Consider the following 57390-nt stretch of genomic DNA (forward strand, 5'->3'; position numbering starts at 1 on the left):
GAGAACTTCTTCTGCAAGCTCAAGGAGTTCAAGCGCATCGCCATGCGCAGCGAAAAAACAGACAGATCATTCGAAGCCATGATCTATCTCGTTGGCGCAATCATCAATTCAAGATAATTCCCAACAGGCCCCGAAAAAAGACGGTGCCCGGAAACTTTTATTTGCAGACAGTCGCTTTACTGTCCGTAGCGCACGATGCCCAGATCCTCGTACGGGATGTCGGGCATCCGGTTCGACATGATGTCCGCCAGCACCCGGCCCGAACCGCAGGCCATGGTCCAGCCCAGCGTGCCATGCCCGGTGTTGAGGAACAGGTTATCATACTTCGTGCGACCGATGATGGGCGTGCCATCGGGCGTCATCGGGCGCAGGCCGGTCCAGAATCTGGCACCTGCGATATTGCCGCCGCCGGGGAACAGGTCGGTCACCGAATGTTCCAGCGTTTCACGCCGGGGCGCGCGCAGCTTTGTGCTGAATCCTGCCAGTTCCGCCGTGCCACCTACGCGGATGCGTTCGCCAAGGCGGGTGATCCCGATCTTGAATGTCTCATCCATGATGGTGGAGACCGGGGCCTGCTTTTCATTCACGATGTCAGCGGTCAGCGAGTATCCCTTGACCGGATAGATCGGCAGGTCCAGCCCAAGACGGCGTACCATGGCGGGCGAATAGCTGCCCAGTGACAGGACATAGGAATCCGCCACCATCCGGCCCCTGCTGGTCTCGATTCCGGTAATATGGCCACCATCATTCGTCATGGTGCGGATGCGGGTGTCGTAATGGAAGGTGACGCCTGCTTTTGCCGCCATGGCCGCAAGGCGCTGGGTGAACATGAACGCGTCCCCCGTCTCGTCCCCCGGCAGGCGCAGGCCACCCACGATCTTGTCCGCCGATGATGCCAGTCCCGGCTCGGCCTTCACGCAGCCTTCACGTGTCAGGACTTCATATGGAACATTGTACTGCTCCAGCACGCGGATATCACCCGCGATGGCATCCAGCTGCTTTTGCGTGCGGAAAACCTGCAGCGTGCCCTGCTGGCGGTCATCATAGGTGATGCCGGTGCTGGTGCGCAGGTCGCGCATCACATCACGGCTGTATTCCGCAATGCGCACCATGCGGCCCTTGTTGCGGTCATAGGCGGCGGTGGTGCAGTTTTCCAGCATCTGCACCAGCCATTTCCACAGATGCGGGTCAGGCATGGGCCAGAACACGAAGGGGCGGTACTTCATCAGCAGCCACTTGACCGACTTCAGCGGTACGCCCGGGCCAGCCCAGGGGGATGAATAGCCTGGCGAGACCTGACCCGCATTGGCAAAGCTGGTTTCAAGGCCTGCTTCGGGCTGGCGGTCCACCACAGTGACCTCATGCCCTGCCTGCGCAAGGTACCATGCCGATGTCACACCGACGACACCGCTACCCAGAACGATGATTTTCATTACACAGATGCCTTTTCTGGCGGGTGGAAACGCATCACGCCGCCTGTGTCAGGTACGCGCGATGGAAACGGGAACCCAGCGCCGTCAGCACTTCATAGCCGATGGTGCCAGCGGATCGGGCGACATCATCCACGCTGCGGCGCGGGCCGATCATGTCCACATGCGTGGCCTGTGCCAGCACGCTTTCGGGCACGTCGCTTACGTCGATGGTGGTGGAATCCATGGAAATGCGGCCAAGGATCGGCAGCCGGTAGTCCCCCAGCCACGCACATCCCCCGCCATTCGCGCCATGGCGCAGGAACCCGTCGGCATAACCGATACCCAATGTCGCGATGCGGGCAGGCCCCGTGGCACGCCATGTCAGGCCATAGCCTACGCCGTCGCCCGCGCTGATGGTGCGGCGCTGGACGATACGCGCGCCCAGCCGCACGGTGGGATGCAGGGGGTTGGGCGCGTCTTCATTGGGGGCCAGGCCGTAAAGGGCCGCACCGGGGCGGACAAGGTCGAAATGGTAATCAGGCCCGAGGAAGATCCCCGATGAGGCCGAAAGAGCCAGCGGCGCCGCGGGCAGGCGGGCGGCCATGGCGCGCAGGCGGTCGCGCTGCATGACGTTGGCGGGGTTGGCCGGGGTATCGGCGCAGGCGAGGTGGCTCATCACCAGCCGGATCTCGATACCGTCCAGCAGGTCCGGGTTGGCTGCCAGCGTGGTGACATTCGCATCAGACAGCCCAAAGCGGGACATGCCGGTATCAACCTGCAGGGCAGCGGGCAGGAACTTGTCCATCTGGCCCGCATGTGCGCGCCAACCGGCCACCTGTTCCATGCTGTTCAGCACCGGCAGCAGGTTATGGCGCGTAAATTCGGCTTCGGTCCCTGGCATCGGGCCATGCAGGACAAAGATGCGTGTGGTTGGGGCGACATGCGGCCGCAGGCGGACGCCTTCCTCCAGATGAGCGACGAAAAAGGTATTCGCCCCGGCCTGTTCCAGCACGGGGGCAACCCGGTGGGCACCCAGTCCATAGGCATCAGCCTTGACCACGGCAGCACAGATGCTGCTGCCCGTGCGGGCATTGAGCAGGCGGTAATTCGCCGCGATCGCGCCCAGATCGATTTCCAGCATCGCACCCGCACCCGGCGCGGCCCAGCCGGTAGCGTGCGGGAAGGAAGGCAGGTCAGGCATTGGAACGTGTACTCCATCGGGCTGGCGGGACAGGGTGATCGTACGCTGATAGAAACAAAATGTCCTGTCGTTTGATGCAATTTTATGCGATTAAGGATTGGCTGTACGCAATTATATACTAAAATAAGCGGAAAATTCATCATGGCATTCGATCGTCTGACAGACGCCATATTGCGCAACCTTCGTCATGACGGACGGATGAGCAATGCCGAACTGGCACAGAAGGTTGGCCTGTCCCCTTCCGCATGTCTGCGGCGGGTGCGGATGCTGGAAAAAGACGGGGTGATCCGGGGCTATCGCGCCCTGGTGGATGAGCGTTCGGTTCACGGCATGACCACCGTGATCGTACAGATCACGCTGGAACGCCAGACGGAGGAATGTCTGCGCCGGTTCGAAGCCCGCGTGCGCGAATGCGCTGATGTGCGCGAATGTTACCTGATGACGGGGGATGCCGATTATCTGGTCCGCGTCGAGGCACGTGATGCCGCCGATTATGAACGCATCCACAAGGAAGAGCTGTCGCGCATGCCCGGCGTCGCCCGGATACAGAGCAACTTCGCCATCCGCACCGTCGTGCAGCGCTAGATATTGATAAAAATAAGAGTTTCCGGGTGCTGCCTTTTTTAAAGGCAGCGTTATCTAAGGCTTTATCACGTCGGGTATCCGGGATGCGCGGTCCGGCCCGGACATGCACGGCAGGGCAGGTGTGGGTCGGACCCAAGATGGGACGTGATACCGACGGGATAACCCGGTGACTGAAGGGAAGCTTTACGGGGCTGGGGGAATGACCGCACTGGCGTGACGTGGAATGAACGGACGGATCAGGAACTGGTAGCAGCCCGCGCCGACCACGCCGCCCAGCAGCGGGCCGGCAATCGGCACCCACCAGAAATTGTCTGCCGAAGGCAGGGCTGAACCGCCCCATCCGGCCAGGAAACAGAACAGGCGCGGCCCGAAGTCACGGGCGGGATTGATGGCCCATGCCTCCAGATAGCCCGAACACGCGCCGATGCTGGCCACCAGCAGGCCGATGATCAGCGCGCTGGAATTGGCCTGCGGGGCGACGGTATTGTATTCGCAGGTAATCGCGAAGATACCGCCGACCAGCAGCGCCGTCAGGATGGTTTCATCCATGAAGGCATGGAGCGGCGTGATGAATTCGCCCGGATGGGTAAAGAAGACCCCCGCTGCCCCGCCATCGGCGCGGCTTATGCCATGCAACTGGTTGTAATGGTCTATCACCGGCTGGTACAGCGTATAGACAAGGGCGGCCCCCAGTACGCCCCCCAATATCTGTGCCGCACAGTATGCCGGCACCTTGCGCCACGAAAAACCACGGTAAAGCGCCAGCGCCACCGATACGGCGGGGGTGGCGTGGGGGCCCGATACACTACCGGTCACGTAAATTGCGATGGTCACACCCAGCCCCCATACAATGGACACCCCCCAGTAGGAGAGCTTGTACGGACTGGGATCATACAGCGTGTACATGGCAGCCACGGAATCGCCGATCAGGACAATGATCATGACCGCAATGCATTCTGATATCAGTTCGCCCAGAAACTGTCGGTTCTTTAGCATTTTAACCCACTTTATTCTTTTATTATCATTCGATGGGAATGGGCTGTCCGCCTTGTGGCGGGTTTCCTGCCCTGACATGTTCTTAAACGAACATACGCGGGTCGGGAAGAGGGACACGTGATTGCCGGGGGGAAAGTTTCTCTTTTTCCCGATTATTTCATCATATTTCATGAAACCTCTCCAGCCTGGCGGATTTGGGGGCATACCGTGCTGGCGTGTGTCAGACAGCGGCGGGGCGGAGTGACAGGTCATGCCGCGCGTTTTCGCACATGCACAAAAACCGTCTGGCACAGGTAAATACTAACAGGTGGCGAATTTATGTCTAAAACCGGCAATATTTATGCATAAAATATTTCATGGAATGCCATGGCAGATGTGCGATTTCCCTATTGAAACGCTCATGATGTTCGTTTACGAACATTGATATCAGGAGGAACATCTACCATGGCGTCCAAGGACGAAACATTCCGCACCCCCGCGGCACAGGGCGGTCCGCTCGACCTGCTGGTCGTCGGCGGTGGGATCAATGGCACGGGCATCGCGCGCGATGCTGCGGGGCGGGGCGCGTCCGTCCTGCTGGTCGAGCAGGACGACCTGGCCAACCATACTTCATCGGCCAGCACCAAGCTGATCCATGGTGGTCTGCGCTACCTTGAATATTATGAATTCCGGCTGGTGCGCGAGGCGCTGATCGAACGTGAGCGCCTGTTGCACATAGCACCCCACATCATCTGGCCGATGCGTTTCGTGCTGCCCTATACCCCGCAGGCACGGCCTGCGTGGATGCTGCGCCTTGGCCTGTTCCTGTATGACCACCTTGCGCCCAACATGACGCTGCCCAAGTGCAAGTCGCTTGATTTCCGCACGAATTCGGCGGGCAAGCCGCTCAACGGCACGCTGGCGCGTGGCTTCGCCTATTCCGACGGGTGGGTGCAGGACAGCCGCCTCGTTGTACTCAACGCCATGGACGCCAGGGCCCATGGCGCCGATATCCGCACCCGCACCCGCCTGGTGCAGGCACGCCGTGTGAATGGCCTGTGGGAAGCGGTGATCGAGAATACGCGCGATGGCAGCCAGACGACCGTGCGGGCAAAAGTGCTGGTCAATGCCGGTGGCCCGTGGGTGAGCGAAGTGCTGCGCAAGCGCGCGCAGGTCGATTCCGACAAGAACGTGCGTCTGGTCAAGGGCAGCCATATCGTGGTGCCGCGCCTGTTTGACGGGCCGCAGGCCTATATCCTGCAGAACCCGGACAAGCGTATCGTTTTCGCGATCCCCTACGAACAGAAATTCACCCTGATCGGCACTACCGACGTACCGTGGACGCAGGCCCCCGGCCGGGTCGAGATCTCGCCCGAGGAAATCAGCTACCTGTGCGAAAGCGTCAGCCGCTATTTCACCAGGCCGGTAACGCCTGATGACGTGGTGTGGAGCTACGCCGGCGTGCGCCCGCTGTATGATGACGCTGCCAAGAACGCCTCCGCCGTGACGCGTGATTACGTGCTGGATGTGGATACGCAGGGCAATCAGGCGCCAATGCTGTCCATCTTCGGCGGCAAGATCACCACTTACCGCAAGCTGGCCGAACACGCGCTTGAAAAGCTGCAGCCCTTCCTGCCTGTTCTGTCCGCGCCGGGCTGGACCGCGGATCAGGTGCTGCCCGGCGGTGACCTGGGCGATGGCGGGTTTGACGGCGCGGTCAGTCGCCTTGCGGCAAAGGCCCCGTTCCTTGATGCACAGCTATGCTGGCGTCTGGTGCGCAACTATGGTTCACGTGCGGTTGAAATCGTGGGTGATGCGCGCAGCATGGCTGACATGGGCGAGCAGTTTGGCGGTGGCCTGACCGCGCGTGAGGTAGAATACCTGATTGCACATGAATGGGCGCAGACGACCGAGGACATCCTGTGGCGTCGTTCCCGCATGGGCCTGCATGTGACCGATGAGGACGCAGGCCGCCTTGACAGCTACCTGCGTGGTCGCCAGCCGGTCGCCGCAAAATCAGTTTCGTGACAAACAGGCCGTGGGCGTAACATCGCCCACGGCCGGAACCGCATCCGCCCGTCAGGGCAGGAGAAGATAATGAACAAGAAGAACAGAATTCTCGCTATCGATCAGGGAACGACCTCGACCCGCAGCATCGTCTTCGATCGTGACATCAACGCCCTTTCGGTCGCCCGTACCGAATTTGCCCAGCATTACCCCAATCCGGGCTGGGTCGAGCACGACCCGGAGGAAATCTGGTCCAACGTCCTGTCCACTGCGCGTGAAGCCATTGAAAAGGCCGGTGGCCCGGGCACGATCGCGGGCATCGGCATTACCAACCAGCGTGAAACCATTGTCGTATGGGACCGGGCAACGGGAAAGCCCATTCACCGCGCCATCGTCTGGCAGGACCGGCGTACGACGCCCGTCTGCGCGCGTATGCATGAACAGGGGCATGAGGCGCTGGTACGCGAACGCACCGGCCTGCTGCTGGACCCTTATTTCTCGGCCACGAAAATTGCGTGGATCCTTGATAACGTCGCAGGGGCACGCGTGCAGGCCGAGCAGGGCAGGCTGGCCTGCGGCACGATCGACAGCTTCCTGCTGTGGCGGCTGACCGGTGGGCGCGTGCATGCCACCGACACGACCAATGCATCACGTACGCTGCTGTTCAATATCCATAGCTGCGCATGGGATGATGACCTGCTGGCGCTGTTCAACGTGCCGCGCGCCATCCTGCCCGAAGTGCGGACCAACAGCGAAATCTTTGGTGAGACGGAAGCCGACCTGTTTGGCGAACCGCTGAAGGTCGCGGGCATGGCGGGTGACCAGAACGCCGCCATGGTAGGCCAGGTCTGTTTTAAACCCGGTACGGCCAAGGCGACCTATGGCACGGGCTGCTTCGCGCTGCTCAACACCGGGACCACGCCCGTCCAGTCCGAAAACCGCATGTTGACCACCATTGCCTACCGCATCGGTTCCGAGACGACATACGCGCTGGAAGGCTCTATTTTCGTAGCGGGTGCGGCCGTCCGCTGGCTGCGTGACGGGCTGAACCTGATTACTCACGCTTCCCAGACCGATGACATGGCGACCCGCGTGCCGCACAGCCATGGCGTGTACATGGTGCCGGGTTTTGTCGGTCTTGGCGCGCCGCACTGGGACCCGGACGCCCGTGGCCTGATCTGCGGGCTGACGCTGGATGCGACGGCGGCCCATATCGCCCGCGCGGCGCTGGAATCGGTAGCATATCAGACGCTTGACCTTATGGATGCCATGCATGAGGACGGTGGCGAGGAACTGAGCGCACTGCGTGTTGATGGCGGGATGTCGGTCAATGACTGGTTCTGCCAGTTTCTTGCCGATATGCTGCGCACGCCGGTGGAACGGCCCAAGCAGGTCGAGACGACGGCCCTTGGCGCCGCCTTCCTGGCCGGACTGGCGACGGGGGTATGGAACAGCATTGCGGAAGTTGAAGGTACCTGGAGCCGCGGGCAGCTGTTCCGTCCCACAATGGATAAGGTACAGCGCGACAGTATGGTGGCAGGATGGCATATGGCGGTGCGCCGTACGCTCAGTTCCACCATTGCTGCGTAACCTACGAATTATAGCAAGAAGACAGGAAAAGAGTGTTTCATGACCTCCACCCGGCATAATCCCTATCAGGTTACGGATCGCAACCTTGCCCTTGAACTTGTCCGCGTGACGGAAGCGGCCGCCGTGGCCGCGTCGGCATGGACAGGCCGTGGCCTGAAGAATGAAGCTGACGGCGCGGCGGTGGAGGCCATGCGTCGCGCGTTCGACACGGTTGCCATCAACGGCACCGTGGTGATTGGCGAAGGCGAGATGGATGAAGCCCCGATGCTGTTCATCGGGGAAAACGTGGGCGCGGGCGGCCCCGGCATGGATATTGCCGTGGACCCGCTGGAAGGCACCAACCTGTGTGCCAAGAATCTGCCCAACGCCCTGACGGTTGTGGCCCTGGCGGAAAGCGGCAACTTTCTGCATGCGCCTGACATTTACATGGACAAGATCGTGGTCGGTCCCAATCTGCCCGAAGGCGTGGTGGATCTGGACAACAGCATCGAAGCCAACCTGAAGGCACTGGCCGCAGCCAAGAAGTGCGATGTGTCCGAACTCATGCTGTGTACGCTTGACCGTGAGCGTCATGAGGAACTGATTTCGCGCACCCGCGCTGCTGGCGCCCGTGTGACGCTGCTTAGCGACGGTGACGTGGCGGCTGCCATTGCCGCATGCCTGGATGACAGCGAAATCGATATCTACGTGGGGTCGGGTGGCGCGCCCGAAGGCGTGCTGGCCGCCGCCGCCGTGCGCTGTGTGAATGGGCAGATGCAGGGGCGCCTGCTGTTTGAGGATGACGGGCAGATCGAGCGCGCGCGCAAGATGAACCCCGGTGCGGACCCGTCGCGCAAGCTGGCTCTGGAAGACATGGCGCGGGGCGATGTGCTGTTTTCGGCTACTGGTGTGACGGGGGGGGCGCTGCTGCGCGGTATCCGCCGCAGCGGCATCCGCACGGTCACGCATTCGCTGGTTATGCGTTCCAAGTCTGGCACCATTCGTTTCGTGGAAGGCCATCACGACTACCAGACCAAGACCTGGTGAACATTTCATCCGTTGCATAACAACAATAACAGGCAATAGAGGAACGACATGACCGATACAGCGAATGCGGTTTCCCACCGTCTGGGTCTGAAACCCGGTGTGGTGACAGGTGCTGATTACCGCCGCCTGGTGGAAACCTGCCGGGACGAAGGCTATGCCCTGCCAGCCGTGAACGTGGTGGGCACGGACAGCATCAACGCCGTGCTGGAAGCTGCCGCCCGCAATCGCGCGGATGTCATCATCCAGCTGTCAAACGGTGGCGCGCGCTTTTATGCGGGTGAAGGCATGAAGGACGCGGATCAGGCCCGCATACTGGGTGCGGTGGCTGCGGCCCGCCACGTGCATACGGTGGCTGCGGCCTATGGCGTGTGCGTGATCCTGCATACCGATCATGCCGACCGCAAGCTGCTGCCGTGGATTTCCGGCCTGATCGACGCGAGCGAGGAAGCGGTGAAGGAAACCGGTCGTCCGCTGTTCTCTTCGCACATGATCGACCTTTCGGCGGAACCGCTGGAAGACAACATCACCGAATGCGCAGCCTTCCTGCGGCGCATGGCTCCGCTGGGCATTGGCCTTGAAATCGAACTGGGCGTGACAGGCGGTGAAGAAGATGGCGTGGGTCACGATATCGACGATGGCGCCGACAATGCCCACCTGTATACCCAGCCCGAAGATGTGCTGAAGGCGTATGAAGCCCTATCCCCGCTTGGATTCGTGACCATTGCTGCGTCGTTCGGTAATGTGCATGGCGTCTACGCGCCGGGCAATGTCAAGCTGCGGCCGGAAATCCTGCGTAATTCGCAGGCGGCGGTGGCAAAGGTCACTGGCCGGGGTGAAAAGCCGCTGGCGCTGGTGTTTCATGGCGGTTCAGGGTCCGAGCAGGCCAAGATTACCGAAGCCGTGTCCTATGGTGTATTCAAGATGAATATCGACACCGATATCCAGTTTGCATTCGCCAGCAGCATCGGCCGCTACGTAAATGAACATGCCGAGGCCTTCAGCCACCAGATCGCACCCGGCACGGGCAAGCCGACCAAGAAGCTGTATGACCCGCGCAAGTGGCTGCGGGTTGGTGAACAGGGGATCGTGGCCAGGCTGGAACAGTCCTTTGCCGATCTGGGGGCCACCGGCCGTACTGTCGCGCGTGCGATCTAGGTTTTGGATGACGCAGTGGAGTAACAGGCAACGTGTCAGCTGAAGAACGCCACCATGAAATCATTACACTGGTGCGCACCCAGGGTTACGTCTCGAACGAGGAACTGGCCCAGAGGCTGAATGTTGCGGTCCAGACCATCCGCCGTGATGTCAACCTGCTGGCCCGGCGCGGGCTGGTGGCGCGGCACCATGGTGGGGCGGGACTGGCCTCGTCGGTCGAGAATATCGCCTATTCCGAACGTCAGGTTCTCAACCGCCGCGCCAAGGAGGCCATCGGCCACCTTGCCGCCCGGCAGATACCCGACAATTCATCCCTGTTTGTCAGCATTGGCACCACGACGGAAGCCTTTGCCAAGGCATTGCGGCGGCACAAGGCGCTGCGTGTCATCACCAATAACCTGCATGTCGCGACCCCGTTGTCTGCGCAGACGGATTTCCAGGTGATCGTGACCGGCGGGCTGGTGCGATTTTATGACGGTGGGATTACCGGTTCCACCGCCAGTACCTTTATCGAACAGTACCGTACCGACTTCGCCGTGATCGGCATAAGCGGGATCGAGGAGGATGGCACGCTGCTGGATTTCGATGCTGATGAGATCAGCGTGGCGCAGGCCATGATGCGCAATGCCCGGCGTGTTTACCTGCTGGCGGACCAGACCAAGTTTGGCCGCAGGCCCATGGGGCGGCTGGGGCACCTGTCGCATGTCCATGGGTTCTTTACCGACCGCCAGCCATCCGACCGGATCTGTGCGCTGCTGCGTGAACATGACGTGGGCCTGCATATCGCCTGATGGGCATGGCCAGACGTGCCGCGCCGGCCATGCCTGTGGCGTTACTGTGCCAGATACCCGCCATCCACCGGCAGCACCGCGCCGGTGATGAAGGATGCATCATCGGAGGCAAGGAACAGGATGGCGCTGGCGATTTCCGCAGGCTTTCCCATGCGGCCCATCGGGTGCATCTCGACGACCTTGCGGATGGCGTCCGCATCCATTCTGGCAACTGCCGGGGTGTCGATCGTGCCAGGTGCCACGGCATTGACGCGCACGCCCTTGTCCGCCAGATCGATGGCGAGGTGCTTGGTGATGCCTGACGCCACGAACTTCGCCGGTCCATAGACCGCCTGTCCTTTCTGTCCCGCAAAGGCGGAAATGGAGGACAGGCAGACAATTGCCCCCTGTCCGGCATGCACCATTTCGGCCGCGGCGTATTTGCAGCTCAGGAACATGCCGCGTGCGTCCACCGCCATGGTGTGGTCCCACAGGTCTGCCGTGGCGGTGGCAAGGTCGGCTTCCGGGATCACGCCCGCATTGGCCACAAGGATATCGATCCGGCCGAAATGCTTCATGGTTTCATGGACGACACGCTGGATATCCGCCTCGCTTGTGACATCGGCGGGGACCGATATCACGGGAACACCGCTTTTTTCAAACTGGCTGACCAGTTCGTCCAGCGCGTCGGTATTGAGATCGGTCAGCGCCAGCCGCGCGCCCTCGGCCGCAAAGCGTTCGGCAGTCGCCCGACCAATCCCGCTTGCCGCACCGGTAATAAGGGCGACCTTGTCCTGAATGCGTCCGTTTGGGGTGGCGGTCATGGTTACTCCTGTTATCTTGTCATTCATTTCAGTATGTTGGCATAGCTGTTTCACCTGCCGTTATGCGGGCTAACGTCGGGATTGGATAGATGTTGCCCGGTATTCCTGCCGCTCGGGTCTGCCGTGCCGGGGTGAAGACAGGAAATATGCGTCCGGTTGCAACAGATCGGGTTCTTTTGATCGGTTGTGTCGATATCCTGGTTTTTCGCGCTCCGCAGCGGGAAATGGGCGGTGTGGGGAACAGGTTGTCATGCTTTCGTGCCCGAATTCGCCCCTGCGCATGTTTCGGGTGTCGGGTGGGTTGCCTATAATCCCGCCAACATGGTTTGTATGGATGTGGCGTATCAGGGTTTTCCATGTGGAGGCCGGAGCGCCGTGCGAGCGGGTTTGGAGCATTATCGAGATGGCACAGAAGTTTCGGATCGTTATTGTAGGCGGTGGTGTGGCCGGGCTTGCGCTGGCGACACGACTGGGCAATTCGGTCGGACGATCGGGACGGGCCGAGATCACACTGGTGGACAAGAGCTTCGCCCATGTGTGGAAACCGATGCTGCACTGCTTTGCTGCCGGCACGGCCGCGAATGAAAATGACCGCATAAGCTTCATGTCGCAGGCCAGCCGACACCATTTCGAATTCTGGCCCGGTGAGATCACGGCCCTTGACCGCAAGGCCAGGACCATCTCACTGGCCCCCATCAAGGACCCGCAGACGGGCGAACTGGTGGTGGATGCCCGTACGCTGGATTATGACGCGGTGGTCCTGTCGATCGGCAGCCGGGCGAATGACTTTGGCACGCCGGGTGTTGCCGAACACTGCATGTTTATCGACAATCTGGTGGATGCGAACGGCTTCAATGACCGTTTCCGCATGGAACTGCTGCGGGCTTTCGCCAATCATCAGGAACTGGATATCGCCATTGTCGGCGGCGGCGCCACCGGCACGCAGTTGGCGGCCGAACTGCACAAGGCGCTGGATCTTGCCTCGCTTTACAGCTTTGGTGAAAAGCCGCCCAAGCTACGCATTACCCTGCTGGAGGCCGGGCCGCGTATCCTGCCGGCTTTCCCTGAATCCGTCTCGGATGCTGCGGTCAAGCAGCTGGAAGCCATTGGCGTCGAGGTGCGCGCGGGGGCCATGGTCAGTGGTGCGGATGAAAACGGCTTTATCCTCAAGGATGGTAGCCGCGTTCCCGCAACGCTGCGGGTGTGGGCCGCAGGCGTGAAGGCACCGGATGTGACGAAGCAGTTCGGTGGACTGAAGCTGTCCCGTTCCGGCCAGCTGGAGGTCAGGCCGACGCTGCAGGTCATGGAAGATGACAACATTTTCGCCATGGGGGACTGTGCTTTCATCGCTGAAAAACCCGTCGCCCCCACTGCGCAGGCCGCCCGCCAGCAGGCACATCATCTGGCCAAGGCATTGCCTGCGTGGATGATGAGTGGCCAGCCGCTGCCTGCCTTCACCTTTCATAACAAGGGGGCCGTGGTGGCGCTGGGTGATTACAATGGCTGGGGCACATTCCCCGGTGGCACGGTGTTCGGTGGTGGCTGGCTGCACGGGCTATCGGCGCGGATGGTGCATCTTATGCTGTATCGCCAGCATCAGTTTGAACTGTACGGGCCGGTGCGCGGCACGATTTCGTGCCTTGTGGACTGGCTGGATGTATTCGTGCGTCCTTCCGTTCGCCTGGACTGAGGACCATCAGAAAATCATAAGACGGTTCTGGTCAGTTTTTTTTAAAAAAACTTCAGAAGATGCTGCCTTCTGGAAAAAAGGCAGCACCCGGAAACGTTTCTTTTTTAAACAGGGTTTTATATTGAAAAACTGGCAGGTGGGCGCTGCAGGCCGCGTGTTTCGGCCTGCCGCACGAAGTCATGCAATGTGACCTTGCTGTATTCGTGGGTCAGGATGCCTTCCACCTGATCCAGAAAAGGACGGACAACCGTATTGAACAGTGTGCCCCTGCGCCATTCGGCAGGGGCGTCGTCATGCATCGTGGCCCGGTAGATATCCGCCAGCAGGATTTCGCCTGCCGGATGGCCCAGCCGGTAGCCCCCATGCGGGCCACGCACACCCTGCAACAGGCCAGACCGGGCAAGGGATTGCACGATGGGTTCGATCCCACGCCGGGCCAGGCCGGAGCGGTCCGCGATATCAATCGTGCTGACCGGCCGGCTGGCGATGCTGTGAAACGCCACGTCCAGCATGATGATCAGGGCAGTGGCGGTCCGGTCACGTACGCTGTGCATGGGCATGGCCCCCTGTCAGGTATGGCGCAGATGGTTTGAAATCAGGTTCCCGATGGCCTGTATCAACGCGACAAAGACGATCAGGACCAGTACCACCAGCGTCATGATTTCCGTATTGAAACGTTGGTAGCCGTAACGGATGGCGACATCCCCCAGTCCACCTGCGCCTACCGCCCCGGCCATGGCCGATGCCCCGGTCAGCGTAATCAGGGTGACGGTCAGGCCCGCTACAAGTCCGGGCAGGGCTTCGGGAATAAGAACATGGCGGACGATCATCCACCGCGTGCCGCCCATGGTTCGCACGGCATCAATCAGTGCGGGGTCCACTTCACGTAGCGAGACTTCGGCAATGCGGGCAAAATACGGGATGGCCGCAAGCGATAGCGGCACGATGGCCGCCGTGGTCCCCAGCGACGTGCCTGCAATCATGCGGGTGACGGGAATAAGGAGCACCAGCAGGATGATGAAGGGAATGGCGCGCAGCATATCGATGACCAGCCCCAGCAGGCGTGCGACTGGCGGGCAGGGCAGCAGGCCATCCCGGCGGGTGCTTACCACAACCAGTGCCAGCGGCAGGCCGCCAATCACGGCCACCAGACCCGACGCCAGCACCATCTGCGCCGTTTCCAATGTTGCGCGCAGGATCAGGTCAATGATCAGCCGGGACATAGCCGAGAACTTTCAGTGATGGGTCGAAGCCATGGAGGAAATCCTGAATTTCCGTTGAATAATCGCTCAGGCACACAATCATGTCGGCAAAGGGCTGCCCGGCGATTTCGTTTGTGCCGCCCGCCAGCACGATGGCGTCCACCCCGAAACGCTGTCCCAGCGTGGACAGCACCGGCTGGTCTGCCGCCGTGCCCCCCATGCGCAGGCGTATGACCACATGTGCGCCGGGGACGGGCGTTTCCACCAGTTTTGCGCGGATGGCGGGGGGAACCCGTGGCTGTGTTTCCGACAGCAGGGCCTGTGTCACGGGGGACTGTGTATCCGCACCCAGAATGTCCAGCGTCGGACCATTTTCAATCATGTGCCCATGATCGAGAATGACCAGATGGGTGGCAATGCGGCGGATGACATCCATTTCATGGGTAATCATGATGATGGTCAGGCCCAGTTCGCGGTTGATGCGGGCCAGAAGGTCGAGGATGGATGTTGTCGTTTCGGGATCAAGTGCGGATGTCGCTTCATCACACAGCAGCAGGACGGGTGCATTGGCCAGTGCCCGGGCAATGCCCACACGCTGTTTCTGTCCACCCGACAGCTGCGCTGGCCACTTGTGGGCATGGTCCGATAACCCGACGAGGGAGAGCAGTTCCGCAATCCGTTTCCTGCGCTGCGCCCGTGGCATGCCCGCTATTTCAAGCGGCAGGCTGATATTGCCCGCCACCGTGCGGGAACCCAGCAGGTTGAAATGCTGGAAGACAAATCCGATCCTGCGCCGCAGGCTGACCAGTTGTCCCTGGGGCAGGGTGGTCAGGTTATGTCCCTCAATCACGATATGGCCGGCATCGGGCCGGTCCAGTGCGCCAAGGCAGCGCAGCAGGGAGCTCTTGCCAGCTCCCGACCGGCCAATTACGCCCAGTATCTCGCCCCGCGCCACGGTGAAACTTATGTCATCCAGCGCAAGGTGGCCGCCGAAACTACGGCTGATATTGCTGACCTGGACCAGACTTACGTCCATGCTGGCAACACCGAACCGTGGAAAATCGTCTGGATCGCATTACTGGTGGAAGGCTGGTGGACCGCATTGACCAGTGGAGTCACCCACGGGGCCTGCGCATCAGCCGCGTTGACGGCAATGAAATTGACGTACGGGTTATCGTGCAGGGATTCCTGCCCGATTTTCTGTTTCTGCAGGTCAATCCCCGCCTTCAGCGCCCAGTTGGTATTGACGACGGCCGCATCCAGATCGGGCAGGGAGCGCCCGACAATCCCGGCATCCAGTTCACGGAATGTCAGGTTACGCGGGTTGTTAGTGATATCCAGCGGTGTCGGCAGCAGGCCTGCGGAGGGAGGCAGTCTGATCAACCCCACAGCTTCGAGCAGGTGCAGCGCGCGGCCTTCGTTGCTGGGGTCGTTCGGCACCCCGATTACGGCGTTCTGCGGCAGGTCGGCTACCGACTTCCACCGTGCCGAATACAGCCCGATGGGGGAGAACCAGGTATTTCCGACTGCGACGATATTATAACCGCGTGCTGCGATCTGCGCCTGCAGGAAGGGGCCGTGCTGGAAGGCATTGGCATCAATTTCATGCTCGGCCAGGGCTTCGTCCGGGGTGTTGTAATCTGAAAATGTCACGACGGAGAGGTCCAGCCCCTCTCTTGCGGCATTGGCGGCGATAACGCGCCACAGATCTTCATCCTCGCCCGCCATGATCCCGATACGCAGTTTTCTGGCGTCCGCCGCCCGGGCCGTATGGATCGTGGGCAGGCAGGCTGCGGCCCCCAGCAGGGAAAGGGCGCGTCTTCTTGTGATGGGGCGGTTCGGTTTCATATCATTCCTGATCCGGACGACTGTTTTTGCAGCAGAAAAACGGCATTGCGTTTGATACGGTCACGCATGGATGCTGTCATGGCGTGATCCGGCTGGCGGCAGATTGATGAACGTATGAAAATACAATGATACATGTAAGTCAATATTAATCACGAAATAATAAGTTAATTTTTTGGGGAGAGATTGTCCGCCAACCGCCCGAAGGCACCGGGATGGCGTTGTAGCAGGCAGGGATATCATAGCCTACCCATTGAAAATAAAAAAATATCGTCATGGTGACATCGAATTTTGCGTAAAAACACTATCGTATAGTGAATAATCGGCGCCGGATATGAAAACTCCCCGCTGGTCATGTCTGGTCCGATATCACCTGACGTTCAGGGTAGGCTGGTGTGGGCTGCACGCCATCATGGACCAGAGCCGCAGACTCTTTCTGCTCCCCTGTTTTTGGTAAAGGAAGGCATGGCATATTTGCTGCCTGCGACCAATAAATGGACGTGTGTGAAGATAGGTTACAGGTGGCGCTGCATGGATCTGTAGCCACAGGAAAAACGCATTTTGTATCGTGGAATAATTCACGTATGCAATCGTATTTATGGCGCAAGACCCCCTACCATGCATCTGTGACGTAGGGGAACAGTCTGGTTGTTTCTACCGTTAACGAAGCATGGAGCAGGCAGGACCGGATTGTATCCTGATACGCTATATATAAGGATTATTCCCTTTAATTTAATGGAATATACGAAATTCGGATATCATGACGCAGTACGTATGGTGGCTACGTTTATAGGTGTTTTCATCCTTTTTAAGACATCAGGAACATATGGTTTCTGGCCCGATATGGGGAAGGGTATAATACGAATGTTATCGTATTATATGTGACAAAAACATCTCCTATAATTTTTTGCACCTCGTTTCAAAAATAAAATATTATTAGAAATAACAGTTGGTTAATTGATATTTTAGCGATTTTCCATGCAGTTTCAACGCGTTTGAAGGGGAAATGATAAAATACGTTATTGACGTTATTTTAACGGTATAATACGTAAACATTAAGTGCTTAACAAACCGTGACACCCTGCATATAGCGAAGTGGTATGTGACAATGTTGCCATTCCCGAATTCCGCCACGACCGTTCGCTACCGTTGCATCCGCAAGGGCAGCATAGACCCGTATTCCGTACAGGGAGGCAGGAAAGCCACCGATTTTCATGTTCTGGTCATGCTGCTCAGCCTGCCCGCAGGGATTGTCACCATGGGACAGGGGGCGCATGCCGCTACCCCCGTTTCCGTCAGCACGACAGGGACGGGCGTCCCGTCAGGACAGGCATCACAATCGCAACCTGAAAACGTGGTTGTCCGTATCGGGCGACGCCCCCCGATACAGGTTTACCCGCATGCCAACCCGGTGGGGCAGCCCCTGCGTATGAGTGGTGCGGAAAACCGCAAGAATGGCCATCAGTATGACTGGGGCGTATTTAACCGGGGAAACGGGGAATCCGCAGGGTTTGGCCCGGTCGGGACTTATGGTGTAGCACCGTGGGCCGAGGACTGGAGCAATCTGCGCGGCAGGAAAAACCATAATGATCCCTTTGATGTGCTGAAATACATCCCGCTGACCCGCAGCGGAAATGTATGGATCAGTTTTTCGGGGGAAACCCGCCTGCGCAACTGGTTTGAAACCCGTCCCCAGTTGGGCACGCAGAAGCCTAATGATTCCGGTCGTTTTGCCGTACGCAACCTGTATGGTGCGGACCTGCATATCGGTTCGCACCTGCGTTTTTTCGGTCAACTGGTGAATGCGGATGCCGCCGGCTGGGGCGGTTACGGTTATGGTTCGACCTATCGCAAGCGTCTGGACGCGCAACAGGCCTTTGTCGAGGTGCGATGGAACATGCTTGGCGCCAGGAGCGGCTTCATGTTCGGACGGCAGCAGTTCCTCGATGCGCCATCCTACATGCTGTACGCGCGTGAGACACCAAACGTGCCGCTGTCATGGGATGGGTTCCGGGGTTACATGGTGTGGAAGCGCGTTCGTATCGACGGCTGGGATTTCGTGCAGACATATGACAGCGAAAACAAGATGTTTCACGATACGGAAAACTATGCTTCGCGACTGTATGGTTTCAACACGACATGGGCGCCCCCTGACTTCACCTTCATGGGGCAGAAGGGATATTCCTTCGTTGATGCTTTTTATATCGGCTACAAGCTGAATGGCGCGGCCGGTGCGATTGCGGGACCGGGTGACAGTTCGGTCAAGGGATCCAATACACGTAATAATTTTGGCGCACGCTGGCATGGCGTGGCGGGACCGATCGAATTTTCGGTGGGCGGCATCTGGCAGGGTGGCGTATTCCGTCCGGCCGGAACGACACTCGCGCGCAATGTCAGTGCCTATGCCATCAATTCATCAGTGGGTTACCGTTTTTCAGAAAAGACGTTGAATACATTTGCCGGGATCCAGACAGATGTGTATTCGGGCGGCAATTCAACTGACCGGACCGGCACGGTTGGCACCTATATTTCGCCCTTCAATCCGCAGACCAATTACCTTGACACGACAACATACATGACAGCGTCCAATCTGATCAGTTTTGCGCCATTGGTCCGTATTACGCCATTCAGATCTGTCAGCATCCAGTTCAAGTATCCATTGTTCTGGCGTGATAGCGTGAATGACCCCATTTACAAATCATCGGGAAATTACAAGTTTTCAGGCAATTTCCGTGGCAGGTTTATCGGCATGGCGCCACAGGTATCGATTGCCTGGCAGATCAATACGCATGTGTCATGGACGCAATATGCATCCCGTTTCATGACATCGCATGCCCTTAATACGGCGGGCGGTTCCAGTGGTACGTATTACCAGTCAAATTTTGTATTCCGGTTCTGATAACAGCCGGTAAAATACATGAAAGATATGGAAGATCTCTGGAACTATTTACCATATTTCTGGAATAAAAAATGGCGTTAGGATTAATATTGTTGTGTGACGATGAATAAATGTATGATAATAAATCATAATACATTAACAAAGCGCAATATATCTCGAATTATTTTTATGGTAATTTAGGTATTGCTGTTTTTTGTGTGTTCTACGCGGTATTTTTCGGATTGATTACATTGGAAGATCTGTTATCAGCAACAGATAGCCTGTTTAAGTATTGATATAATGACACATTTTTCGGATTCGTGTCCGGCCTGGTGAGACAGCCTGTAAATAATGAGGTTTCTGGTGAAGCTTTTTTTTAAAAGCTTCAGAAAACGCTATCTTCTTGAAAAATTCGACACCCGGAATTTTATTTTCAAACAATTTTTAAACGCATTATGAATAAAATCCATCCATTATGTGGGTAATCCTGCATGCCATTACGTTATAGGTTTATTGCAATTGTGTCAGTAATCGCTTCGGCATATTGAACCGACCGGCCTGCGGGGAACGCTTTCCCGTACCATGCCGGACTGATGGCAGATCCGTGTCACCCGGTGTCTTGTCACGGCATGCGGCGTCATGTCCCGATTCAGACAATAAGCACATAAAATTAAATATTTCCCCATCCGTATACGTAATAACATACTGATATATAACGACTTACACCGTGGTGCTTATGGCACCAGATGCATACCTCACGGTTACGTTACCTGTTTTCGGCTTGCGGTTGCGGCTGCGTCTATATATCGATGAATATAGATGGTGCCCCGGCAACTACCGGGGTGTGGCCAGAAGGCGGTCCGGTTTGAAGGGGGATCATGTTCACACGAAATGATCGCCGTGCGAACTGGACAGTCATCCAGACCAGATCCATGCCTATGTTTTGGGTTTAGTGTAAAAATCAGGATGGCCGCAGGGATTTAATAAATAACCATACGCATTCCCTTTAGTGTTTCCTGATTTAAAATAATTTTCTGGAGTAATATTTCCATGCCGTCAGATAGTATATCAGCAGCCCCCCCGTTCAAAGCCCGCTATGGCAACTACATCGGTGGCAAGTGGGTAGCCCCGGTTGATGGTCATTACCTGACCAATACCTCCCCCGTTGATGGCCGCGTGCTGTGTGAAGTACCCGCTTCCACCGCAGCCGATGTGGAACTGGCACTTGATGCCGCGCACAAGGCCAAGGCTGGCTGGGCGCACATGGCCCCCGCTGACCGCGCGCTGATCCTGCTCAAGGCAGCCGATATCATGGAAAAGAACCTCGACCTGCTCGCCCGGGCCGAGACATGGGACAACGGCAAGCCCATCCGTGAAACCATGACCGCCGACATCCCGCTGGCGATCGATCATTTCCGTTACTTCGCTGGCTGCATCCGCGCCCAGGAAGGCACGCTGAGCGAGATCGACGCCACCACCATCGCCTATCATTTCCATGAGCCGCTGGGCGTCGTGGCCCAGATCATTCCGTGGAACTTCCCGCTGCTCATGGGTTCGTGGAAGCTGGCCCCCGCACTGGTCGCCGGTAACTGCGTGGTCATGAAGCCTGCCGAAAGCACGCCTGCTTCCATGCTGGTGCTGATGGAACTGATCGGTGACCTGTTCCCGCCCGGAACGCTGAACATCGTCAACGGTCTTGGCAAGGACGTGGGTGCCGCCCTGTCCAACAGCGACCGTATTGCAAAGATCGCCTTCACCGGTTCCACCCCGACCGGCAAGATGATCGCGCATGCTGCTGCCGAACACCTGATCCCGGCAACCCTGGAACTGGGTGGCAAGTCGCCGAACATCTTCTTCGCCGACATCATGGACCATGATGACGATTACCTGGACAAGGCGATCGAAGGCTTCACGATGTTCGCCCTTAACCAGGGCCAGATCTGTTCGTGCCCCAGCCGTGCGCTGGTTCATGAATCAATCTATGAGAAGTTCATCGAACGTGCGCTTCCCCGCATCAAGGCAATCCGTCAGGGCAACCCGCTTGATCCCAACACCATGATGGGCGCGCAGAATTCGCACGGGCATCAGGAAAAGATCCTGTCCTACATTGACATCGGCAAGGGTGAAGGCGCCGAGCTGCTGGTCGGTGGCGGTCGTCCGGACCTTGGTGGTGACCTGAACAACGGGTGCTATGTGCAGCCGACCGTGTTCAAGGGCAACAACAAGATGCGTATCTTCCAGGAAGAGATCTTTGGCCCGGTTCTGGCCGTGACGACCTTCAAGACGGAAGAAGAAGCGCTGGCCATCGCCAACGACACGCCCTTCGGCCTCGGCTCGGGTGTGTGGAGCCGTGACGCCAACACCTGCTACCGTATGGGTCGCGGACTGGAAGCCGGTCGCGTGTGGGTCAACTGCTATCACGTCTATCCCGCACATGCGGCGTTCGGCGGATACAAGAAGTCCGGCATCGGCCGTGAAACCCACAAGATGGTGCTTGAACACTACCAGCAGACCAAGAACATGCTGGTCAGCTACAGCGACAAGAAGCGCGGCTTCTTCTGATCAGCTGATGGGGTGAAAACCCCGTAGCCCACAAGGCATGGCGCGGCGGTCGGGCTGGTTTACCGGGTCGGCCGCCGCAGCATATTGCCCGGGCCATGCGCCCAGGGTCCGGCACAAGGCAGTTTTTCGGTATTTCAGGATATGCGACAGGGTTTTTCCCACGGGACCGGGACACTGTGCGGCAGAAGTAAAAAAGAGGCATAGGATGGCACAAAAGTTTCGGGTCGTAATTGTTGGGGGCGGCGTTGCCGGTCTGGCGCTGGCAACCCGGCTGGGTGATTCAATCGGCAAGTCGGGCCGTGCGGAAATAACGCTGGTCGACAAGAGCTTCGCCCATGTGTGGAAACCGATGCTCCACTGCTTTGCAGCGGGCACGGCCGCCAACGAAAACGACCGCATCAGCTTCCTGTCGCAGGCCAGTCGCCATCATTTTGAATTCTGGCCCGGCGAAATCGCGGGCATGGACCGCAAGGCCAAGACCATTACCCTTGCCCCGGTTGTAGAGCCTACGGGCGAGGTGATCCTGGATGAGCGCAAGCTGGAATATGACGCGCTGGTGCTGTCGATCGGCAGCCGCGCCAATGATTTCGGCACCCCCGGCGTGGCCGAGCATTGCCTGTTCATTGACAACCTTGTGGATGCCAACGGTTTCAACGATCGTTTCCGTATGGAACTGCTCAAGGCTTTCGGTAATAACGAACAGCTTGATATCGCCATTGTGGGCGGCGGCGCCACCGGCACGCAGCTTGCGGCCGAACTGCACAAGGCGCTTGATCTCGCCTCGCTCTACAGCTTTGGCAAGAAGCCGCCCAAGCTGAACATTACCCTGCTTGAAGCAGGTCCCCGCATCCTGCCAGCTTTCCCCGAGGCCGTGTCTGCTGCGGCGCAGAAGGAACTTGAGAAGATCGGCGTGAGTGTAAAAACCTCAGCCATGGTCAGTGGCGCGGATGAAAAAGGCTTCTTGCTCAAGGACGGCACGCGCATTCCCGCGACGCTGCGCGTATGGGCGGCAGGGGTCAAGGCACCTGATGTCACGCGCAAATTCGGTGAACTGAAACTGTCGCGCTCCGGCCAGCTTGAAGTCCGGCCGACACTGCAGCTGATCGAAGATGACAGCATTTTCGCCATGGGCGATTGTGCCTTCATCGCGGAAAAACCCGTCGCCCCCACCGCGCAGGCCGCCCGCCAGCAGGCCCATCACCTGGCCCGTTACATGCCGGCGTGGATCAATGGCCGCCCGATGCCCGCATTTGCGTTCCATAACAAGGGCGCGGTTGTGGCGCTGGGTGATTACAATGGCTGGGGCACATTCCCCGGTGGCAAGGTATTCGGCGGTGGCTGGCTGCGGGGGATCAGCGCGCGGATGGTTCACCTGATGCTGTATCGCCAGCACCAGTTCGAAATCTACGGCACGTTCCGTGGTCTGATGTCCTGCCTTGTGGACTGGCTGGATGTATTTGTCCGTCCGTCCGTGCGTCTGGACTGACGCACCAGGGCTTAGACTTACTGCTGCCTGCTGTGTCAGGCAGCGCTTTCTGGCCCGCCATCTTCATGGGTGGGCCAGAGTGATGCCTGCAATTCGTAGGTTTTCTGCAAAAGCGGCACCAGCGCGGGCCGCCCTTTCAGCCGGATCCATTCATCCAGCGCCGTACGGAAAATGGCGATCCCGCCACGCGCCATAAGGCGTGCGGCCATCCGGCGGTTCTTGCGTTCGGTTATCCGTTTCGCCAGCCCTTCCGCCAGACAGTCCTCCCACTTGCCATATTTCTGCAAGCTGACTGTCTGCAGCGAAGGCGTCTTTTCAATCAGATAGACAAAAGCATAGGTATCCTGCCGGTTCGCAGCGATCCGGGGTACCAGCGAGGTAAAGGCATGCATCATGGCATCCGCCGGGTGCATGTCGGCCGGGCAGGTAGCCAGGGCGTCATTCAGCGTCTGTGTCATGCCCCGTGTCCATGCCAGTACGATATCGCCCTTTGTCTCGAACATACGGAACAGGGTACGGCGTGAGACTTCGGCCGCGTCGGCAATTTCGTCCACCGTGGTCTGGTCATACCCCTGGGCAGAAAACAGCCGCATTGCCTCGGCAATCAGGGTGGTGCGCGCGCGTGCCTGCTTGCGTTCACGTAAACCCGGTTTGGGGGAAATGGTCGGGGCAACGGGCTTCATTCAATCTCCTCTTGTCCGGGTCATCATGCAGCAGCGCATCGTGAACATTCAAGACGCGAGAAAATGGTGGTTCATGCCCAGCACGGGCCTTTGTCGCCAGCACAGTGGCAACATTGACAGGTAATGCGTTCTGCCACGAGTATCAGAGCATGTCGAGCCACGGACACGAATGACATGGCCATCGGCTGATATGCGATATCCCGTCCATATTCGTGCCCGCCTGTGACCCGGTATGGGAACAGGACACGAAATGCGCCAGTCGTGTATAACAGGCCAAGGCATTACAGGCACGTATCTGTCTTTTTTGCCCTGTTGGAGCAGGCCGTATTACCTCCTGCGGGATATAAAAGCCGTGCTGACCCGTTTGCTGGCTATATCCGGTGCAGGCTTCGTCCTGGTGACATCTGCTGCAACCTGTACGGTTATATGATTGATGTCCCGATACTGCCGGGGCAGGGGCGGACTGTCCATGTCCTGTATATAGTGAACGATAATGTGGTGGACGTCATCCATTACCCACAGGGCATGAGACCAGCAGGTCGACGGCCGATCATCATGCCATGCCAGGATCCGTGGGTGTCATCGGGCAATCTCTACAATACGCGATATGCCCCGTTCTGATGCATCTGATCGGCATTATTGCTACGGATTATGGGGGCGCATCCATATGGAACATATCCCGCGTTCCCTTCCCGAACGGCGTTTCATAACCAGACAGGGTCATGAAACGCCCTCATGTCATTTGTGTACTTCCACGCTTTCCGGCTGCCAGCCACCGCCCAGCGCGCGGGCAAGCTGTATGGTGGCGGATGTGCGGGAGTCCTGATTGTCCAGCACGCTGGCCTGTGCATCAAGTGCTGCCATGCGTGCGCTCAGCACATCGCCAAAGGTACGCTGCCCCCCCGTGTAAAGCCCCATCATGTCATGGGCGACCTGTTCAGCCTGATGCTGTGCGCGGGTCAGGTCGGTATCGCGTCCATCAAGGCTGAGGCGGTTTTCGTAACCGTCTTCAACTTCCGCCAGTGCGTGCAGGATGCTGTTGTCATATCCCGCGACCGCGGCATCAAGCCGTGCGCTGGCTGCGTGTATGCGCGCCTGTATGCGGTTGGCGGTAAAGATTGGCAGGTAGGTGGTCAGCGCAATCAGGCCGCCCGTGCCCGACAGGCCGGGAATGCCGTCAAAGCGCAGCCGTCCGTCCCCACCGAAGAATTCCAGCCCGAAGCGGGGCAGCAGGTCGGTCTTGGCGCTTTTGAGCCGGTTGAGCGCCGCATCCACCTGATCGCGTCGTGCACGGATGTCGGGGCGGCGTTCCAGCACCGTATCGGGCATCTGCCCTGCTGGTGGTGCAGGCACGTAATAGGCGGGTGGCGGTGTAAGGGAAGGCAGTCCTTCGGGTAACTGTCCCGACAGCACGGCCAGACGCCTGCGCACAAGGTCAAGGCGCGCGACCAGCACCGGCCTGCGCGCCTTCAGGCCAGACAGTTTCTGGTCAACGCCCGTCACATCCGCCGCCGTTGCCTGACCGGCAGTGAAACGGGCCTGACCATACCGGCGCAGCTGTTCAAGCATGCCAATGCTGCGGTCTGTCAGCGCGATCTGGCGTTGCAGTCCCTGCGCCTGCAGGTAGTCATTGGCGGCGTCGGCAGCAATGACCATCTGCACGCCGTGGAAATATTCTTCTTCCGCCTTCATGCCGGCTTTCGCGGCCTTTACATCCGCATGGCGACCGCCGAACAGGTCGGGTTCCCATGATGCGCCAATGCCTGCCAGATGCCCGTCGGTGCCGGGATCATTGCTGGTGGGCAGGGTGCTGGGATTGCGCCAGTACATGCCGCCCCCCATCATGTTCCCCGTCGCCCCCACGGTGGGGTACAGAGCGGATCTGGCGACCGTGTGCATCGCACGGGCCTCCAGCACGCGGTCACGCGCGATGCGGATATCGGGGCTGGCGGCAAGGGCCGTATCCACCGCCTGCACCAGGGCCGGGTCATGCCATGCTTCCCACCAGCGTGTAAGGTCGGTGGCCGGTAGCGTGGTTGTGGGCGTTTGCGAAAACTGTCCGGGCACCGTGACATGCGACGCCGGTACACGCGTGCGGAATGGCGAACATCCTGCCAGCCCCACAGCCATTGCAACGCCCCCCATGCAGGCGACCCGTGCCAATCTGTTCTTCATTATTCCTGCCTTGCCAACATGGATCTGAAGCGCGCGAGCGCAAATACAAGAAATACAATTCCCGTCACGGTTACGGTCAGCAGTGGCTGGATGATCGCGCCCAGCCCCGCGTCACGGTACAGGATGGCCTGTGACAGGTTGACGAACTGCGTGGTGGGCAGGAAGCGCACCACCACCTGCATGGCAGCGGGCATGCTTTCCACCGGTGTCGCGGCCCCCGACAGCAGGTAAGCCACCGCATAGACCGGCACAACCAGCAGTCCAAACTGCGGCATGGTGGGGGCAACCGTCGCCAGCATGATGCCCAGCGCCGTGGCCGAAAACAGGTACAGCAGCGAACACGCGGCAAACAGCATGATTGATCCCGCCAGCGGCACCCCCAGCCAGACATGTACCACCAGCCACAGTGACACGATGGCCGCCACGAAGATGACCAGTCCGTTGGTGACAATCTTGGCTACCGCGATCTCGCTGGCCGTGACGGGCATGACCAGCAGGTGTTCCAGCGTGCCATGTTCGCGTTCGCGTATGACCGCTGCCCCCACCAGCACGATGGACAGGATGGTGATGTTGGTCACGATCTGCATGACCGAGGTAAACCACTTCGATTCACTGTTGGGGTTGAAGCGGATGCGGCTGGGCGCGGTAAAGGGGATCTGGTCCACCAGTGCCGGCACATGCAGCATGTCGTTGACTTCCCCCAGCATGATTTCGTTCAGGTATTCCGTTCCCAGCCCCGCCTGTGTCATGGCGGTGGCGTCCACCCGCAACTGTATGACGGGTGTGCGCCCGGCTTTCACGTCCGCCTCGAACCGGGGCGGGATGTCGACAACGAAAATATAATCGCCTTCATCCATGCCATGCAGGGCCTGCGTGCGGTCCACCAGCACCGGGGGCTTGAAATAGGGGGGCAGCACCGCATCGCGTATCCGGCGTGACAGGGCAGAATTGTCCTCATCGATGAAGGCGATCGTGGCGTTGGAGACTTCCACCTTTACCCCGTCGGCCACCAGCAGCACGCCTGCGGTAAACGCGAACACGATCAGCCCCAGCAGCACGCGGTCGTGCAACAGGCTGCGCAGTTCCTTGCCGCACAGAAGACCAACATTGACCAGCCAGCGCATCATGCCGTCATGCTTCCTGTTTTTTCAGCAGCAGACGGGCCGCCAGCATATAGACAGACCCGAAGGCGGCCAGTGCAATGTACATGGGCCAGAAGCTGCTGGTCCCCAGCCCCTTGGTAAAGCAGCCAAGACTGATCAGCTGGTACCATGACGCGGGAAAGCCCAGCCCCACGATACGGCTGACACCCGTAAGGGTGGAGGCGGGATAAAGCAGCCCGGAAAAATTGACCGCCGGGATCAGGCAGATGATGGATGTGCCGAAAATGGCCGCGACCTGTGAACTGACAAAGGTCGAGATCAGCAGCCCCAGGCCCGTGGCTGACAGCACGAACAGGATACCGCCCACCGTCAGCGCCAGCAGCGATCCCTTCAGTGGCACCCCCATGATAATCACGGCCACCGCCACCAGCATGAAATAGCTGATCGTCGCCAGCGCCACATATGGCGCCTGCTTGCCCATCAGGTACTGCCCGACCGATGCGGGGGAGGCGTAGAGGTTGACGATCGACCCCACTTCCTTTTCCCGCACCACGCCCAGGGCGGTCAGCATGGTCGGGATCAGGATCAGCGCGAGCATGATGACGCCGGGGGTCATGGCGTAGATGCTGCGGAATTCCTGATTGTAGGAAAAGCGCGGCTCGATGGTGATGGGGGCCGTCGGCCCCTGCGGCAGTTCACGGCCCAGCGTTGCCGCATATCCCCCCAGCACGCCAGTGACATAGGCGCGCACATTGGCTGCAAGGAATGGCACCGCGCCATCGATTATCACACCAACTTCCGGCCTGCGCCCCGCTTCCATGTCACGGGCGAAACCGGGGGGAATATCCAGCGCCAGCTGGACACGGCCATTGCGGATGGCGCGGTCCAGCGCATTGGCGTCCGCCACGGGCGCGCGTTCATGGAAATAGGCCGAGCCACGGAAACTGTCGATCAGTTCACGACTGATGGTGGTCCGGTCATGGTCACTGACGGTAAAGCCGATCCCTTCCACATCGAACGAAATGCTGGATGCGGCCACCACCAGAAGGATCAGCGGCCCGATCAGCGCGAAGGTCAGGCGCAGCCGGTCGCGCAGCAGTTCAACCGCTTCACGCCGGGCAAAGGCCCATGCCCGTGGCAGCCAGCTGCCGCCCAGCCTGCCAAAGCGGGTGGCCAGCATTTTGCTGACGCCATGCCACCATGTATGTGCGGGCGTTGCGGGTTTGACGGGTGGCGCCTGTGCGTCGGTTGCCGCCTCGGCATCTTCCAGATAGGCGATGAAGGCGGCTTCCAGACTGGGCGCCTTGCGTTTCTGTACCAGTTCGGCCGGCGTGCCGACCGCCAGCACGTGCCCCCGGTGCATGAGCGATATCCGGTCGCATCGCGCTGCTTCATTCATGAAGTGGGTGGATACGAAAATCGTCACATGCCCTTCACGCGACAGGCGGATCAGGTGTCGCCAGAACATGTCGCGTGCGGCCGGGTCCACGCCGGAAGTCGGTTCGTCAAGGATCAGGATTTCGGGATTGTTGATGCACGCCGCCGCCAGTTGCAGACGCTGGCGGATCCCCAGCGGCAGGGAAGCGGGGCTGACATCGGCGCAGTTGCGCAGCTCAAACGCATCAAGCGATTGTTCGACACATTGCGCGGCCCTGTCTGCAGGCATGCGGTACAGCCGTGCCTGAAGCATGAGATTCTGCCGCACGGTCAGTTCTTCATACAGCGAAAACGCCTGCGACATGTACCCGATGCGCATGCGGGTCTTCATGTCGCCTGCCGTGATCTGTTCGCCAAACAGCTTTGCCGTGCCGCTGGTCACGTCCAGCAGGCCGGTCAGCATCTTCATGGTAGTGGACTTGCCGCAGCCGTTGGAGCCGAGGAAGCCGAAAATTTCGCCCCGGCTGATGGTGAAGCTGACGTCGCTTACCGCCGTGAAACTGCCAAAGCGGCGGGTCAGGTGCTCGGCCTCGATGGCGGGGGGGCCGCCGGGACTGGCATAGGGCGGGATGACAAAGCCGCTGGCCTGCTGGCGCCGGGTGTCCGGCAGCAGCGATATGTAGGCAGCTTCCAGCGATGTGGTATGCGTGCGTTCCAGCACGTTATGGGTCCGGTCACTGATCAGGACCTTGCCGTCATCCATGGCCACCAGCCACGCAAACCGCTCCGCTTCATCCATATACGCAGTGGACACGATGACTGACATGGACGGCCGTTCCCTGCGCAACTGGTCCACCAATGTCCAGAACTGCTGGCGTGACAGCGGATCAACGCCCGTGGTCGGTTCATCCAGGATCAGCAGGTCCGGGTCATGCACCAGCGCGCAGCACAGGCTGACCTTCTGCTTCATGCCGCCCGACAGGTGGCCAGCTGCCCGATCGGGAAAAGGGGCCAGACCCGTGGCATCCAGCAGTCGCTGTATGCGTGCGTCACGCGCCTGCGCATCCATACCGAACAGGCGGGCGAAGAAATCGATGTTTTCCCATACCGACAGCGTGGGATACAGGTTGCGGCCCAACCCCTGCGGCATGAAAGCGACGCGCGGCAGGAATGCCTCACGCGCGCGGCGGTCGCCCATATCCGATCCCAATACCGACACCGTGCCCGACTGCAGCTTGCGCACCCCGGCGATCAGGCCCAGCAGGGTGGATTTGCCTACCCCATCCGGCCCGACAAGGCCAATGGTGGTCCCGGCAGGCAGGTCCAGCGTCACATTGTCCAGTGCCGTGACCGCGCCATAGCGGTGGGTGACCCCCGTTATGGTGATGCCCGCCGGGTTATGCGGGGTATCGGCGCTCATTGCGGGGCATCGGCCACATCAAGTGTTGCGGGCCAGCGAATGGACGGATCGGTACGCACGTAGCCATCACCCGTCATGCCCGATTTCAGCACGTCGCCATAATGTCGGGCCGTTTCGGGGGAGACGCGCAGCTTCACACGATAGACAAGCTTGTCACGCTCGGTGGCGGTTTCGACATATTTCGGTGTGAACTGCGCTTCGGGCGAGATGAAGGAGATCGTGGCCGGGATCACCTGCTGGTGCAGTGCGTCAAGTGCGATACGCGCCTGATCGCCCACACGCAGCCGTCCGGCCTGCTGCGAGGGGAAGAAAATGGTCAGATACATGTCCGTGGGGTCAAGAAGGGAAGCCACGCGACCGCCACCGGGCAGTACGGCGCCCTTTTCCACGATACGGTATTCGATCCGGCCAGCCACGGGCGCGCGGATGGTCATGTCATCGGCGCTGGAGGCCGCTTCCGTGACCTGCGCCTGTGCTGCGTCAACTGCGGCCTGTGCGGCGTCCACGGCCCGGCCCGCCGCATCGGCCGCGGATGTTGCGGTATCAAGGTTTGTCTGGTGCTGCGACAGTTCCATGTCGGATACCAGATGCTGGCGGAACATGGTGCGGGCATGGTCAAGGTCAAGCTGTGAAAGGTGCCGGGCCGACACGCGGGCGTCGCGTTCGGCCCCCGCGCGTGCGACATCGGCCTGTGCCGCACGCAGGCGCGCGCGCGCTGCATCCAGCTGCGCGCGGGCGGTGGTGTCATCCTCGCGGGCCAGAACCTGGCCGCTGGCGACTGTATCGCCTTCGTGGAAATCCAGTTCCGTGATGCGGCCGGGATACTTGACCGCCACGTCAATGCGCGCCAGTTCCAGACGGCCGTTGGCGCGCGCAAGGCCCGCAGGCAGGTCACCACGGTGCTGGACCACATACCATCCGGCCCCGCCGGCCGCCACGATTACAGCAACCCCCGCGCCAATCGCCGCGTCACGCCACTTCATGCTGCCGGACCTTCATGCTGTCCGGCGCAAGTCGTGTGAAAATGAAATGACGCGATCATGCAACTTTCCTCAAGGTCAACGCAGGCCATCCTGCCGTTGGGGTGTATATTCGATGGGAATGCAGGGTCATGCATTGATCCAGAGGCGGATATCTGAACTTTCCCGATTAAAAATCACGTTCTGCCACCGGGTGGGGAAGACCAGCATGGACGTTCCTGAATATGTATACGTATAAGTGTATTTTAATTTCAAAAAAGAAAGCAACCCGTAAAATATCCCGCCCGGTATATTTTATGTTTCGGCATATGTCATGTGTGGGTTATGTGCAGACAGTCCACGGAAACAGGTCGCCCGCATGCAGGACCGGACACAGAGTCACAAGGAAGGCAGCAACAGGATGCCAGACAAGGAACGCCCCCGGTCTGCCCGCATGGGCCGCCCGTCCGTCGCGGAGGCGGCGACGCTGTCCGAAAGGATTCTGGAGGAAGCTGTCCGGCTGTTCTTCGACCTTGGGTTCCGGGGTACCAGCATGGACATGGTGGCGGAGGCGGCGGGCGTTACAAAACGCACCCTTTATGCGCGATATCGCAGCAAGCCCCTGCTGTTTGAAGCCGTGGTCAGCACGACCATTGATATCCGGCTGGATGCGCTGGCATTGCTGATGCCGGCGGACGGAAATATCCGCTCTCGGCTGGTTTCAGTCTGCACGTTGCTGCTGGACTGGCTGCTGACGGATCGCAGCGTGGGGATGTACCGCGTGGTTTCAGCGGAAAGCCGGCAGTTTCCGGCGCTTGCCCGCAATATCCATTCCCATGGCGCCCGCAGGGCGGCGCAGTTGATCGGCCACGCCCTGCATGAAGGCGTGAAAAACGGGGAAATCGAGATTGATGATATCGGGTTTGCGGCGGATTACCTGACGGCCGCCGTGATCCAGTACCCGTTCCAGCAGGCTGTTCTGGGCCTGATTACGGTCAGACTGGATGACGCCATGCGCCGCCATATCGATCAGGCAGTGGAACTGTTCCTGAACGGTGCGCGTGCCTGCCCGCAGTAGAAGTGGTGGCAGGGAGACAGGGACAAAAACGTCAGGCCACGTCCGGCCGAGAGGCGGAACGTGGCCCGATGCCTGCTTATTCCTGATCGGGGGCAGGGGCGGAGTTGAGCTGGATGTACTTCTCGATCCCCACCTGACGGATCAGGTCGAACTGACGGTCGAGGAAGTCCTCGTGCTCTTCCTCGTTGACCAGGATCTTGAGGAACAGGTCGCGGGAGACGAAATCGCGCACGCTTTCGCAATAGGCGATGCCTTCGCGCAGGTCGCCAATGGCCTTTTCTTCAAGCTTCAGGTCGCATTTGAGGATTTCCTCCACATCCTGCCCCACCAGGATCTGGTTGTAGCGCTGCACGTTGGGCAGGCCACCCAGATACAGGATGCGCTCGATCAGCCAGTCGGCATGGCGCATTTCCTCGATCGATTCTTCATATTCCTTCTTGCCCAGCAGGGTAACGCCCCAGTGGCGCAGTGTGCGGGCGTGCAGGTAATACTGATTGATGGCCGTCAGCTCGTTCGTAAGCTGGGTGTTCAGGTGTTCGATCACCTTGGGATCTTTGATCGGCATGGCGTGACTCGCTATGATAAATTATGGCAGGATTGGATATATTGGATTTAATGGGAGGTTGTAAATAAAAAATTATTATATATCAGCGCATTAATAATGATAATTCTTATTCGCAAATAATGAGATATACGTTTTTATCCACCTGTTGTCGTACCTTTTCCTCATGGGCAGTGGCCTGTGCCACTGCCGGGGCCATTCGTGCCGCGTCGCGAGCCCTCTCATCACTCATGCCTGTTTTTTTTCTGCTGCATCCATCCGTAAGCCACGGGGTAATCAAGCTGTATGCTCTCGACCATTATTACCGCCATGTTGCCCCTCGTCGTGGTTTTCCTGTTGGGCTACCGTGCCGGATGGCACCGTGATTTCAATGGGGAGCAGGTTTCCGTCCTGAACCGGATGGTCATGCTCTATGCCTTTCCCCTCAATCTGTTTGTGGGTATTGCGGGCATGCCGCGCACCATTCTTGCGGGGCAGTTGCCGCTGGCAGCGTCGGTTTTCGGAATCATGTGCGGCAGTTTCGGCGTGGCGTATGTCCTGTCGCACTATGTGTTCCGGCGTGACGCGGCGGCATCCGCCCTGCAGGGATTGGCCATGGGGGCGCCGTCGGTGCCCTTCATCGGGTCAGCCATGCTGCCGGTACTGGTAGGGCATGCAAGTACGTCGGTAGCAATTTCGGCCGCCGTGTTCGCCATGGTTCTGGTCCAGACGCCGGTCTGTATGGTCATGCTGGCCAAAAGTACCCATGCTGGATCGCCTGAACAGGCCCGGCTTGTGCCACAGATCATCGCAGCGTGCAGGGAACCGATTGTCTGGGCCCCGATTGTCGCGACGCTTCTGGTCGTATCGGGTATCCACCTGCCTGGGCCGTTGCTCAGGTCAGGGGAACTGCTGGGTAATGCAGCGGCCGGGGTGGGGCTGTTCGCATCCGGGATCGTCCTGTTCCTGCAGCGGGTTGCAGTGACGCTGCCGGTGGTGGTCACTGTTGCCGTGCGTAATATTGTCATTCCCGTCATGTCATGGTTGCTGCTGAGCATGCTGGGCCTGCCGCATGAAGTGGTCCGTACTGCCGTGCTGGCCCTGTCCATTCCGGTGGGGACGGTTGTAGTCATCCTTGCGGTGCGTTTCGGGACGGATGAGCAGGAGGCGGCATCGACCCTGTTTCTCAGCGCCGTGGTGTCGGTGCTGACGATGGCACTATTCATTGCCTGTGTGGGATAAGAATAGCCAGAAGGCTGAAAATAAAATGTTTTTGGGTTCCGCTTTTTTTAAGGTGGCGTTTCCTGAAGCTTTTGGGGGAAATTTTCAACAAAAACTTCTTTATGATTTTTGTATTGTTTCTGTAATTATAATATAAAAATATTACTTATTGTTTTTTTCAATTCCCTTTTTTTTAAAAGCAATTTCACCAAATATTCATATTATGCATCGTGTGCTGTCCTATACCTTTCCATGCCTATCAACTGAATAGGCGTCTGGACAGGAATGGACATCATGAAACAGGATTCCGAACCGAAGTCGCCGCACATCCATGAAGAATGGCGGCCTGCGCTTGTTCTGGTGTGGAAAGACACACGGGGGCAGGCAAGGCAGGTGCAGCCTTCCATCCCACCTGAAATGATGGAAGAAGACGAAGCCTATATTCATGACGAATTCTGATGTTCTCCCTTCCTTTCATTATCAGGAAACCAGATGGAGATGACCACCGACATGACCGAACGTCCCGGCAGTGACAATGCATCATGGGAACGGAACCGCCTGCGTGAGGAAGTTCTGGACGATATTGATGAAGAAATAGAACTTGAACTGGATGACGCCCGCCTTGGTTCGGACAAGGACAACGGCACGCCTGATTTCAGACGGGCGTATTTCCGTGAACTGCTGTCCCTGCAGGGGGAACTGGTCAAGCTGCAGGACTGGGTCAAGGAAACCGGGCACAGGGTTGTGGTGATCTGTGAAGGACGGGACGCTGCAGGCAAAGGGGGTGTCATCAAGCGCATTACCCAGCGGCTGAACCCGCGTATATGCCGTGTCGCGGCACTGCCGGCCCCTAACGATCGGGAGCGCACACAGTGGTATTTCCAGCGTTACGTCAGTCATCTGCCGGCGGCGGGGGAAATCGTGCTGTTTGACCGCAGTTGGTATAACCGTGCGGGCGTCGAGCGGGTCATGAACTTCTGCACCGACGATGAATATGAGGAATTTTTCCGCTCTGTTCCCGAATTTGAACGCATGCTGGTGCGTAGCGGGATACAGATTATCAAATACTGGTTTTCCATTTCTGATGATGAACAGGAACTGCGTTTCCGCGCCCGTATGGAAGATCCGCTGAAGCAGTGGAAACTCAGCCCCATGGATCTGGAAAGCAGGCGGCGGTGGGAATCCTATACGCTGGCCAAGGAAATCATGCTGGAACGTTCAAATATTGACGAAGCACCGTGGTGGATCGTTCCGGCTGATGACAAGAAGAAGGCGCGCCTTAACTGTATAAGTCACCTACTGTCACAGGTACCCTATCATGATGTAAGCAAGCCCGAAGTGCGGTTGCCCGAGCGGGTTTACAGCCCCGATTATATTCGTCAGCCTGTACCCGACAGTATGATTGTGCCGCAAAAATATTGAGGGCAGAAAAAGATATTAATTCAAAACAGATAAAAACTGTTTAGAAATAACATTTTGATAAAATAATAAAAGTTTTTGGGTGCCGCCTTTTTTAAGGCGGCATTTTCTTAAGCTTTTTTCAGGGGCTGTTGGGAATTGAGTTTTCTAAAGGGCCATGATGTGTTTCAAAGACCATATGGATCGCTTCATACTGACGGATGCCCAATGGGCGAAAATGGAACCGCTGTGCCTTGGCAGGAAGACGGATCGAGGTCGCAGCGGGAAGGATAACCGCCTCTTCATCGAGGCGGTCCTATGGATCGCCCGGACCGGTAGTCCGTGGCGGGACCTGCCGACGTATTTCGGACATTGGAACTCGGTTTATTCGCGCTACAGCGACTGGACGAAAGCCGGTGTTTTCCAGAAGATTTTCGAGGCTGTCTCCGATGATCCCGACATGGAATATGCGATGATCGATGGCACGGTCATCCGGGTTCACCGCCATGGCCAGGGCGCAAAAGGGGGACCCGAAGTCAGGCGACGGGACGCAGTGTGACGGGATGGTCAACCAGGATCATCGCCATGACTGATGCCCTGGGCAATCTGGTCCGCTTTACGCTTGTCCCCGGTCAGCATTACGACACGGTCGGGGTGGCGCCTCTTCTTGAACAGGCGGATTTCAGGGGGCTTCCTGCTGACAGGGCGTTCGACGTCCACTGGATTGTGGACGCCATACGTGCGCAAGGGGCCTGTGTGGTCATTCCCCAGCGCAAAAACCGCCTCGACAGACGCCCGTTCGATGGGGCCCTGTTCAAAGCACGCCATCTCATTGAGAACTTCTTCTGCAAGCTCAAGGAGTTCAAGCGCATCGCCATGCGCAGCGAAAAAACAGACAGATCATTCGAAGCCATGATCTATCTCGTTGGCGCAATCATCAATTCAAGATAATTCCCAACAGGCCCCAAAAGGCTTCACCAAAAAAATCTTATGATTGCGGGTTGTCTTACAGGGCCTGTTGGGAATTATCTTTTCAAAACGCCTTAATGTGTTTCAAAGCCTGTATGGATCGCTTTGTATTGACGGATGCCCAATGGACGAAGATGGCGTCCCAGTGTCTTGGAAAGAAGACGGATCGGGGACGCAGCGGGAAGGATAACCGCCTCTTTATCGAAGCGGTCTTATGGATCGCCCGGCCGGGCAGTCCATAGCGGGACCTGCAACCGTATTTCGGACACTGGAATCTGGTTTATCCGCGCTACAGCGACTGGACGAAGGCCGGGGTTTTTTCAGCGAATTTCCGAAGTCGTCTCTGGCGATACCGATATGGAATATGCGATGGTACGACGGTACGGTGATCCGGGTTCACCGCCACGACCAGGGGGCAAAAGGGGGACCGGAAAAAAGGGGCCAGACGCAGTGTAACGGGATGGTCAACGAAGATCATCGCCATGACTGATGCCCTGGGTAATCTGCTCCGCTTTACCCTCATTCCCGGCCAGCATTACGACACGGTCGGGGTTGCGCCCCGTCTCCAACCGACGGATTTCAGGAGGCTTCCTGCTGACAGGGCGCTTGACGTTCACTGGATCGTGTATGCCATCCGCGCGCAAGGCGCCTGCGTGGTCATTCCCCAGCGCTCGAACCGTCTCGACAGACGCCCGTTCGATGGAGCCCTGTTCAAAGCGTGCCATCTCATTGAGAACTTCTTCTGCAGGCTCAAGGCGTTCAGACGCATCGCCATGCGGAGCGACAAGGCAGACAGATCATTTGCAGCCATTATCCATCTCGCCGCCGCAATCATCAATTCACGGTAATTCCCAACTGGCCCCCCAAAAAATTTTATGGAAATGTTGTGAAGGATTACAGGTTTTTTTCCTGTTGCTGATGTAAAAAACCGGGACTGCATACCATGCAGCCCCGGTTCTTTTTTGCCGATGTCAGGCAGGATCAGGCATTGAGGATATAGAACAGCCCGGCTGCGATCGTGATGGTGACCGGCAGGGTGCATACCCATGCCAGTGCAATCTTGACCAGCATGCCACGATTGATACCCGAACCGGACCCCAGCATGGTGCCCGCGATACCGGCAGTAATGATATGTGTCGTGCTGACCGGCAGGCCGGTATAGCCTGCGGTTGCGATCAGGCCCGCGCCGACCAGTTCGGCTGAAGCTCCCTGCGCTGGCGTCAGGTGCGTATTGCCGATCTTTTCACCCAGCGTATGCACGATCCGCTTGTAACCGATCATGGTGCCAATACCCAGGCACAGCGCGCTGAGCAGGCGCACCCACCACGGTGCGTATTCCACCACCGGGCGCATCTGGTTGCCCAGCACCTTGGCCTGTGCCCGTTCGTGGGTCGAGGCGGCAGGATTGGCTGACACGGCTTTCAGGCCGGCGACGACTTCATACATGTCCGCCCGCAGGACGGAGGGGACAACATCATCTGCCCTGGTCCGGGACAGACGGCCCACTGCGGCAATGGCTTCATCACGCAGGCCGTCATGGTCATACTGTTCAATCAGCGGTGCCGCACTGGTGGCATATTCCGCGATATGGGGAATATGCGGCGCGCTGTCAGGGGCCAGGGCAAAGGTTGCCGGCAGAATGCCGATAATGGTCAGCATGATCAGGCCAATGCTTTTCTGTCCGTCATTGCTGCCGTGGGAAAAGCTGACGCCGGTGCAGGTCAGGATAAGCAGGCCACGGACCCAGCCACGTGTCGGCCTGTCACCCTGCGGCGGCTGGTACAGTTCGGGATCATGGACAAGGTGCTTGATAATGAAATACAGCCCACCCGCGCCAATCAGCCCCAGCAGGGGAGAAATGGCCAGAGCGCGCAGGATTTTCCAGATCTGTGACCAGTCAACGCTGTTACCCAGGTCGCGTGTATGCAGCAGGGCATCCCCGATGGCGATCCCGATCAGCGCGCCGATGACGCAGTGGGAACTGGAGTTCGGTATCCCGAACCACCATGTAAACAGGTTCCATGCCAGTGCCGTGCCAAACAGCGAAATCAGCATCGGCACGGCCGGGTCGCCGTTGGGGGGGGAAAGGACGTCCGCAGGTAGCAGTTCAACCAGCCCGTAGGCCACGCTGATCCCGCCCAGCAGCACGCCGACAAAATTCATGCACCCCGACCAGATGACGGCGGTGCGGGGTTTGAGTGATCTGGTATAGATGACGGTCGCGACGGCATTGGCCGTATCATGGAAGCCGTTTACGAATTCAAAGATGCAGACAAGCGCAAAGCATATGACCAGTGCGATGATGGAAAAAGCCGAATATGGCGCGAAGTGGAGCATGAAACAATACACCAGTAAGTTACTGTTATGCGCACCATAAATAAAAACAAATTCAAATATAAGATGTACTGTAGCGTTTTAATATAATATTCATATTTTGACCTGAATTACAGGCGTGCTGCCAGCACCCCATGTCGGGTGGTCGGGGTTTTCAGGCCCGCAGGCGCGTGGTTTCCATGGCGCGCGGGGCCTTGGTGCGACCCAGCCGGAACCGGGTGCGGGCCTGTGCCACGGCGGCTTCGAACGTGGGCAGGATGTCCCCGTCCATCTGCGTTACGCGTTCATGCATGGCCCGGAATTTATAGGGTTCATCGGGGCCGTTGTGAAAAACGATGCCAACAAAGATGCCATCGATTTCGATAACGCTGGATTCAAACATAAGGCTGCTTCCTGCCTGTTTTCCTTTTAGGGATGGTATATCAACGCCATCCCCGATGCGGGTGCTATGCAGTAGTTCAGATGCGCGGGCAACCAGAAATAGATGAACTTTCTATGACACGCGAAAATATACATGCGGGGTTCATGTAATTCCTGGTGTCATAAAAACTTCATACAAAACAGATCAGGTTATTATTGCAACAGTGTGCCATGGGGGCCTAGTGCTGCTGTTGTGTCATACACATCAGGAATTACATGATGGAACTTCCATCCACCATTACGGCCCGCGATGGTGTCGCAATGGATACGAATGCGCGCGGGCGGTTTGGCGATCTGGTTTTTGGCATGATCGCCCGGCTGGCCGGATGGTTCATCCTGCTGGTCATGGCCGGCATTGTCATTGTGCTGGTCAGTGGGGGATGGCGGGCATTTTCCGCCTTTGGTCCCGGCTTCATCACCAGCACGGCATGGAACCCGATTTCAAACCATTTTGGTGCCGCGACTTCAATTTTCGGCACTCTGGTCACGACCCTGATCGCCCTTGTCTTTGCCGTGCCGTTTGCATTTGGCGTGGCTTTCTGGCTGGTGGAAATGGCGCCCCCCGCGCTGGCGCGGTTTATTGAAACCGCCGTGCAGCTTCTGGCTGCCGTGCCCTCCATCATATTTGGCATGTGGGGTTTTTTCATCGTGGTGCCGTTCATGGCCCATTACATTGAACCCGTGGTCACGCATTACCTGGGCCACGTGCCCGGTATCGGCCTGCTGTTCCGTGGCGCGCCCTATGGCACCGGGCTGCTGAGTGGCGGGCTGATCCTTGCGATCATGATTACACCCTTCATCTGTTCGGTCATGACGGACGTATTCGTCTCCATTCCCGCCGTGCTGAAGGAAAGTGCCTTTGGCCTTGGTGCCACACGGTGGGAAGTGATGCGCCAGGTGGTGCTGCCGTGGTCGCGGCAGGCGGTCATGGGCGGCATCATGCTGGGCACCGGGCGTGCATTGGGTGAGACGATGGCCGTGACCTTCGTCATTGGCAACAGCAACCGCATGGGCTGGTCGCTGTTTGCGCCAGGCAATACCATTGCCTCGCTGATCGCGCTGGAATTTCCCGAAAGTTCGGCAGGCAGCCTGAAACTGTCCGCCCTGCTGGCCCTTGGGGCGATCCTTATGATCATTTCATTCATTACCCTGGCCTGTTCGCGCATCTTCCTGCAGCGCGGCACGTCAAATTGAGGAAGTCCATGATGTCGGCTCCCCAATCACAATCCACTGATGCCGGTGGGTGGCAGCGCGGCGGCGCGCAGGCCGTACGGCGCAGGCTGGTTGAACGGTTTGTCAGCCTGCTGTGCAACATGGCGACGGTTGTCGTACTGTTCCTGCTGTTCTCGATTTTATGGACACTGATAACGCGTGGGGCAGGGGGGCTGTCGCTGCCGACGTTCCTGCACAGCACGGCAGCCCCCGGCACGGGCGGCGGTCTGGCGAACGCCATTATCGGCAGTTGCGAACAGACCGGCCTTGCCGCCCTGATCGGCACGCCGATCGGCATGATGGCGGGGATCTATCTTTCGGAATTCAGTCAGGATGGGCGGATTGTATCCTTGGTCCGGTTCGTATCCGACATGCTGCTGTCGGTGCCATCCATTCTGGTCGGGCTGTTCATCTACCTGATCATCGTGGAACCGGCTGGGCATTTTTCGGGCATGGCGGGCACGCTGGCGCTGGCGGTCCTGTTCATTCCCATCGTTGTCCGTACGACCGAGGACATGCTGCGCCTCGTCCCCCGTGCCATGCGTGAAGCTGCCTATGCGCTGGGTGCGCCGGGCTGGCGGGTGATCCTGAATGTCTGCCTGCGTTCGGCACGTGGCGGCATCATGACCGGTATCCTGCTGGCACTGGCACGGATATCGGGTGAGACGGCGCCCCTGCTTTTTACCTCCCTTGGCAATCTGAACTGGTCCACCAACCTCAACGCACCAATGGCCAGCCTGCCGGTTACGATCTACCAGTACGCCGGTTCGGCCTATGATGACTGGGTGCAGATGGCATGGACCGGGGCATTGCTGATTACTGTCGCGGTGCTTGCAACGAACATCCTCGCCCGCTGGTGGCTAACGCGTAACGGATCTGCACAACAATGAACAAAATCATCATGGATGACACGACGGGCCGCGACACGATCCTGCCGGCGCTGGCGATACGCAACCTGAATTTCTGGTACGGCAGCAATCATGCGCTGAAGGAGATCTCGCTTGATTTCCCGGTCCATCAGGTCACGGGCATGATCGGCCCGTCGGGCTGTGGCAAATCAACGCTGCTGCGTATTCTCAACCGCATGTATGACCTCTATCCCGGTCAGCGCGCGACGGGGGAAGTACTGTTTGACGGGCGCAATATCCTCTCCCCCGGTCTGGATGTGAACGTGCTGCGTTCGCGCATTGGCATGGTGTTCCAGAAACCCACGCCGTTTCCCATGTCCATTTATGATAATATCGCCTTTGGCGTACGGCTGCATGAACGCCTGTCGCGCGCGGACATGGACCAGCGCGTCGAAGGCGTGCTGCGGCGCGTGGCGCTGTGGAACGAGGTCAAGGACCGGCTCAATGCTTCTGCCGCCGCCCTGTCGGGCGGGCAGCAGCAGCGCCTGTGCATCGCGCGCACCATTGCGACACGGCCCGAGGTCATCCTGCTGGATGAACCAACGAGTGCGCTCGATCCGATTTCCACCGCGCGTATCGAGGAACTGCTGGATGAACTGAAACAGGAATTCTCCATCGCCATCGTCACGCATAACCTGCAGCAGGCGGCACGATGCGCGGACCGTGTCGCGTTTTTCTATATGGGCGAACTGGTGGAGGTGGACACGGCGGACAAGATGTTCACCGCCCCCCATGCCAAGCGTACCCAGGATTATATTACCGGCCGCTTCGGCTGAGAGCGAAAGCAGTAATAATGCCACATGAATCCGTACATACTGTCCAGAGCTATGAACAGGAACTGGAACAGCTCCGTTCGCTGGTGAACAAGATGGGTGGCCTGGTGGAACGGCAGGTGGCGCAGGCCATTACCGCCGTGGTCGAACATGATGAGGACGCGGCCCTGGACGCGCCCGAAATGGATCCGCAGGTTGATGAACTGGAACGCGAGACCGAGGCGCTGGTCATTCGCCTGCTGGCGCTGCGCGCACCCATGGCGGGCGATCTGCGGGAGGTCGTGGTTGCGCTGAAAATCTCGGGTGATCTTGAACGTATCGGGGATTGCGCCGCTTCCATCGCGCGCCGAGCCATGCGTAACGAACTGCTGTCATGTCCTATTTCGCTGACGGGATTGCACAGCATGGGGCGTCTGGTGCAGGAAAACCTGCGGCGCACCATTGATGCGATGGACCAGCGTGACCCGGAACTGGCGCGTATTGTCTGGCATTCGGACACGGCTGTGGATGAACTGTATGTCTCCCTGTTCCGTGAACTGGTAACCTACATGATGGAAGACCCGCGCAATATTGGCCCATGCGCCCATCTGCTGTTCATTGCCAAGAACCTTGAGCGTATTGGCGACCATGCCACGAATATTTCAGAACGTGTGTATTATGCCGTAACTGGCAATATCCTTCCGATCATACGGCCGCGTGGAAAAACGTTTGACTGAAAACCATACCTGCCGTCGCCTTGCTGCCTGCGGGTGACGGCAATATGTACTGAAAAAATTTTGACTGTATTGCGCGGCATCGTTTCAAAAGCCTGTAAAGTTTTTTAATATCGGCCCCCAGGGGCAGAAATGACAGTATATTTCTATCCAGTAGAAAATTTCTGCGTCAGAAACCCCGTTCCCGGGATCGGCTGCAGCGATCTGTTCATGATGGTAATACAGGGTGCGCGTGTTGTAGTGGACAGGGCGGTTTTTCCACCCTGTCGTGCGGAGCCCGTGAAGCGGTCGCGCCGGTTGGCATGGTCACGGACGCATGTGTTATGGCAATGCCATTGTGCTGTTTCCAGACCGGATGGTTTTCCTGAATGACTGATTGCCTTTCTTCTCCCGCTGAGCGTCTTGACAGTGTGCTGGCTACCTTGCGTGAAAATGGCATGGGGGTGCGGATCAGCACGTCTCCTTCCGTGCTGGAAGCCCACAGCCATGGCGAGGCCATGGATGCCGCACGCCTGCCTGCCGCCGTGGTATTTGCGGAAGCGACGGATGATGTTGCAGCCGTGCTGCGGGCCTGTCATGCCCACCGGGTGCCTGTCGTGGCCTTTGGCGCCGGGACATCGGTGGAAGGACACGTAACCCCGGCAGAACATGCCATAAGCCTTGACCTTTCGGGCATGACGGACATCGTGGAACTCAATGCGGAGGACCTGGACTGCCGCGTGCAGGCGGGCCTGACCCGTCAGGCCCTGAATGCGCAGATCCGTGATACGGGCCTGTTCTTCCCGGTCGATCCGGGCGGCGAAGCCACGCTGGGCGGCATGTGCGCCACCCGGGCATCGGGCACGGCAGCGGTGCGATACGGCACGATGAAGGAAAATGTTCTTGGGTTGACCGTTGTGCTGGCGACGGGGGAGGTCGTCCGTACGGGCGGCCGCGTGCGCAAGTCCTCCACCGGGTATGACCTGACATCCCTGTTCATCGGGTCGGAAGGCACGCTGGGTATCGTAACCGAGGTACAGTTGCGCCTGCACGGGCGGCCTGAAACCATTTCCGCTGCCGTCTGCCAGTTTGCCAACCTGAACGATGCCGTGCAGACGGCTATTGAAATCATCCAGTGCGGTATACCCATAAGCCGCGTTGAACTGCTGGATGACGTGCAGATGGCGGCCTCCATCCGCTATTCCGGTCTGAGCGGGTATGAACCGCTGACCACGCTGTTCTTTGAATTCGCAGGCGCACCGGCAGCGGTGGCCGAACAGGTGACCCAGACCGAGGCGATTGCCCTGTCCAATAACGGCCTGTCCTTTGCTTGGGCGGATACGGCGGAAGACCGCACGCGGCTGTGGAAAGCCCGGCATGACGCATTCTGGGCAGCGAAGGCGATCGAACCGACCGCGCGCGTCATTTCCACCGACTGCATCGTGCCCATTTCCCGTCTGGGGGAACTGATTGCCGGTGTGCGCGAAGATATTGCCCGTTCCGGCCTGCGCGTGCCCCTGCTGGGCCATGTGGGGGATGGTAATTTCCATGCCCTGATCATTACGGATCATACGCCCCAGGGTTATGCGCGCGCACTGGACCTGGACCGGAAAATCGTGTTCCGCGCGCTGGCGTTGGGGGGATCGTGCAGCGGGGAACATGGCGTGGGCATGGGCAAGCTGGAATTTCTGGAAACCGAACATGGCGATGGCACATTGAGCGTCATGCGCGCGCTGAAGAACACCATGGACCCCCACCACATCCTCAATCCCGGGAAACTGCTGCCGCCGGGGCGTATTTATCAGGGCTGAACATATGTCTGCCCCCCTTTTCTCCGGCGTCAGGGAAAAGGGGGCAGACATATAAAACGATATTTTTTGTTGAATTATAAAGCGCGGAAATATCATATAATTTTAAATAAATACAAAAACAGTTGTGTTAATCATATTTTCCTTCATAGTGCGGGAATTGGGTGAAGCTGTTTTGCACGCCTGTTGCATGAAGGATCGGCGCGTATGCCCGCCAATGTCATTCCGTCCGCGTCCGTCCCGTGGCCTGCCGGGCGCGCCATGTTCCGCAATGTGGCGGCACGGGGCCTGCTGCGTTATGCCTCGCCGGTCATTCTGGTGCTGCTGTGGCAGGGGACGTGTTCGATGGGAATTGTCTCCACCCGGCTGGTGGCATCACCCGTTCAGGTGATCATGACGGGGTGGAGCCTGTTGCGCGATGGCACGCTGGGGGCGAACCTTGGTGTCTCGCTTGCCCGCGCGGCCACCGGCCTTTTGATTGCCGTGGCGCTGGGGGTGGGGTTTGCGCTGGTGTCGGGCCTGTCGCGACTGGGGGAGGATCTTGTCGATGCCCCGCTGCAGATCCTGCGCACGCTGCCTGCGCTTGCCATGGTGCCGCTGTTCATCCTGTGGTTCGGTATCGGGGAGACGCCCAAGATCGCCCTTGTCGCACTGGGGGCGACCTTTCCCATCTATCTCAACCTGCACAAGGGCATCCGTTCGATTGATCCCCGCCTGCTGGAAATGACCCGCACGCTGGGTCTGTCGCGTGTGCGGACCATACGCGACGTCATCCTGCCCGGTGCGCTGCCAGACCTGCTGGTTGGGTTGCGTTTCGCGGTGGGCATGTCGTGGCTCATGCTGGTGGTGGCGGAACAGGTGAATGCCGAAAGCGGGATCGGGCATATGATGATGGAAGCACAGGATTTCATGCGGACGGATATCATCATGGTGGGGCTGGTGATCTATGGCCTGCTGGGTCTTGTATCGGACCAGATCGTGAGGTTGATGGAGCGTACATTCCTGTCATGGCGACCATCGCACCGACGGGGGCAGGCGGCATGAACGCGGTATTCATGACGGATAGGATGCATGATGCGATAGCACCCCGTGATGGCGGTGTGGCCGTTCATGGCCTGACACGGCGATTCGGACACGGGCCTGCGGTGCTGGACGGACTTGACCTGACCATCGCGCCGGGAGAATTCGTGGCGTTGCTGGGCCATAGTGGTTCGGGCAAGTCCACCCTGCTGCGTACGCTGGCTGGTCTTGACCCGGTGCATGAAGGCACGCTTTTCCGTCCTGACGCGGTTTCGGTCGTGTTTCAGGACGGGCGCCTGCTGCCGTGGAAGCGGGTGTGGGAAAATGTCGTGCTGGGGCAGGCTGGGGCTGACCGGCGCGATCGGGCGCTTGCGGTGCTGGAGGAAGTCGGGCTGGGCCACCGCGTTGATGCGTGGCCGCTGACCCTGTCGGGTGGGGAGGCACAGCGCGCCGCACTGGCGCGTGCGCTGGTGCGCAGGCCTGCCTTCCTTATGCTGGATGAACCTTTCGCCGCCCTTGATGCGCTGGCGCGGCTGAAGATGCAGCGGCTGGTGGCGCGGTTATGGGCACGCCATGCCTGCGCGGTGCTGCTGGTCACGCATGATGTGGATGAAGCCCTGCTGCTGGCGGACCGCGCCATTGTGCTGGACCATGGTCGTATCCGCACCGATCTGGCCATTCCCCTTGACCGGCCGCGACATCATGCCGATCCGGGTTTCATCCATCTGCGTGGCGTATTGCTGGACGCGCTGGGTGTGCATGATGATTAGGAGCGCTGGCATGCTTCCATCCTTTCCCTTTTCAACCATACAGGCCTGACATGACCAAAGCCCCTGATCGCGTATCCGACACCCCCGTGGACCGGCTGATCCTTGATCGCTGGTCTCCGCGCGCCTTCACGCCCGCCCTGATCGGAGAGGGGGAACTGCTGTCCTTCCTTGATGCCGGACGGTGGGCACCATCCGCCTATAACGCGCAGCCGTGGCGTTTCATTTACGCCCGCAGGGACACTCCGGACTGGGAACGTTTCCTGTCGTGGCTGATTCCGTTCAACCATGCATGGGCGCAGAATGCATCGGCGCTGGTCTATATCGCGTCCCATACCGTGACAGGCGGTGGTGCGGCCGAACCCGTGCCCGCGCCCACCCATTCATTCGATGCGGGTGCGGCATCGGTGCTGGTACAACTCCAGTTGAGCAAGGCCGGCTGGGCAGCCCATCCCGTCAGCGGGTTTGACCACAGACAGGCACGTTCTGGTCTGGAACTGCCCGATGATTACGCCCTGAACGCGGCCATTGTCATCGGGCGGCAGGGAGACGCCGCCAGCCTGCCTGAATCCCTGCGTGCGCGGGAAGCACCTTCTGCCCGCAGGCCACTGGCGGAAATCGCCTTTGCCGGGCGTTTTCCTACGGTTGTGGAATAAGGAGCTATTTTCAGGATAAACAGGATTTTCGGGTGCCGTCTTTAATTTAAAAGGCGGCGTTTCCTGAAAATTTTTTATGATCTGCAGGCTCAACGCCTCTTCAGATTATACGAGAGGCATCCACGGCGTTATTCATGACTGGCCATGCACATCGTCCGGCGTGCGTGCAGGCGGAAAATCACGCTTGGCCAGCATGCTGCATAACCGGTGGACCACGTCTTCCCATTTTCCGGCATGGATCTGGCGTATGATGCGCAGGGTTGGATACCACGGGCTGTCCGTCCGACCCGAAAGCCAGCGCCAGCAGTTGTCGAACCGGTCCAGCAGGATAACGGGACACCCCATGGCGCCCGCCAGGTGGGCCACCGATGTATCAACCGACACCACCACATCCAGCCCCGCGATCAGGGCTGCCGTGTCATCCATGTCGCGCACGCTTTCCATCGGATCATACAGGCGCATGCCCGCAGGCATGTCATGCATCTGCCGGGCATAAGTGCCCTTTTGCAGACTGACCAGACTTATACCGGGCATACCGGCCAGCGGTGCCAGTTTGCGTAGCGGGATCGACCGGCGGCGATCCATGGCGTGGGCTGCGGGAACATCCGGTCGGCTGGCCCCACCCCAGACCAGTCCCACGCGCAGGTCCGTGCCCATGGGCAGGAACGGTGCCCACTGCCGCACCAGTTCGGGGCTGGGGCGCAGGTAGGGAACGTCCAACCCGGCATGACCGGCTGTGTTACGAAGCACGTGTGGCAGGCTGAGGAAGGGGCAATGCCAGTCATGTGGCGGCAGGGACACCCGTTCACTGAACACGCGCCGTACCCCCCCCATGCGCCGGATCAGGCCATGCAGCGTCTCGGGGGCCTGTATGCTGACCCGTGCCCCCATGCCCGCCAGCACTGGCACGAAGCGCAGCATCATCAGCATGTCCCCCAGTCCCCCTTCGCGGGTAATCAGGATGGACCGGCCATGCAGGCTGGCATCCGGCGACAGGACAGGCAGCATAGACTGTTCGGGCAGGCGCTGGCGGCCGGGCATCCTGCGTCGCCATTCATATTCAGCCCAGCCTTCGGCCATGCTGCCGTTTTTCAGCAGCGTCAGTGCATGGTTCATGCGCAGGCGTGCATCATCGGGGCGCAGCGCCAGTGCGCGGGAATGGGCCTGCAACGCCGCATCCAGCCTGTTCCATGCCCCCAGCAGGTGTGCAAGGTTGGCCTGTGTCATGGCACTGTCGGGATGATGTTTCAGGATGTAATGCAACAGGTCGTGCGCGGCGGCGAATTCCCCCTGTTCCATCAGGCATACGGCCATGAGGTTGCCGGTACTCAGTTGCGCGGGGGACAGGCTCAGGCCGTCGGCCAGAATTTCCTGTGCTTCCGCCGTGCGGCCGCGCTGCAGCAGCAGTTCCCCCAGCATGTCATGCGTGCGAATGTCCTGCCGCGCACGCTGGCGGACCGCGCGCAGGACGGCTTCGGCTTCGTCCACCCGGTCATGTGGCAGCAGCAGGGCCAGCATATCGTAAGCTGGATGGCGCGCGCCGGGATTGGCCACGGCCTGACGGCACAGCAGCCGGGCAGCTTCCTGCACGCGGTTACATCCCGCATGGGCATGCGCCAGCAGGATTTCGACGCGCGGGGAGGCCGGGCAGTCCTCCAGAATGGCGCGGGCATGGGCGAACTGCCCCCGCCGCAGCAGGTCTAGCGCGAGCGCCAGCGTATGGTCAGGCGTGGCGGACATGGAGGGCAGGGATCTGGCGCGGGGAAAAACGGATCATGTCATGTTGTGTATTATATCGGGCCATGCGCGCAAGGGCGGGCAGGCCCGTCATGGTCACGGCGTCCGGGGCACGGTCAGGCCGAAATGCTGTTCCAGCAGGGCGACATTGCGCAGATTGGCCTTGAATGCGGTGTCAAACACATCCCCCAGCACCGGCACAAGGTCCGCCGCCGCTTCCACCATGATATTGCCCGTCATGCGCACAAGCACGGGCCGTCCCACTCCCAGATGCCAGCTTTTCCACACGATGTAGAGCGAGGGCACGAGCATGATCGCCGTCCCGCCCACGGGCAGCAGCCCGATCAGCGTATCCAGTCCCCAGCGCGCCTTCGTGCCGGGAATGCGGAAGGCCGCATCAAGCAATGTTGCAAGCCTGCGCAGGCGCGCCACCTCCTGCCGGATATCGTGGGTGTTTGCGCCATGCATGGCGGTGGGGGCGTATGATGTGATCATACCCGTTATTATGGTGTGGGCAGGGGGGCGTTACAATGTGCCCGCAGGCTTATCCGGTCCGGTTTTTTTACGGTCGATATGGCCCATGTCCCGGTCGGGGGCGATGATGTCGCGTACGCGCTGCTTCAGTTCCTTTGGCCCCGGAAACCCCCCATCACGCCTGCGTTCCCACACGCTGCGGCCATCAACCATGATTTCAAAATGCCCGCCACTGCCAGGGATAAGGGTCACGCTGCCCAGATCCTGCCCGAAGGTGGACAGCAGTTCCTGCGCCATCCATCCCGCCCGCAGCAGCCAGTTGCACTGCGTGCAGTACGTGATGGAGACATGGGGCCGGTTGGCTGCCGGGGCATCGGTCATGGTCGTGGTTCCTGCCTGTCGCAACGCCGGGCTGGGTCCGTCCGGCTACCCCTTTATTGTGGGGGCGGGGGGTAGCCGGACGCAAGGGGTCAGACAGCGTGGACGTGGCCTTCACGTTCCCACAGCCGCAGTGCTGCGCAGGTCTGGATGAAACTGGCCGCATCCTGCGCACTGTGTATGGCGATCACGCCCCTGTCGCGCGCCTTGGGGTGCAGTCCTGCCGCCGCCAGCACGATTTCGGCGGCGTCGTTATGTGCGATGAACTTGGCATGCGCGAAAGCGTCGGAAATGAAGTCGCGCATGGTGGCTTCGTGACGCAGCACATTGGCTCCCTCGACCGTGGGCAGCAGGGCCACGGCATCATACAGCACGGATGGACCGCCATTGATCTTCTGCTGCGCGATCAGGTCATGGCCCGCGCTGTCCCTCACGCCGCTTACGGTGGGAGCGATCAGTTCGACCGTGGCGCCCGCGTCCTCGGCCGCGTTGCGCAGGGCCGCCAGCAGGGCGGCATCAACCCCGTTTGTTACGACAATGCCCAGTTTACGACCGGCAAAGCTGTCCGGTCCGTTTTTCAGGATGCTCAGCGCGGGCGACGGCTGCAGTCCTTCCACCACAGGCCGAGCGGCCTGTGCCGGTGCGGGCAGGGGCGACAGGCCCAGTCCTTTCGCCACCCCTTCGGCCAGACCCTGATCGACATGCAGCAGGTGGCTGATCATGCGGGCACGGATGGCGGGGGTTTCCACCTTGCTCAGTTCAAATACGAACGCATCGCGGATATGCGTCTGTTCCACCGGGGTCTGGCTGATGAAGAACTGGCGGGCCTGGCTGTAATGGTCGGCAAAGCTTTCCGAACGCTGGCGGACCTTCTGGCCCGATATCGTATCGGGGTAAGAGCGGTAGCCATTCACGCTTTCACGCGGGCCGCCGGTGGGCTGGGACCACGAATTGGGTTCGTAATTGGCCCGGCCCTTCGGATTGTGCATGGCCATGTGCCCGTCCTGCTGGAAATTGTGGAACGGACATTTGGGCGCGTTTATGGGGATATGCGTGAAGTTGGGGCCGCCAAGGCGCTTGGTCTGGGTATCGAGGTAGGAAAAATTGCGCCCCTGCAGCAGCGGGTCATTGGTGAAGTCGATGCCGGGCACGACATTCTGGGTGCAGAAGGCAACCTGCTCGGTTTCGGCAAAAAAATTGTCCGGCATGCGGTCCAGCACCAGGCGGCCGACGCGACGGACAGGCACCAGTTCCTCGGGGATCAGCTTGGTGGGATCCAGGATGTCAAAGTCAAAACTGTCGGCAAAGTCATCGTCAAACAACTGCACGCCCAGTTCCCACTCCGGGAAATTACCGCTGTTTATGGCCTGCCACAGGTCGCGGCGGTGGAAATCGGGGTCAGCCCCGTTGATCTTCAGTGCCTCGTTCCACACGACCGACTGCAGTCCCAGCTTCGGCTTCCAGTGGAATTTGACGTAGGTCGAATGACCTTCGTCATTGATAAGCCGGAAAGTATGCACCCCGAACCCTTCCATGAAGCGGAACGAGCGGGGGATGGCGCGGTCGGACATGGCCCAGCAGACCATGTGCGTGGCTTCGGGCGACAGCGATACGAAATCCCAGAAATTGTCATGCGCCGTCTGTGCCTGTGGAAAGTCGCGATCCGGTTCCTGTTTGGCCGCATGGACGAAATCAGGGAACTTGATGGCGTCCTGTATGAAAAATACGGGGATGTTATTGCCCACAAGGTCCCAGTTGCCCTGTTTTGTATACAGTTTAACGGCAAAGCCGCGCACGTCGCGCACCACGTCCGCTGATCCCTTGTTGCCCGCAACCGTGGAAAACCGGACAAAGGCGGGCGTGCGCTCGCCCACATTGCCGAAAATATCGGCCTTGCAGACATCGCTCAGGCTGTCGGTCAGTTCGAAATAGCCATGCGCGCCATAACCGCGGGCGTGGACCACGCGTTCGGGAATGCGTTCATGGTCGAAATGGAAGATTTTTTCCCGGAAATGGAAATCCTCCATCAACGCCGGTCCACCGGCACCCGCGCGCAGGGTATTCTGGTCATCCGATACCGCGACACCCTGCTGGGTGGTCATGACGGGGGTATCGCCCCCTGCCGTCTGGTGGGTTTCGCCACCCGCGCCGGTATGCGTGGTGGAGGATGTGGGGTTATGGGATGTCTTTACCATGGCGTGCGTACATATCCGTGCAGGTGAATGTGGAAAAAACAGGGATGGGGGGAAGATCTGGCTTTTCCAACGGGTATGAACGGGCGGGGTTTCATTCACCTTCTGCATGACGGTTGCCAATTGCCCGTGTACAGGGCACAGGAACGGCGTGTATCACGCGTCATTGTGGGGTGGCTGCCGTTCATGCGTATGTTCTCTGGTTTCCTGTCCGGGCTTTCGCTGGCGCTGGCGCTGGCGCTGTATGGCAGCACGCCCACGTGCGCGGCCACGCCCGATACGGTTGATTTCGCGGATCTGACATGGACCGAAATCCGTGACGCCATCCATGCGGGCGATACCACCATCATCCTACCCGTCGGCGGCACGGAACAGAGTGGCCCCTATATCGCGGTAGGCAAGCACGACGTGCGTGCCATGGTCCTTGCACGCCGCATCGCGCGTGATGCCGGGCACGCCCTTGTCGCGCCCGTAGTGGCGTATGTGCCCGAAGGCGGCACGTCGCCGCGCACGTCCCACATGCGTTTTTCCGGCACGATCAGCATTACGCCTGCAACCTTCCGTGCATTGCTGTCGGACGCGGCGGAAAGCTTCCGGGTGCAGGGGTTCAGGCGCGTGGTGCTGATTGGCGACCACGGCGGCTACCAGAAGGACCTGCGCGCGGTGGCGGATACACTCAACCGGCGCTGGCAGGGGCAGGGCGCGCATGTGCTGTATGTCGCGAATTATTATGACGTGGTGCCCGGTGCCTATTCCACCTGGCTGCGCCAGCATGGCCACGCGGCGGAGGTCGGCATGCATGCCGATCTGTCCGATACGTCGCTCACGCTGGCGCTGGACCCTGACCTTGTGCGCACGCAGGCCCTGCGGGCAGCGCCCCTGCCCACCGCAGCGCAGGGCGTGTACGGCGGCGACCCCCGACAGGCCAGTGCGGCGCTGGGTCAGGTGGGGGCCAACATGCAGGTGGCGGCGGCCGTGGCGGCCATGCAACACGATCCAACAGGACAGAATCCGCACTGATTGCACCAGCCACACGGCGTGCTATAGGGGCCGCAAGGAACAGGATCACACTATGATACAAAAGAAAAAGCTGCCGGTTCTGGGACTGGGCATGCTCCTGCTGCCGGGTGGCAGCGCGCTTGCGCAGGCCGTGGATACCATTCCCGGAATGCCGCCTGTGGTGGACCCGGCCAATATCTATACCGAAACCCGGGCCGGGAACCTCAACCCCGAGGTGGCGCAGGATCCGCCGCGCATTTACGTGCCCAACCTGCGGTCGAACAATGTGTATGTGATCGACCCGCAGACGTACAAGGTCGTGGCGCGTTTCAAGGTGGGCAAAAGCCCGCAGCATGTCGTTCCGTCATGGGACCTGCGCACGTTGTGGGTCACCAACAATGCCGAAGGCACGACCAATGGCAGCCTGACGCCCATCGACCCGCGCACCACGCAACCGCTGCCCAATGTGGCGGTGGATGATCCGTACAACATGTATTTCACCCCCGATGGCAAATCCGCCATTACGGTGGCCGAGGCACGTCAACGGCTTGATTTCCGTGATCCGCATACGATGGAAATGCAGGGTTCGGTATCGGTCCCGGAATGCAAGGGTGTCAACCACGCCGATTTTTCCATTGATGGACGCTATGCCATTTTCACCTGTGAATTTGGCGGCTACCTGGCCAAGGTCGATACCGTCAACCGTACGCTGATCGGGTACATGAAGCTGTCGCGTGGCGGCATGCCGCAGGATATCCTGACCGCGCCGGACGGCCATAAATTCTATGTGGCGGACATGCATGCGGATGGTGTGTTCGTGATCGATGGCGACTCTTTCCGTGAAACGGGTTTCATTCCCACCGGCATTGGCACGCATGGTCTGTATCCCAGCCGTGATGGCACAAAGATGTACGTAGCCAATCGCGGGTCGCACAAGATCCATGGCGCGCCACACAGCAAGGCCGGCGGGGTCAGCGTGATTGATTTCGCAACGGACAGGGTCGTGGCCAACTGGCCCATTCCCGGTGGCGGCAGCCCCGATATGGGCAATGTCAGCAATGACGGCAAAACGCTGTGGCTGTCCGGTCGGTTTGATGATGTTGTCTACGCCATCGACACCACCACGGGTGCGACCCGCAGCATCCCTGTCGGGCTGGAACCACATGGCCTGACCGTATGGCCGCAGCCGGGACGGTATTCCATCGGACATACCGGTATCCTGCGTTAAAGGACCGTTGAAAAAATGATTGATAAATAAAGATCTTTTTGGCGCTGCCTTTCTTCAAAAGGCGGCGTTTCCTGAAAAATCTTTATGATTTGCGGGATACCCTGCATGGAACGGCTCCCGTAACGGCCAGATCGGGTCGGCGTCAGGCATCTCATCCCTGTTGTATCCGTGGCAGTGCATGCGATAGGGTCGTGCACCCACAGGGGATATCCCGGTCATGAAATCACAATTGCCAACCGCTACGGCTACCCAATTTATCATGGGCCAGTCCGCCCTCGGGGCAGTGATGGTTGCGATGGGGGAAGGGGGCATTGCCGCCATCATGCTGGGGGATGATCCTGAAGCCCTTCACCATACGGCGCTGGACAGCTTTCCGGGTATCCATCCAGTGCATGGCGAAATGGCGGATCGTACCCTTGCTGCGGTGCAGGCATGTATTGATACACCTTGGGCACCGCCTGACCTGAAGCTGACCATACAGGGCACATCGTTCCAGCAGCAGGTATGGCAGGCCCTGCGCGCCATCCCGTGCGGGACTACCACGACCTATACGGAACTGGCGGCACGGATCGGCAGGCCGGGGGCCGTGCGTGCCGTGGCCGGGGCATGTGCCGCGAACAGGCTGGCGGTGGTCATACCCTGCCATCGTGTCATACGCAGTGACGGCAGCCTGTCAGGGTATCGCTGGGGTGTCGGGCGCAAACAGTGGCTGCTGGAGCGCGAGCGGGCAGGCATGGCGTCTGGCAGGTAAAATCTGGTCGTTGTTCAGGAAATATGAACGACAAGATCATCCCTGCGCGGGGTATCGGTTGGGGGGCGCGGCCATCCGACCGGCAGGATGGCGTGGCCGAACTGGGCTTCAAAAATCTCACTGGCAGCCAGATATATCGCGCTCAGGCCACAGATCAGCCCTTCATACCCCGCAATAATGCCAAGCACGGCGCGGCCGGAGACTTCCGCACAGCCAAGCAGGGCAAACAGCAGCGTCAGGCTGAAAAATACGACCTGATGCATGCGTGACGCCGCCAGCGACCCCACTGCCATAACGGCCGTAAACAGCGCCCATACCCACATGTAACCGCCCAGCAGCGCCGGGGAGGATTCAGGCGCCAGCCCCCAGCGTGGCAGGAATAGCAATACAGCCAGCGAAATCCAGAATGCCCCATAGGCCATGAAAGCTGTCATGCCGAACGTATTGCGGTTGCCGTATTCCAGTATCCCCGCGATGAACTGCGTGATACCGCCAAAGACCAGCCCCATGGCCAGGATGGCCGATCCCATTGGCACGATCTGGGCATTGTGCAGGTTGAGCAGAACGGTGGTCATGCCAAACCCCATAAGCCCCAGCGGGGCGGGATTGGCGTTTGCGTTGTCGTGCGCCATGCCGGTTTTTCCGTTTCATGATGGATGAATTATGACAAATCATGTCACCACGGTATGGGCGAGGATATTAAAATATGGCTTACCCTTTTCCGGTCATGAACGGCATGCCAATGCATGGATGCGGGCAGGGTTCCCGAACGCTGTAAAACAGGGACATGAAATTACAAACGTTACTTTAGAGATTTAATATTTCACATCCCGGGCAAACGAATAAAATGGAACGTTCCGGTTGTGAAAAAACATTAATTATTTATATATTAACTGTATAAAAAATAAAGAAATATAATATAAAATATCAAGATAAATTATATTTTTAAAATATACTTTGTATTGTATGATATAAACACATTGCATTTCGAACCGGGATTGTTCCGGACGGGACATGGTGCAGCCGGAAAAGGCTGTTAAGATAGCCTATTGTTTTCGTTGATTGCTTGGGATTGATTGATGACAGACCCCCATCCGCACAAGGCCCCCACGCGCAGACAGCTCCTGACCCGGATCGGCACGCTTGCCGGTAGTGCGGCACTGTATCAGGCCATGACTGCCATGGGGCATGCGCAGGGGACGGATTTCACGGCTCCTCCGGTCCTGTCGGGTGCGAAACGTGGGACGCGCGTGCTGGTGCTGGGTGCGGGACTGGCCGGCATGCTGTCCGCCTATGAACTGCGCAAGGCCGGGTACGCGGTGCAGGTCCTGGAATTCCAGGGACGTAGCGGGGGGCGCAATATCAGCCTGCGTGGCGGTGACACGGTAACCGAACTGGGCGGGGCTGTGCAGAAGGTCGGCTTCGCGTCGGGCAATTACATCAATCCTGGTCCGTGGCGCATTCCCTATCACCATCAGGGCCTGCTGCATTACTGCCGCGAATTCGGGGTGGAACTGGAACCGTTTGTGGAACTGAACCATAATTCATGGCTTCATTCCTCCACCGCGTTTGATGGCAAGCCGGTCCGCTACCGTGAATTCTCCAGCGACTTCACCGGTTTTACGGCTGAATTGCTGGGCAAGGCGATCGATCAGCACAAGCTGGATGACGTGGTGGGCGCGGATGAACGCGAACACCTGCGCACCGCCATGGAACAGTGGGGCGCCCTTGACCCGGATATGGCATACCGCAAGGGCGATACCAGTTCCCAGCGTCGTGGCTATATCCGGCCGCAGGGCGGCGGGATCGAGGGCGCACCGGTCCCGTCGGACCCGTTTGCCCGCAAGGATGTCATGCGCTCAGGACTATGGACATGGATGGCCTTCCACGAACGCCTTGAAATGCAGACAACCATGTTCCAGCCCGTAGGCGGCATGGACATGATCGGAAAGGGCTTCAGCCGGCAGGTGCATGACCTGATTACCCTGAACTGCAAGGTGACATCCATACAGCAGGACGATCATGGCGTAAGGGTCATGTATAATGACATGAACCATGGCGGCGTGGTGCGGCAGGCACAGGCTGATTACTGCGTATGCACCATTCCGCTGTCCATCCTGTCACAGCTGGATGTACAGGTCAGCGCGCCGATGAAGGCCGCAATCATGGCTGTGCCCTATGCGTCCTCGGTCAAGATGGGGATGGAGTTCAGGCGCCGCTTCTGGGAAGAAGATGACCAGATTTACGGCGGCATAAGCTATACCGACCAGCCGATCAGCCAGATTTCATATCCCAGCCATGGCTATTTTTCCCGTGGTCCGGCAGTGCTGCTGGGGGGATACATGTTTGGCCCCGCTGCCTTTGACTTTGCAGGCATGACGCCCGAGGCCCGGCTGGAACAGGCGCTGGCACAAGGTGAGGTCCTCCACCCCGGCACATACCGCAAGGAGTTTTCAAACGGTGTCAGCCTGGCATGGAGCCGCGTGCCGTGGGCGATGGGCTGCTGTTCCATGTGGAGCGAGCAGGCCCGCAAGACCCATTACAGGACGCTGTGTACGATGGATAACCGCATCGTGCTGGCGGGTGAGCACGCATCCTATGTCGGGTGCTGGCAGGAAGGGGCCATCCTGTCTGCGCTGGATGCCGTAACCCAACTGCATAAACGGGCACAGGGAGCCAGCTGATGCGCAGGATCGCACTCCTTTCCACCCTGCTCGTCCTGCCGCTGCTGGCCCCGTTTGGGACAGCACATGCCGATAGTGCCAGCGCGTTTGAAGGCGCCGTCCAGCCCATGGCGACGGGGGAAGACGTGTACCACCACGTCTGCCAGAGTTGTCACATGCCCGATGGCAAAGGGGCCGTGGGGGCAGGCGCGCAGTTCCCGGCGCTGGCTGGTAATGCCAAGCTGC

At 59.2% G+C, this 57390-nt stretch carries 49 protein-coding genes and 2 pseudogenes (1 of these 51 only partly in view); 30 read left to right on the forward strand and 21 right to left on the reverse strand.

Features of this window, described 5'->3' with window-relative positions; all coding sequences use genetic code 11:
* Positions 1-117: pseudogene (locus MSKU9_RS18010) on the forward strand (IS5/IS1182 family transposase); the annotation flags it as partial.
* 59 nt (positions 118-176) lie between these two features.
* Here MSKU9_RS18010 and MSKU9_RS01320 read toward each other — a convergent pair.
* Positions 177-1433 carry a D-amino acid dehydrogenase gene (locus MSKU9_RS01320; RefSeq protein WP_141259558.1) on the reverse strand — a complete coding sequence of 419 codons (1257 nt, stop codon included), beginning with the start codon at positions 1431-1433 and terminating at the stop codon, positions 177-179.
* 34 nt (positions 1434-1467) lie between these two features.
* Entirely contained in the window at positions 1468-2613 is a 1146-nt protein-coding gene (alr, locus tag MSKU9_RS01325; RefSeq protein WP_141259559.1) for an alanine racemase, read from the reverse strand.
* A 141-nt stretch (positions 2614-2754) separates the two neighbouring features.
* Here alr and MSKU9_RS01330 point away from each other — a divergent pair, with 141 nt between their 5' ends.
* A complete protein-coding gene (locus MSKU9_RS01330; protein ID WP_019086029.1) occupies positions 2755-3198 on the forward strand; it encodes an Lrp/AsnC family transcriptional regulator in 444 nt (147 codons plus the stop codon).
* 183 nt (positions 3199-3381) lie between these two features.
* Here MSKU9_RS01330 and MSKU9_RS01335 read toward each other — a convergent pair whose 3' ends face one another.
* Positions 3382-4194, reverse strand: coding sequence for an MIP/aquaporin family protein (locus MSKU9_RS01335; RefSeq protein WP_141259560.1), 813 nt, complete (start codon positions 4192-4194; stop codon positions 3382-3384).
* Between the two features lie 444 nt (positions 4195-4638).
* Here MSKU9_RS01335 and glpD point away from each other — a divergent pair, with 444 nt between their 5' ends.
* The 5 genes from glpD to MSKU9_RS01360 all read left to right on the forward strand — a co-directional run bounded on the left by glpD (position 4639) and on the right by MSKU9_RS01360 (position 10742).
* On the forward strand, positions 4639-6201 hold the full coding sequence (gene glpD, locus MSKU9_RS01340) for a glycerol-3-phosphate dehydrogenase (protein WP_141259561.1): 1563 nt from the start codon (positions 4639-4641) through the stop codon (positions 6199-6201).
* A 69-nt stretch (positions 6202-6270) separates the two neighbouring features.
* Positions 6271-7770, forward strand: a complete 1500-nt coding sequence (gene glpK / locus MSKU9_RS01345; RefSeq protein ID WP_141259562.1) for a glycerol kinase GlpK — start codon at positions 6271-6273, stop codon at positions 7768-7770.
* 39 nt (positions 7771-7809) lie between these two features.
* On the forward strand, positions 7810-8796 hold the full coding sequence (glpX, locus tag MSKU9_RS01350; protein ID WP_141259563.1) for a class II fructose-bisphosphatase: 987 nt from the start codon (positions 7810-7812) through the stop codon (positions 8794-8796).
* 48 nt (positions 8797-8844) lie between these two features.
* The gene (fbaA, locus tag MSKU9_RS01355) at positions 8845-9951 is read left to right on the forward strand and encodes a class II fructose-bisphosphate aldolase (protein ID WP_141259564.1); all 1107 of its coding nucleotides are present in this window, start codon (positions 8845-8847) and stop codon (positions 9949-9951) included.
* A gap of 32 nt (positions 9952-9983) precedes the next feature.
* Positions 9984-10742 (forward strand): DeoR/GlpR family DNA-binding transcription regulator, encoded by a 759-nt coding sequence (locus tag MSKU9_RS01360; protein ID WP_141259565.1) that lies wholly within the window; start codon positions 9984-9986, stop codon positions 10740-10742.
* A gap of 41 nt (positions 10743-10783) precedes the next feature.
* Here the strand turns inward: MSKU9_RS01360 and MSKU9_RS01365 are convergent, their stop codons facing one another.
* Positions 10784-11545 carry an SDR family NAD(P)-dependent oxidoreductase gene (locus MSKU9_RS01365; RefSeq protein ID WP_141259566.1) on the reverse strand — a complete coding sequence of 254 codons (762 nt, stop codon included), beginning with the start codon at positions 11543-11545 and terminating at the stop codon, positions 10784-10786.
* A 403-nt stretch (positions 11546-11948) separates the two neighbouring features.
* Between MSKU9_RS01365 and MSKU9_RS01370 the strand changes: the two genes are divergently transcribed.
* Complete coding sequence (locus MSKU9_RS01370) at positions 11949-13235, forward strand: NAD(P)/FAD-dependent oxidoreductase (RefSeq protein ID WP_141259567.1); 1287 nt, start codon at positions 11949-11951, stop codon at positions 13233-13235.
* A gap of 116 nt (positions 13236-13351) precedes the next feature.
* Here MSKU9_RS01370 and MSKU9_RS01375 read toward each other — a convergent pair whose 3' ends face one another.
* From MSKU9_RS01375 to MSKU9_RS01390, 4 genes are read right to left on the reverse strand one after another with little or no spacing between them, the layout of a single operon-like run.
* Entirely contained in the window at positions 13352-13789 is a 438-nt protein-coding gene (locus tag MSKU9_RS01375; RefSeq protein ID WP_193557604.1) for an RrF2 family transcriptional regulator, read from the reverse strand.
* Positions 13790-13804: 15 nt separating this feature from the next.
* The gene (locus tag MSKU9_RS01380; RefSeq protein WP_141259569.1) at positions 13805-14458 is read right to left on the reverse strand and encodes a methionine ABC transporter permease; all 654 of its coding nucleotides are present in this window, start codon (positions 14456-14458) and stop codon (positions 13805-13807) included.
* A complete protein-coding gene (locus MSKU9_RS01385) occupies positions 14439-15473 on the reverse strand; it encodes a methionine ABC transporter ATP-binding protein (RefSeq protein ID WP_141259570.1) in 1035 nt (344 codons plus the stop codon). The genes MSKU9_RS01380 and MSKU9_RS01385 overlap by 20 nt, the downstream gene beginning before the upstream one ends.
* Positions 15464-16285, reverse strand: a complete 822-nt coding sequence (locus MSKU9_RS01390) for a MetQ/NlpA family ABC transporter substrate-binding protein (protein WP_193557605.1) — start codon at positions 16283-16285, stop codon at positions 15464-15466. Before MSKU9_RS01390 ends, MSKU9_RS01385 begins: the two co-directional genes overlap by 10 nt.
* Before the next feature lie 1105 nt (positions 16286-17390).
* Between MSKU9_RS01390 and MSKU9_RS01395 the strand changes: the two genes are divergently transcribed.
* From MSKU9_RS01395 to MSKU9_RS01405, 3 genes are all read left to right on the forward strand, one after another.
* Positions 17391-19181 (forward strand): alginate export family protein, encoded by a 1791-nt coding sequence (locus MSKU9_RS01395; protein ID WP_141259571.1) that lies wholly within the window; start codon positions 17391-17393, stop codon positions 19179-19181.
* A gap of 1029 nt (positions 19182-20210) precedes the next feature.
* Complete coding sequence (locus tag MSKU9_RS01400; RefSeq protein ID WP_141259572.1) at positions 20211-21722, forward strand: aldehyde dehydrogenase family protein; 1512 nt, start codon at positions 20211-20213, stop codon at positions 21720-21722.
* 205 nt (positions 21723-21927) lie between these two features.
* A complete protein-coding gene (locus MSKU9_RS01405; RefSeq protein ID WP_141259573.1) occupies positions 21928-23208 on the forward strand; it encodes an NAD(P)/FAD-dependent oxidoreductase in 1281 nt (426 codons plus the stop codon).
* Positions 23209-23243: 35 nt separating this feature from the next.
* On the opposite strand, the gene MSKU9_RS01410 is transcribed toward MSKU9_RS01405, so the two are convergent.
* The 5 genes from MSKU9_RS01410 to MSKU9_RS01430 form a co-directional block, all read right to left on the reverse strand.
* A complete protein-coding gene (locus MSKU9_RS01410; RefSeq protein ID WP_141259574.1) occupies positions 23244-23891 on the reverse strand; it encodes a TetR/AcrR family transcriptional regulator in 648 nt (215 codons plus the stop codon).
* Positions 23892-24629: 738 nt separating this feature from the next.
* Complete coding sequence (locus MSKU9_RS01415; protein ID WP_162853791.1) at positions 24630-26066, reverse strand: TolC family protein; 1437 nt, start codon at positions 26064-26066, stop codon at positions 24630-24632.
* Positions 26066-27193 carry an ABC transporter permease gene (locus MSKU9_RS01420; RefSeq protein WP_141259575.1) on the reverse strand — a complete coding sequence of 376 codons (1128 nt, stop codon included), beginning with the start codon at positions 27191-27193 and terminating at the stop codon, positions 26066-26068. Before MSKU9_RS01420 ends, MSKU9_RS01415 begins: the two co-directional genes overlap by 1 nt.
* Before the next feature lie 4 nt (positions 27194-27197).
* Positions 27198-29966: a ribosome-associated ATPase/putative transporter RbbA gene (gene rbbA, locus MSKU9_RS01425; RefSeq protein WP_141259576.1), complete on the reverse strand. Its 2769-nt coding sequence runs from the start codon at positions 29964-29966 to the stop codon at positions 27198-27200.
* Positions 29963-30949, reverse strand: a complete 987-nt coding sequence (locus MSKU9_RS01430; RefSeq protein WP_141259577.1) for an HlyD family secretion protein — start codon at positions 30947-30949, stop codon at positions 29963-29965. Before MSKU9_RS01430 ends, rbbA begins: the two co-directional genes overlap by 4 nt.
* 397 nt (positions 30950-31346) lie before the next feature.
* Here MSKU9_RS01430 and MSKU9_RS01435 point away from each other — a divergent pair, with 397 nt between their 5' ends.
* A complete protein-coding gene (locus MSKU9_RS01435; protein ID WP_227000726.1) occupies positions 31347-32003 on the forward strand; it encodes a TetR/AcrR family transcriptional regulator in 657 nt (218 codons plus the stop codon).
* Between the two features lie 76 nt (positions 32004-32079).
* Here MSKU9_RS01435 and bfr read toward each other — a convergent pair whose 3' ends face one another.
* The gene (gene bfr, locus MSKU9_RS01440; RefSeq protein ID WP_141259578.1) at positions 32080-32568 is read right to left on the reverse strand and encodes a bacterioferritin; all 489 of its coding nucleotides are present in this window, start codon (positions 32566-32568) and stop codon (positions 32080-32082) included.
* Between the two features lie 282 nt (positions 32569-32850).
* Between bfr and MSKU9_RS01445 the strand changes: the two genes are divergently transcribed.
* From MSKU9_RS01445 to MSKU9_RS01460, 5 genes and pseudogenes are all read left to right on the forward strand, one after another.
* A complete protein-coding gene (locus MSKU9_RS01445; protein WP_141259579.1) occupies positions 32851-33786 on the forward strand; it encodes an AEC family transporter in 936 nt (311 codons plus the stop codon).
* A gap of 273 nt (positions 33787-34059) precedes the next feature.
* Positions 34060-34224, forward strand: coding sequence for a hypothetical protein (locus MSKU9_RS18015; protein WP_162515704.1), 165 nt, complete (start codon positions 34060-34062; stop codon positions 34222-34224).
* A gap of 39 nt (positions 34225-34263) precedes the next feature.
* Positions 34264-35187: a polyphosphate kinase 2 gene (gene ppk2, locus MSKU9_RS01450; RefSeq protein ID WP_141259606.1), complete on the forward strand. Its 924-nt coding sequence runs from the start codon at positions 34264-34266 to the stop codon at positions 35185-35187.
* A 175-nt stretch (positions 35188-35362) separates the two neighbouring features.
* A protein-coding gene (locus tag MSKU9_RS01455; protein WP_141259580.1) for an IS5 family transposase occupies positions 35363-36114 on the forward strand; the annotation gives its coding sequence in 2 pieces (ribosomal slippage) (positions 35363-35693 and positions 35693-36114; 753 coding nt in all).
* A 113-nt stretch (positions 36115-36227) separates the two neighbouring features.
* Positions 36228-36980: pseudogene (locus MSKU9_RS01460) on the forward strand (IS5 family transposase).
* Positions 36981-37113: 133 nt separating this feature from the next.
* On the opposite strand, the gene MSKU9_RS01465 reads toward MSKU9_RS01460, so the two are convergent.
* Positions 37114-38469: an inorganic phosphate transporter gene (locus tag MSKU9_RS01465; protein ID WP_141259581.1), complete on the reverse strand. Its 1356-nt coding sequence runs from the start codon at positions 38467-38469 to the stop codon at positions 37114-37116.
* A 151-nt stretch (positions 38470-38620) separates the two neighbouring features.
* Positions 38621-38848 (reverse strand): hypothetical protein, encoded by a 228-nt coding sequence (locus MSKU9_RS01470; protein ID WP_141259582.1) that lies wholly within the window; start codon positions 38846-38848, stop codon positions 38621-38623.
* Positions 38849-39102: 254 nt separating this feature from the next.
* On the opposite strand from MSKU9_RS01470, the gene pstC reads away from it, so the two are divergent.
* The 8 genes from pstC to MSKU9_RS01510 all read left to right on the forward strand — a co-directional run bounded on the left by pstC (position 39103) and on the right by MSKU9_RS01510 (position 46722).
* Positions 39103-40080: a phosphate ABC transporter permease subunit PstC gene (gene pstC / locus MSKU9_RS01475; RefSeq protein ID WP_141259583.1), complete on the forward strand. Its 978-nt coding sequence runs from the start codon at positions 39103-39105 to the stop codon at positions 40078-40080.
* 8 nt (positions 40081-40088) lie between these two features.
* A complete protein-coding gene (gene pstA, locus MSKU9_RS01480) occupies positions 40089-40988 on the forward strand; it encodes a phosphate ABC transporter permease PstA (RefSeq protein ID WP_141259584.1) in 900 nt (299 codons plus the stop codon).
* Positions 40985-41782, forward strand: a complete 798-nt coding sequence (gene pstB / locus MSKU9_RS01485) for a phosphate ABC transporter ATP-binding protein PstB (protein ID WP_141259585.1) — start codon at positions 40985-40987, stop codon at positions 41780-41782. Before pstA ends, pstB begins: the two co-directional genes overlap by 4 nt.
* Before the next feature lie 17 nt (positions 41783-41799).
* Positions 41800-42495, forward strand: a complete 696-nt coding sequence (phoU, locus tag MSKU9_RS01490) for a phosphate signaling complex protein PhoU (RefSeq protein ID WP_162851910.1) — start codon at positions 41800-41802, stop codon at positions 42493-42495.
* 365 nt (positions 42496-42860) lie between these two features.
* Entirely contained in the window at positions 42861-44282 is a 1422-nt protein-coding gene (locus MSKU9_RS01495) for an FAD-binding oxidoreductase (protein ID WP_141259586.1), read from the forward strand.
* Between the two features lie 258 nt (positions 44283-44540).
* A complete protein-coding gene (locus tag MSKU9_RS01500) occupies positions 44541-45323 on the forward strand; it encodes an ABC transporter permease (protein ID WP_227000733.1) in 783 nt (260 codons plus the stop codon).
* Entirely contained in the window at positions 45320-46069 is a 750-nt protein-coding gene (locus MSKU9_RS01505) for an ABC transporter ATP-binding protein (RefSeq protein ID WP_141259608.1), read from the forward strand. Before MSKU9_RS01500 ends, MSKU9_RS01505 begins: the two co-directional genes overlap by 4 nt.
* 50 nt (positions 46070-46119) lie before the next feature.
* Complete coding sequence (locus MSKU9_RS01510) at positions 46120-46722, forward strand: nitroreductase family protein (RefSeq protein WP_141259588.1); 603 nt, start codon at positions 46120-46122, stop codon at positions 46720-46722.
* A 132-nt stretch (positions 46723-46854) separates the two neighbouring features.
* On the opposite strand, the gene MSKU9_RS01515 is transcribed toward MSKU9_RS01510, so the two are convergent.
* The 4 genes from MSKU9_RS01515 to MSKU9_RS01530 all read right to left on the reverse strand — a co-directional run bounded on the left by MSKU9_RS01515 (position 46855) and on the right by MSKU9_RS01530 (position 51506).
* The gene (locus MSKU9_RS01515; protein ID WP_141259589.1) at positions 46855-48462 is read right to left on the reverse strand and encodes a tetratricopeptide repeat protein; all 1608 of its coding nucleotides are present in this window, start codon (positions 48460-48462) and stop codon (positions 46855-46857) included.
* 93 nt (positions 48463-48555) lie between these two features.
* Positions 48556-48954 (reverse strand): DUF4112 domain-containing protein, encoded by a 399-nt coding sequence (locus tag MSKU9_RS01520; protein ID WP_141259590.1) that lies wholly within the window; start codon positions 48952-48954, stop codon positions 48556-48558.
* Positions 48955-48984: 30 nt separating this feature from the next.
* On the reverse strand, positions 48985-49314 hold the full coding sequence (locus MSKU9_RS01525) for a SelT/SelW/SelH family protein (RefSeq protein ID WP_141259591.1): 330 nt from the start codon (positions 49312-49314) through the stop codon (positions 48985-48987).
* Positions 49315-49403: 89 nt separating this feature from the next.
* Complete coding sequence (locus tag MSKU9_RS01530) at positions 49404-51506, reverse strand: catalase (protein ID WP_141259592.1); 2103 nt, start codon at positions 51504-51506, stop codon at positions 49404-49406.
* Positions 51507-51689: 183 nt separating this feature from the next.
* Between MSKU9_RS01530 and MSKU9_RS01535 the strand changes: the two genes are divergently transcribed.
* From MSKU9_RS01535 to MSKU9_RS01545, 3 genes are all read left to right on the forward strand, one after another.
* On the forward strand, positions 51690-52523 hold the full coding sequence (locus tag MSKU9_RS01535) for a creatininase family protein (RefSeq protein WP_193557606.1): 834 nt from the start codon (positions 51690-51692) through the stop codon (positions 52521-52523).
* A 52-nt stretch (positions 52524-52575) separates the two neighbouring features.
* Positions 52576-53730, forward strand: a complete 1155-nt coding sequence (locus tag MSKU9_RS01540; RefSeq protein ID WP_141259593.1) for a YncE family protein — start codon at positions 52576-52578, stop codon at positions 53728-53730.
* A gap of 217 nt (positions 53731-53947) precedes the next feature.
* Positions 53948-54481, forward strand: a complete 534-nt coding sequence (locus MSKU9_RS01545) for a methylated-DNA--[protein]-cysteine S-methyltransferase (RefSeq protein WP_141259594.1) — start codon at positions 53948-53950, stop codon at positions 54479-54481.
* 14 nt (positions 54482-54495) lie between these two features.
* On the opposite strand, the gene MSKU9_RS01550 is transcribed toward MSKU9_RS01545, so the two are convergent.
* On the reverse strand, positions 54496-55113 hold the full coding sequence (locus MSKU9_RS01550) for an acetate uptake transporter (RefSeq protein WP_141259595.1): 618 nt from the start codon (positions 55111-55113) through the stop codon (positions 54496-54498).
* Between the two features lie 447 nt (positions 55114-55560).
* On the opposite strand from MSKU9_RS01550, the gene MSKU9_RS01555 reads away from it, so the two are divergent.
* On the forward strand, positions 55561-57165 hold the full coding sequence (locus MSKU9_RS01555; protein ID WP_141259596.1) for a flavin monoamine oxidase family protein: 1605 nt from the start codon (positions 55561-55563) through the stop codon (positions 57163-57165).
* Positions 57165-57390: the 5' portion of a c-type cytochrome gene (locus tag MSKU9_RS01560; protein WP_141259597.1), read on the forward strand. 200 nt of this gene lie beyond the right edge of the window; 226 of the gene's 426 nt are visible here — the first part of the coding sequence; its start codon is at positions 57165-57167; its stop codon lies beyond the right edge, outside the window. The genes MSKU9_RS01555 and MSKU9_RS01560 overlap by 1 nt, the downstream gene beginning before the upstream one ends.

The sequence above is a fragment of the Komagataeibacter diospyri genome (assembly GCF_006538165.1).
Classification (GTDB): domain Bacteria; phylum Pseudomonadota; class Alphaproteobacteria; order Acetobacterales; family Acetobacteraceae; genus Komagataeibacter; species Komagataeibacter diospyri.

Excerpts from the sequence above, each read along its gene's own strand:
- pstC (WP_141259583.1), top strand. The coding sequence starts at position 39,103 with ATGATGGAACTTCCATCCACCATTACGGCCCGCGATGGTGTCGCAATG.
- MSKU9_RS01495 (WP_141259586.1), top strand. The coding sequence starts at position 42,861 with ATGACTGATTGCCTTTCTTCTCCCGCTGAGCGTCTTGACAGTGTGCTG.
- MSKU9_RS01550 (WP_141259595.1), bottom strand. The coding sequence starts at position 55,113 with ATGGCGCACGACAACGCAAACGCCAATCCCGCCCCGCTGGGGCTTATG.
- MSKU9_RS01500 (WP_227000733.1), top strand. The coding sequence starts at position 44,541 with ATGTTCCGCAATGTGGCGGCACGGGGCCTGCTGCGTTATGCCTCGCCG.
- bfr (WP_141259578.1), bottom strand. The coding sequence starts at position 32,568 with ATGCCGATCAAAGATCCCAAGGTGATCGAACACCTGAACACCCAGCTT.
- MSKU9_RS01510 (WP_141259588.1), top strand. The coding sequence starts at position 46,120 with ATGACCAAAGCCCCTGATCGCGTATCCGACACCCCCGTGGACCGGCTG.
- MSKU9_RS01525 (WP_141259591.1), bottom strand. The coding sequence starts at position 49,314 with ATGACCGATGCCCCGGCAGCCAACCGGCCCCATGTCTCCATCACGTAC.
- MSKU9_RS01420 (WP_141259575.1), bottom strand. The coding sequence starts at position 27,193 with ATGATGCGCTGGCTGGTCAATGTTGGTCTTCTGTGCGGCAAGGAACTG.
- MSKU9_RS01395 (WP_141259571.1), top strand. The coding sequence starts at position 17,391 with ATGTTGCCATTCCCGAATTCCGCCACGACCGTTCGCTACCGTTGCATC.
- MSKU9_RS18015 (WP_162515704.1), top strand. The coding sequence starts at position 34,060 with ATGAAACAGGATTCCGAACCGAAGTCGCCGCACATCCATGAAGAATGG.
- MSKU9_RS01470 (WP_141259582.1), bottom strand. The coding sequence starts at position 38,848 with ATGTTTGAATCCAGCGTTATCGAAATCGATGGCATCTTTGTTGGCATC.
- MSKU9_RS01535 (WP_193557606.1), top strand. The coding sequence starts at position 51,690 with ATGCGTATGTTCTCTGGTTTCCTGTCCGGGCTTTCGCTGGCGCTGGCG.
- MSKU9_RS01320 (WP_141259558.1), bottom strand. The coding sequence starts at position 1,433 with ATGAAAATCATCGTTCTGGGTAGCGGTGTCGTCGGTGTGACATCGGCA.
- MSKU9_RS01515 (WP_141259589.1), bottom strand. The coding sequence starts at position 48,462 with ATGTCCGCCACGCCTGACCATACGCTGGCGCTCGCGCTAGACCTGCTG.
- fbaA (WP_141259564.1), top strand. The coding sequence starts at position 8,845 with ATGACCGATACAGCGAATGCGGTTTCCCACCGTCTGGGTCTGAAACCC.
- MSKU9_RS01370 (WP_141259567.1), top strand. The coding sequence starts at position 11,949 with ATGGCACAGAAGTTTCGGATCGTTATTGTAGGCGGTGGTGTGGCCGGG.
- MSKU9_RS01445 (WP_141259579.1), top strand. The coding sequence starts at position 32,851 with ATGCTCTCGACCATTATTACCGCCATGTTGCCCCTCGTCGTGGTTTTC.
- MSKU9_RS01385 (WP_141259570.1), bottom strand. The coding sequence starts at position 15,473 with ATGGACGTAAGTCTGGTCCAGGTCAGCAATATCAGCCGTAGTTTCGGC.
- phoU (WP_162851910.1), top strand. The coding sequence starts at position 41,800 with ATGCCACATGAATCCGTACATACTGTCCAGAGCTATGAACAGGAACTG.
- MSKU9_RS01530 (WP_141259592.1), bottom strand. The coding sequence starts at position 51,506 with ATGGTAAAGACATCCCATAACCCCACATCCTCCACCACGCATACCGGC.
- glpX (WP_141259563.1), top strand. The coding sequence starts at position 7,810 with ATGACCTCCACCCGGCATAATCCCTATCAGGTTACGGATCGCAACCTT.
- MSKU9_RS01505 (WP_141259608.1), top strand. The coding sequence starts at position 45,320 with ATGAACGCGGTATTCATGACGGATAGGATGCATGATGCGATAGCACCC.
- alr (WP_141259559.1), bottom strand. The coding sequence starts at position 2,613 with ATGCCTGACCTGCCTTCCTTCCCGCACGCTACCGGCTGGGCCGCGCCG.
- MSKU9_RS01405 (WP_141259573.1), top strand. The coding sequence starts at position 21,928 with ATGGCACAAAAGTTTCGGGTCGTAATTGTTGGGGGCGGCGTTGCCGGT.
- MSKU9_RS01545 (WP_141259594.1), top strand. The coding sequence starts at position 53,948 with ATGAAATCACAATTGCCAACCGCTACGGCTACCCAATTTATCATGGGC.
- rbbA (WP_141259576.1), bottom strand. The coding sequence starts at position 29,966 with ATGAGCGCCGATACCCCGCATAACCCGGCGGGCATCACCATAACGGGG.
- MSKU9_RS01410 (WP_141259574.1), bottom strand. The coding sequence starts at position 23,891 with ATGAAGCCCGTTGCCCCGACCATTTCCCCCAAACCGGGTTTACGTGAA.
- MSKU9_RS01335 (WP_141259560.1), bottom strand. The coding sequence starts at position 4,194 with ATGCTAAAGAACCGACAGTTTCTGGGCGAACTGATATCAGAATGCATT.
- MSKU9_RS01365 (WP_141259566.1), bottom strand. The coding sequence starts at position 11,545 with ATGACCGCCACCCCAAACGGACGCATTCAGGACAAGGTCGCCCTTATT.
- MSKU9_RS01330 (WP_019086029.1), top strand. The coding sequence starts at position 2,755 with ATGGCATTCGATCGTCTGACAGACGCCATATTGCGCAACCTTCGTCAT.
- glpD (WP_141259561.1), top strand. The coding sequence starts at position 4,639 with ATGGCGTCCAAGGACGAAACATTCCGCACCCCCGCGGCACAGGGCGGT.
- MSKU9_RS01520 (WP_141259590.1), bottom strand. The coding sequence starts at position 48,954 with ATGATCACATCATACGCCCCCACCGCCATGCATGGCGCAAACACCCAC.
- MSKU9_RS01465 (WP_141259581.1), bottom strand. The coding sequence starts at position 38,469 with ATGCTCCACTTCGCGCCATATTCGGCTTTTTCCATCATCGCACTGGTC.
- MSKU9_RS01435 (WP_227000726.1), top strand. The coding sequence starts at position 31,347 with ATGCCAGACAAGGAACGCCCCCGGTCTGCCCGCATGGGCCGCCCGTCC.
- MSKU9_RS01540 (WP_141259593.1), top strand. The coding sequence starts at position 52,576 with ATGATACAAAAGAAAAAGCTGCCGGTTCTGGGACTGGGCATGCTCCTG.
- MSKU9_RS01390 (WP_193557605.1), bottom strand. The coding sequence starts at position 16,285 with ATGAAACCGAACCGCCCCATCACAAGAAGACGCGCCCTTTCCCTGCTG.
- pstB (WP_141259585.1), top strand. The coding sequence starts at position 40,985 with ATGAACAAAATCATCATGGATGACACGACGGGCCGCGACACGATCCTG.
- MSKU9_RS01400 (WP_141259572.1), top strand. The coding sequence starts at position 20,211 with ATGCCGTCAGATAGTATATCAGCAGCCCCCCCGTTCAAAGCCCGCTAT.
- MSKU9_RS01380 (WP_141259569.1), bottom strand. The coding sequence starts at position 14,458 with ATGTCCCGGCTGATCATTGACCTGATCCTGCGCGCAACATTGGAAACG.
- ppk2 (WP_141259606.1), top strand. The coding sequence starts at position 34,264 with ATGACCACCGACATGACCGAACGTCCCGGCAGTGACAATGCATCATGG.
- MSKU9_RS01430 (WP_141259577.1), bottom strand. The coding sequence starts at position 30,949 with ATGAAGTGGCGTGACGCGGCGATTGGCGCGGGGGTTGCTGTAATCGTG.
- pstA (WP_141259584.1), top strand. The coding sequence starts at position 40,089 with ATGATGTCGGCTCCCCAATCACAATCCACTGATGCCGGTGGGTGGCAG.
- MSKU9_RS01415 (WP_162853791.1), bottom strand. The coding sequence starts at position 26,066 with ATGAAGAACAGATTGGCACGGGTCGCCTGCATGGGGGGCGTTGCAATG.
- MSKU9_RS01555 (WP_141259596.1), top strand. The coding sequence starts at position 55,561 with ATGACAGACCCCCATCCGCACAAGGCCCCCACGCGCAGACAGCTCCTG.
- MSKU9_RS01375 (WP_193557604.1), bottom strand. The coding sequence starts at position 13,789 with ATGCACAGCGTACGTGACCGGACCGCCACTGCCCTGATCATCATGCTG.
- glpK (WP_141259562.1), top strand. The coding sequence starts at position 6,271 with ATGAACAAGAAGAACAGAATTCTCGCTATCGATCAGGGAACGACCTCG.